This is a genomic window from Limibacter armeniacum, assembly GCF_036880985.1.
Taxonomy (GTDB): domain Bacteria; phylum Bacteroidota; class Bacteroidia; order Cytophagales; family Flammeovirgaceae; genus Limibacter; species Limibacter armeniacum.
On sequence record NZ_JBAJNO010000008.1, the window covers coordinates 1038084 to 1095754 of the forward strand.

A 57671-nucleotide genomic window follows, 5' to 3' on the forward strand; every position below is an offset into this window, starting at 1 on the left:
TTAAAAAAAACAGCTATGGACAATAAAAATAGAATTCCAACCTTAAATCCAGTTGTTTTTAGGGATAGTTACATAAGAAACAATTCTGACGAACTATTGAATAATGCTAATGTCAATCATTTTTTTATTCACTCTTTTAAAGACGATCCTGTTAAACTTAGCATACCACTTCCTCCTCATAAAAAAACAGTAAATGATTTTGTATTTGTTACCAATGGAAGTATGATCATGTCTATAGGAATAGAGTCTTTTCATTTAAAGAAAAATGATTTTTTGTTCACTCCTAAGAATAATATTAGTTCTACAGAATACATGTCACCTAATCTTGAGGGATACTATTGTCATTTTTCAGATGATTTTATTATGGCTAATCCATTTGTTAAAATGTGGCAGTCTAATGATTTTGATAATAATTTGATAGGTGTTTCTGATAATTTAAATATCATATTGTCTCTTTTGAGTCGAATTGTTGAGCTATATAAGAGTGATGATGAAAGCCCTAACAAAGAAAAAGTGATATCTTTTTATGTTTCCACGCTAATGGCAGAGATCTTCTTAATTTCTGAAAAAACAGCCATTAATGGTAAAAAAGGAAATAGTACCTATTTGTCATTTAAAAACTTAGTAAATAAGCACCTTAAGGAACGTTTGAGTATTAAAGATTATGCTTCGTTGCTTCATGTTTCTCCTAATCATTTGAATAAAAAAATTAAAAATGAAACAGGTAAAGCAGCTACTGAAATAATCAATGAACTAACTATACTAGAAGCAAAGGTGCTTTTGCTTCAATCAAAAAGAACCGTAAGTGAAATTAGTGTAGAGTTAGGTTTTAATGATGTTTCCTATTTTAGTAGGTTTTTTAAAAATAAGACTCAGTATTCACCTTTAGAGTATAGAAATATGATTGATATGTCCTAATAATGGCAGGATATATTCAAGCCCTGTTATTTCTTCGCCAATTATCTTTGCAGAGAAATAATTATTAATAAAAACAATCAGTATGAAAATCACTCTTATCACTTCAATACTTTGTGTTGGGGCTACTATTCTTGTCTCTTGTAATAATAAAGACAAGAAGCATGATGTAGGTGCAAAGGCCAATGTATCGACAACTGAAAAAAGAAAAAATGTGCTTGAAAATGATACTATAAGGGTTACTGTAAACTCTAATGATAAAATGCAGTTTGATAAATCCAAGATAGTAGTTGGTGAGTATAGTACGGTTGTATTAACACTCAATCATACAGGGAAAATGCCAGTAACAGCAATGGGACACAATTTTGTGCTATTGGGTAAGGGTACACAAATTTCAGACTTTGCAAGGGATGCAATTCAGGCAAAAGAAAGCCAATATATACCATCTAGTCAAAAAAAGAATATAATAGCCTATACAGATTTGATTGGAGGTGGTGAAACTTCTACTATAACTTTTAAGGCTCCAATAAAAGGGACTTATGACTTTATTTGTTCATTTCCGGGTCATTACTCAATAATGAAAGGTAAGTTTATTGTGGAATAATTAGAAGTTATGTATAACATATTAAAAGAGTCTCATAGTGGTATAGGAATGGTATTGCTATTCTTATTACTAACAGTAATTATATTTTTACTTGCAATGTTTCTGTTTAAGAAAACATGGAACAAGTCTGCAAAAATTGCGGCATTAGTCGGGTTGATTCTTGTTCACCTGCAATTGTTAGTAGGTCTTTTAATTTATTTTATGTCTCCTTTAGGGTGGGCGAATTTTTCGAGTGAATCAATGGGATATCCGATTTCTAGATTCTACATAGTAGAGCACCCATTCGGGATGTTGTTAGCAGCATTTTTGATAACAAAAGGGTATAAATTTTCTAAAAGTAATACGTTAAGTAGTAGGGGGAAATATAAAAGATTACTCGTTTTCTATAGCTTAGGGTTTGGGGTTATCACTTATCTAATACCTTGGTTTTTGTGGAGTTAAAAATGCGAGATGACATTACATAAACGTAATGTAAGCTAAAGTGCTTCTAACACCACACTATGTATATATTTTACCGTTAGAAGTAATTCGAAAAGTGGTAATTGGAGAATTGCAGCCATAAGACGATTATTTAAGGAAATAATTAGGTTAGATGAGCCAGACCTGTAATGGGTCTGGCCTTTTTTGTGGCTGACCGAAAATGACTGACCAATAATAGCTAGGCAACTCAGTCTAACCGACTCTGTCCGAACCTCGATCTTAAAGATGTAAAGGATTGGGAGGATGGGGGGAATATTGAGCAGAAGCAGGAAAGTACCATTTCGGAAGTTAGGGAACTGAAGGAGATGATAGAAAGGATGAGGAGGTAGTGGCTTTGGGGTGAGGGGGTACTTGTTAAAGTAGTAATGTAAAACGGCTTATAACAACCTATATCCGTTTATTATATCTTAGGCTAGTGCTATATTAAGAGGGGGGTAAGCTTGAATAAATGATAGCTTGGTATTGTGCAGCATACTGAGAAACTTAAAAAATAAGACAGATGAGAATTTTACTAATTTCAAAATTTATATTTACTTCATTCCTTTTGCTAGGATCTACATTTATTCAGGCACAAAATAAAAGACCTAATATTGTATTTATACTAGTCGATAATTTAGGCTATGGTGATTTAGGTGCCTACGGTGGAGGGGTTGTACGTGGAGCACCAACACCAAATATTGACAAGATCGCTAATGAAGGTATTAAACTCACTAATTTTAATGTTGAAGCCGAATGTACCCCCACACGTTCAGCGATAATGACTGGACGCTTACCAATCCGTAGCGGAACTTCCCGTGTGCCCTTGCCTGGTTTACCACAAGGTATTACCCCTTGGGAATATACTTTGGCTGAACTACTATCTGATGCAGGATACAATACAGCACACTATGGGAAATGGCACTTAGGAGATGTGGAAGGACGATATCCTACCGATCAGGGATTTGACGAATGGTTCGGAATTAGGCATAGTACAGCGGAATCTGCTTGGGATCGTGCTGCTGGTTTTCCAGGGACTGATGTAGTGAAAAATCAGGGAATTTGGGAAGGGAAAAAAGGAGAGAAATCGAAACGTATTCGAGATTATAATGTTGCTTACCGCCCATTAATGGATGAAGAAATTACCAAGCGGTCGGTAGGTTATATAAACAAACACGCAAAAGACCAAAATCCATTTTTCTTGTATGTACCTTTTACATTACCACACGGACCAATCATTCCCAATCCTAAATTAGTACACGAAGGTAAGTCTGATTACCAAAATGTGTTGATGGAAATAGACCACCATACCGGAGAGATTATGAAGGCCCTGGACGAAAATGGTTTAAAAGAAAATACCTTGGTGATATGGGCAAGTGACAATGGGCCTGAGACACTGCTAACTTCAGTAAGTAATTATACTTCACAATCTGATGCAGGTCCTTTTAGGGGGGAGTTCCCTTCTGGCTGGGAAGGTGCTATAAGAACGGCCTGTGTCATGCGATGGCCTGATAAAATTCCAGCAGGAAGCACAACTAACGAAATTTTTACAGCAACCGACTTTTATGCTACGCTAGCACATATAGTTGGGGCCGAAGCGAAAATACCTAAAGACCGACCTATGGATTCGTTTAATCAATTAGAACTGCTAACGGGTAAGTCTACAAAATCAATACGCGAAGAAGTAATGTATTTTTATGGAGAGCGTTTGTATGCTTTCAAGTATAAAAATTTTAAAGTACATCCTATTGTAGTACTACCTCCCAATGGCTTTGTCAATGCACCTGGGCAAATGTCCACTCACGCTGTTCCTGTAGAACTAGATTATCCGTGGATATTCGATATTGAAAACGATCCTAAAGAACTTTGGAATGTAAATGTAGCCAATGGTTGGCTTGGTGTTATATATGCTAAGTATATGATGGTTTATGAAAAATCATTGAAACAATACCCAAACATCAAACCAGGAGCAGATGGGCCTAAATACTAATTTCACATTACTCACAGTGTTTTGCGTTATTCTCATAGCATTTACTTTTCCAAATAATGGGTATTCTCAAGGAGATGGACCATTAACATATCCTCTAACTCCAGCAAACATTACAGTTATTAATCCTACCTATATTAACTTAACCAATAATCTTACACCGGGAAAGGACATTGTTTTAGCACAGGGTAAAATCGATATGGACGTTTTTGCATTACCAATATTTCACACGTTCAAATTGGGGGGCACCTATGCCCAAATTTTCCTTACACCTCAATATGGCCATATGACCGGAACAGTAAAAGTTGGAGGTAATTTTGGTTACGAAGGCATAAGCATTCCTGAAACGGAGATAGAATTGGTAGATAAAAGTGGTTGGCTCGATTCAGGTCTTCTGTTCAGGGTTGGGCTTTACAATACCCCTCCGTTGGATGTTATTGAATTTATGAAATGGAAGCCCAAATTTCAGCTGAGCGGTCTTTTGGGAATTACAGCTCCTATTGGTAAATATTCTGAGAGCAATAGAATTAACCTTGGATCAAACCGTTGGGTAATACGTCTTGGCGCTCCTATGGTAATTCCTTTAAACCTAAATAAAAAACGTCATGCACAGACTGAGTTTACACCTTCGGTACTTTTTTTTACAAACAATAACAAACCTTTTATAGGCGATACCAAAAGGCAAAAACCTTTACTCCTTTTAGAACAGCATACCACTAAGTATTTTACCGATAAACTTTGGTTAGGGATTGATGCTCGTTATCAATTAGGCGGTGTAACACAAATAGACGATTTACCAAAGGGAGAGCAAATAGACCAATTAAGTGCAGGTGTATCTGTAGGCTATGATTTTTTATCCATTTTATCAATACAGGCAAGTTATGGCCGTATTTGGTTTAATGGTGACAATGGAAATATGTTTAGGATAGTAGGGTCTTTAGTAATTCCCTCAAAAAAGGATATTAAAAAATTAAAAGAGCTTCAACAGAAACAACAAGCCAATCAATAAAACAAATTATGAAAAACTGTACAATACCAACCTTTTGAGGAAAAGATGGCTTTTGGAAAGTCGGATCAAAAAACTATCAACCCGAAGAGATTGGAACTTACAGAATGTTCTGTTTGAACTCCGAGGAAGTTTGGAAGTGGTTTTTATTTAGAAAAACTATTTGCAAGAACGCTCAACCTAATGAAGGACATTTGGCTCTAGTAGAAATCGAGGATTTATTGAATGATCAATTTGCTCTAATAACTCAGAATGTCGATGGATTACACAAGAAAGCTGGCAACTCTTTAGAAAGAACTTATTATGTACATGGTGATTTGGATTTTGTAAGATGTGGTGATGAGTGCACTTCAAATTTATACCCTTTTCCACAAGGTATTTCCGACAAGAAAAGAGGAGATCGAATAACAGAACAAGAACAGAAATTACTGAAATGTCCAAATTGTGGTGAAGACCTCAGACCACATGTGCTATGGTTTGATGAAACGTACAACGAAAAATATTATAAGTTTCAAACAGTACGTGACATAGCTGACAACACGGCATTACTATTCATTATTGGAACTTCCGGTGCAACTTATCTTCCAACTGAGTTTGTGGATAGGGTTAGTTTCTTCAACGGTGGAATAGTTGATATTAATCTTGACGACAACAACTTCACTGAGTTTATCAAATCCTACGATAAAGGATACTTAGTAAGGGACTCTAGCAGTCAAGTGTTACCGAAAATTGTGGAGCTGATGAAAAAGGTGATAACACCAGGTAAAAAGTAATAGCTGCGCAAAGCCTTGCGCGCAAAAGGCCAAGCTACTACTTATACCAATGTACGTTATAAGCCATTCGGAAAGTCCTGCGTTTTGGTGGAGAGGTGGCTAGCAAAGAGATAAGGAAGTTATTTAAAGTAAATTATAAAGCTTAGTTAAGCCAGATCCTGTTGGGTTTGGTTTTATTTGTAACCAATCGCGCCTACATGTCAGAACCTTGATCTTAAAGATTTAAAGGATTGGGAGGATGAGGGGGAGTGTTGAGCAGAAGTATAAAAGTGCGATTTCTGAGGTTAGGAAGTTGAAGGAGATGATAGAGTGGATGAGGAGGTAGTTAGTGAATGGGTTAGTTGCTGTTTTGGTACCTGTGTGTTTTCTCTTATGCCTTGTCAAATAAATGCAGTAAAACGGCTTATAATACCCGTTATTAGTTCATTAAATCTTGTATATAGGCTATATTGAAAAGAACCAAGCTTGAATAGATGATAGCTGAATGTTTGAAAATATTTAAAAAATCAAGGTATTCGAATCAATTTAGAAAGATAATCCCATTTTTGTACCATCGTAAACGAAATTGATTTGTCAAGTGGATGATAGAAATAAATCAACCCTGAAACAGAAACAAAATTCTTGTATGAATAACATATTACTAAAATTTAAGCGACCTCTACAATCTAAACAAAGCAAACACTTTTTGGCTGTCCTTTTTATCACCCTATTACCTTCAATTACCTTTGCACAGTTTCTAGAGGCAAAAGAAGAAGTTGTTGAATTTGGGAGATCGGCAAATGGTGGTGAATATGATTATCGTGCAACAGTAAAGGCACGAGCTAACAATCCAGGAAAAATGAGGTTAGGATACAAATTGCTATAGTTTCATTTGAGATATCGGAATTTGTTTTTAATGGAGAGCATTTTGAAGATTTATATCCAGATGAATTTCCTCTTCAAATTGAACGAATACGCAGTGACATAGACGTTTCATTTAAGTTTGTCAAAGCTGGTGACCTTAAACTTTTTACGAAAAGTATTCATGGTGTTGGAGCGGGAGAATTTGATCTTACACATTTAACAGGTGAGGAAATAGAAGAGTTGAAAGTGGGTTATTATGGCATAAAAACAAAAGAAGATTTTTATGGAGCATCATTTGGTATGTCTGATATATCATTGAACAATAGTTACTTTGATGAATTGGACAAATTAAAAACCAGAAGGAAAAATGAAGTGCTTCAAAAAGCGAGGGAACAAAAGATAGCAGAACAAAATGATTATCTAGCCGAACAAAAAAGGAAAGCCCAAGAAAAATTAAAAGAACTTGAAATTGAAGCTGAAAGAGAAAGAAAAGCTAAAGAACGAGAAGAACTTAATGCGAAAGTTGCTTCGGGGTATAAGGCAACAACTCAAGGCTATCAACAGTTTGGCTACCAAAATGCGCAACAATATATCAACCAGATGGAAGCCAATTATAATGCACTCCAAAAGTCCATAGACAATTCAATATCTACTTACTTTGAAAAGCATGTCAAACAAGAAAATAACGCATTCGAAAAGGTAGCAAAGGCTGAAGCAGGGTATGAGAAAGTCAATCGAGAGAGAAAAAGGAGAGGTCGGCAAGTTGGACCAATCAGGTCCTTACTATCTGTTTTAGAGGATTACAGTTTTAATTATTCAAATATCAAACATCTTGATTCAGGGAATATATATATACAATTAATTCACTTATCAACAAAGTCGGGATCAACTGTACATGATTACACTACTGCACCACAGAAATCATATATTCCTTCTGTTGATGATTTTATTACTGATGTATTACCAGTATACTATGTATATAGTTCAGATGTAATAACTGTCCCTATACATAACGTTAATGCCCACGAATTTTTGTTCAATAACTACATAGATGACATTTTAGACAAAAGTAGATATATGAAGAATGGGTATGGCGTTTTTACAAGAGTATTCTTCAGGGAAGATCATTTAAATAATTATATGAATACGCTGCACCGAAACTATCATCCAACCCCAGTTTTAGATTTTTTTCAAGACGATTCAAAATTCCAATATGCATCGTTTGATGATTATGTGAATGCAAACATTGAAAAAGAGAAAAAATGGAATTTGTACCTCGCACAAAAAGAGGCTGAAAAAAATGGTAATACCAAAAAAACTTATAAAAATGGAGATGTCTATGAAGGAGATTTCGTAAGTTCTGCTCGACATGGTTGGGGTAAAATGATTTACAAAAGTGGTCATGTATATGAAGGAAAATGGATAGACAATTTGGAAGGGGGCTATGGAAAAATGATTTACCCGAATGGTGCCATTTATGAAGGAGATTGGTTTGCGGGGTCAAGAAATGGTTTCGGGAAAACGACCTATACAAGTGGAGATATTTATGAAGGAGAATGGAAGAATGGTAAAAAAGAGGGTACCGGAAAGTATTTATGGGCAGAAGGGCATGTTTACATGGGTGATTGGAAAGATGATAAAAGAGAAGGCTTAGGTGAATTTATCAAGTCTAATGGATATACGTATTCTGGTGAATGGATGGATGGAGTTTATCATGGTAATGGAAAATTGAAATATCCTGATGGGGATACTTATGAGGGTGAATGGAAAAATGGTGAAAAAAACGGATTTGGAAAATCTAACTATTTCTTTAATAGCAATAAAGGTGTTTATGAGGGAGAGTATAAAGACGGTTTTCGTAATGGAACTGGAAAAAATATTTTACCAAATGGGGATGTTTATGAAGGAGAATATAAAGATGATAAGAGAGAAGGGCAAGGGAAATTTGTTATGTCAGACGGTCGTGTTTATGACGGTGTATGGGTAAAAGGTAAAAAAGTTGGAATTGGGACTTTTACCTGGCCTAATGGACAAGTTTATTCAGGTGAATTTAAAGAGGATCAAATTAACGGCCAAGGAACTTATTCGTGGCCTACTGGGCAGGTTTATTCAGGTGAATGGAGTGATGGGGAATATCATGGGAAAGGCAAATTAACAATGTCAGGTGGAGCTGTGTATGAAGGGGAATTTATTGAAGGTGATATTCATGGCCAAGGAACTCATTCATGGCCTAGTGGACATGTATATGTAGGTGAATTTATAGAAGGAAAAAGAAACGGTCAAGGAGAAATGTTTTATCCAGGTGGAGATACCTATATCGGTGAATGGAAAGATGATATTAAAGATGGGCAAGGTCAATTAAAGCACACTGATGGGAGCCAATATTCAGGAGGATGGAAGAATGATGAAAAGCATGGAAAAGGTTACGTTATTGAAAATAACGAAGCTGCAGAAGTAGAGTGGGAAAATGGTGAGTTAGTGTCAAGAAAGGTGATTTACATAAGTGCCAAATTTAATGGTGCACATGAGTTTTATATGTGGCTCATGATGAAGGCAAACGAAACTATACCCAAACCCTTTGAAGGCGAAGCAAGATTTGATTTATGGTTTACTGTCGATGAAAATGGAAAAGTAAAGGTGGATGATTATAAAGCAATATATATGAACTTTACTGAAGAGGAAATTAAATTTAATTATGAGAAGGAAATGAAAAAGATTGTGAAATCCTCTGGAGTGTGGATTCCCGCAACAATGCAAGGTGAGGCCATTGCTCAAAAACAGTTTTTAAGTATATCCATATTGCCTGCAGATATATTTATTAATTACCGACCCATTATAAATTAAGTATGAAAAAACTACTTCTCTTATTAATTGGGACCTTTTAAATCTTAACACAAAGGCTCAAATATATTATACTTGTTATAACCTTTCGTTTGCTTTAGAACATCCTAATTTGGTGTTTACATTGGATATCACATTTAGCACAGATTATACGGCAGAGCGACTCGAACAAATTGGTACATTGGACTCGCTTACATCCTTATCCATTTGTGACGGGAAACTTGCAAGCTTGAAAAAACTACCAGATAGTTTCTCCAATTTATAGCTCTTGAAAGAGCTTAAGATTATTGGAACTCCTGAACTGGATTGGGAGCATGTTTTTTGTACAACTTCAGCAATACAAAAATCTTGAAAAGCTTACCATAAACGGGAATAACTTTAAGGTTTTGCCAAATACATTCCCCACTGCTATTCTCTTAACCTATTTAGATGTTAGTCATAACGGTGTTGAGGCATTTCCATTGGCTATACTAGCGCTTAAACAGTTAGCGTATTTGAATATGGAAAACAATGGCTTGACGGCATTGCCCGAGAAAATCAATAGTCTTGAAAATTTAACGGTACTACAATTGGGAGGCTACCCAAAAGCCAACCGCCTTACTCAGTTACCAAAAACCTTAGGGCAGTTGCGACACCTGAAAAAACTGGATTTAAGAGAAAATCAGATAGAACAATTACCAACCAGCTTTACCAAACTAAATAATTTGGAGTTCCTATACCTGTCAGCAAACAGGCTTTCTGAGCTTCCAATAGGTTTTGGCAAGCTTAATAATCTTAAAGAGGTGTATTTGGGAGGTAATTCGTTTTCATATTTGACTAATGAAATTACGAATTTAGAACGACTTGAAATACTTTGGGTACCAGAAAACAGGCTAAAAGAACTCCTTGAAGCATTTGGGGATTTAACATCCAGTAATAATACAAAAAGTAAGTGCAGCATAGATTCCATATAAAAACTCAAAGGCAGCAAAGTCAAATTCAATTATTGATTGGGTTTGTAGCACTTTTAGTCACCTTGTTGTCTTTTTTGATATCCTGGGTTACAGGGGCTTACTTAATTGTGATTGTTTTGTTTTCAATAGTGTTATCCGTGATAGCTCCATTTTTTGATACACCCTCTTTAAAAAAAAGTGGTGAACTGATCTATCATTCTTTACTCTTTATCTCAGAAAAGCCTAAAAATGGGGTCATAAAAATACACGGTGGGACTTTGTTCGATTATGTTTTCGTAGTAGATCAAAAGATGAATGGAAAGCAAAAAACAAATTTTATTATTCAGCAATATCTACAAGGACTGTTAAGCTTAATTGAAAAAAGTGAAACTGAAGAGGCTGACAATGCAATAATTCGTGGTACAAGTTATATTATTAACGAAAGAACGGCTAAACGTATAGGGTTTAGGGTTGTTGATACGGATAGTATTCAAAAGTTGATTTTAATTTATAATTATTTCAATATCCTGATAACATATTCTATTGCAAAAGGTAAGCTATCACTCCCAAAGCTGAGTGATACAAAAACATTCGAAGCAAATATGAATGAGCTTATCAACCGAAAAGAATATATTCAAAGCTTGAATGAAAAATTAAAAAGTACTATTGCTAATAATGTATAAACCATGCATTCTGGTTGAGAAGAGTTAAGCATAGAGATAAGAAAGTACATCCAAGTTGGTTATTTAAAAGAGACAATAAAGCTTAGCTAAGCCAGACCCTGATGGATTTGGCTTTTTGTGTCTGCTTATAACCTTGAAAGGTTAATATTAACAGCAAAAAGAAAAGGCTCCCATAGGGAACCTTATCTTACCACATACTAACCATGTAAATATAAAATCATTGATATTCAGGTGTTTTAATGGGATTTTGTTCCCGTTTTGTTCCGTGTTTTTTGCTCAATATTTACACTGAAAAATAGTGGTGTATTGTAAGAAAGGAATGATGTAAGAGCCGAATATCTATACCTCATTCCTAAGTAGGTTAGTATATGGTATTTATAGTTGATTAGTATGAGGTAAAGGGTTGCACTATACTTAATAGACAGTACCTCCTTAAGAAGGTAGCGCCAAATGGGAGACAAATAGGAGAAAGATACCAGTTAACCTAGTTTGTGTAATGGGGTAGTGTGTTGGACAATTACAATGTTGGTCAGTGGAGGAGGGGAAGGACCTGCTGCTCCTTCAGGCCGGTGTACTGGCAGAACTCCGTAATGGTGACGAGTTGCTTTGGCTCCTTGCCGTACTCCTTTCGGATATCGGAGAGGATGCGGCGGGCGGTGCGTTCGCTTTTGCCGGTCAGGAGCTGGATGTCCTTGGGGTAGATGCAGATTCTTTTCATTCTTGAGGGTCAGGTTAACATTGATTACAAGATAAGGATCAGGGAGGTGAATCGGGAGGACAATGGCGGTAATTTCCTGCCATAATGGTCAGGGTGGTCGGTGGGGTTTGGAATTGTGGTGGCTGGTGGGGTATTATCGGGGAAAGGCTCCCAAAGGTGATGCCTTCGTTCAACCAGTGTTTAACCTAATTACGACAACAGCCTATGGCAACGGTACAGAACCCGATTATCGGCAGGGCAAGTGGCACAATGGCCAATGCGGTGTTTTCCACCTGGAAGGGCATCAATGTGCTCAAGTCCAAGCCGCTTTCCAACAACTCCAATACGGAGGCACAGCAGACGCAGAGAAGCCTTTTCAAGACGGTGGTCTCGATGCTGAAGTATTTTTCTCAGGCGGCAAGGGTTGGTTTTTATGAAAGGGCGCAGGGTACTTCCTACACACCTTGGAACCTGTTTGTGAAGAGCAATACGGCAGCTTTCACTTGGGATGAGGCCATCGGGACGGTGGTGCTTGATGCAACAAAGTTTACGGTAAGTGATCCGGCGGGTAATGTGCTGGACACGACAGGTGGAACAGCCACTGGTGACTATACCAACATTACGCTGAACTTCCCTGCCAATGCAAATGCCAACTACCATATCCTGATGCTGAACCAGAACAGCTACACGCCTGAGGGGGTTGTGGTGCACGAGGGGCAGTTGGATGCCACAGGGCAGGCGGTGATTCCGAGGAACTGGGATGATTCGGATGAGTATGATGTATTCTACTTTTTGGATGATGGGGTGAATGTGAGCCGCAGTGCGGGCTTCTTGATATCGTAACAGTTTTTTGCTTGCATGGACATATGAATTGGCAGGACCACAGGCTTCGGGAGGGGTTTGTGGTTTTTGTTTTTAAGTATTTTTCTAATAATGAGTCTTTGTTGTTTTTATTAAAAAATAAAATTAAGGTAGGCTCTAGGGAAGTGAATTTTTATATGTTAACATAACTGTAATGTAAGTGAGGTTAACTTCTGTACTTTTTTAATTTTAGGGTTGTGTTGTTAAGATTGATAGAATTTAATTAAACGATAAAGAAGTTGAATCGAAATATTTTTATCTTAAAAGAGTGTTGTTTTTAACTTTTACCTAATTAATAACCAATCTATTATCAAATGAATCCATCAAGCAGAACTGGAATGGGAGCAATACCCTTTAATGAAAATGGAAATTCAGGAGTTACCTTCAGGGTTTGGGCTCCTTTTGCTAGTAAAGTTGAAGTTGTAGGGACTTTTAACGGGTGGGGAGATAACCAGATACATGAATTAGTTTCAGAAGGTGGAGGTACCTGGTCTAGGGACATTATAGGTGTAATTGTTGGAGATCAATATAAATATAAAATTACTAACAAGCATAGTAATGAATTACTGTGGAAGACAGACCCTAGAGGTAAAAAGATACATGATAATGATAACTGGAATGCTGAAGTTGTAGATGATCAGTTTGATTGGGATGATATTAATTTCCGCTCACCGCCTTGGAATGAAATGGTAATATATGAATTGCATGTAGCTTCTTTTTTTAGGCAAGACAATCAAGTTGGAAGCTTTCAAACGCTAGTAGAGAAATTGGATTATATTAAAGATTTAGGGTTTAATGCTATTTTATTATTGCCTATTTACGGTTTTAAAGGTGTAAACTCTTGGGGGTATAATGCAGCTTTTCCCTTTGATATTGAAAGTGCATATGGAGGTCCAGCTTCATTTAAAAAGTTTATAAATGAAGCTCATAAAAGAGGAATTGCGATTATCCTTGATATAGTATTCAATCATTTTGGTCCAGAAGAACTTGATAAATGTCTTCAACATTTTGACGGATGGAAATTTCATGAAAAGCATGATGGTATCTATTTTTATCCTGATTGGAAAGGTCAAACTAATTTTGGACCAAGACCTGATTATGGAAGAGGAGAAGTTAGGTCTTACCTAAGAGATAATGCCATGATGTGGTTAAATGAATACAGGGTGGATGGCCTCCGGTTTGATTCTACAGTCAATATCAGGAATGCATATGGAACAGATACTAGTTATGGCAGTATTGGGGAAGGTTGGACATTGATGCAGTGGATCAATAATGAAATAAATAATAGTGCCCCATGGAAAATCAGTATCGCAGAAGACCTTCAGAATAATGAATGGATTACGAAAAAAACAGAAGAAGGAGGAGCCGGCTTTAATTCTCAATGGAGCAGTTACTTTTTCCATATGTTGGATCAAAACATTAGGGTACTTGATGATAGAATGAGGAATATGTTTGAAATAAAGAGTGCTTTAGAATATTTACATGGAGGAGACCTGTCTAGAAATATCATATATATCAATAACCACGATGAGTGTGGAGAGCTGAATAAAAAGCATAGGCTGAATGATCGAATATGGTTAGGAAATGCGAATTCTTGGGTAGCTAAGAAGAGATGTACATTGGCTGTAGGGATAGTATTTACGGCGCCAGGTATACCAATGATATTTCAAGGGGATGAGTTTTTTGAGTGGGGTACTTGGAATGATTCCAAGGAGATAGATTGGGGGAAACGGGAGACCTTTCAAGGAATTGTGAATTTGCACAAAGATCTTGTGTCGTTGAGGAGAAACTTAAAAGGTCTTACAAAAGGCCTTCAGGGGAATAATATCAACGTATTTCACACCAATCAAAATGAGAAGGTTATTGCATTTCATAGATGGTATAATGGTGGAATGGGTGATGATGTTGTGGTGGTTGCTAATTTTAGTCATAAAACCTTTAACAGATACCATATTGGTCTACCTAAAGAGGGAAAGTGGAAAGTGAGATTCAATAGTGATTGGAATGGCTACAGTGCTGATTTTGGGAATACATCAGCTGATGATATCGTCGCTTTAATTGATGGTTATGATGGAATGCCGTATTCAGGAAGTATAGGTCTTGGCCCCTATACAGTTTTAATTCTATCTCAGTAATGTATACAACTTAATCAAGGTGCTTATGGATATTCATAAAACAGAAGCATTCACCCTTTATTGAATATTCAGCTTGCAGATAAAATTCAATTAGTCTCTATAAGTAAATAACCAACTGTAATGAATCCAATTCCAACAATATTGACAGAAATGCCAAATGAAGTCAAGGATATTATCATCAAAGTTAGAGAGGCTTTGGAAAATGAATTTCCAGTAAGAGCAGTGGAAGGTAACCTTGTTATAGGTTCGTGGAATATCAGGGCATTGGGTAGCTTTACTGACAAGTGGGCGGCAGAAGAAGGCGACAGTCCGATACGCGATGTTACTTCTCTGGTGGTAATTGCTGAAATATTAAAACGCTATGATGTTGTAGCCATACAGGAGATTAAGGGAGACCTTAAGGCTTTCAGACATATCTTGAAGTACTTAGGTGATGACTGGATGTTTATTTTGACGGATACCACCTTAGGTGATGCAGGGAACGATGAGAGGCTTGGTTTCCTGTTTGATGCCCGTAAAATTCAGTTATCAGGTCTTGCAGGAGAGGTAGTGATACCTATTGGGGAAGGGTATGATGAAATGACCAAACAGTTTGCCCGTACGCCATATGCTGTAAGTTTCAAGTCTGGCAAGGCCACCTTTATATTACTGACCTTGCATGTAATTTATGGTGTTAACGCAAGTAATCGTTTACCGGAATTGAAGGCTATAGCCAAGTGGGTAAAGAACTGGAGTAGCAGAATATCAAATTGGGGACATCACCTGTTGGTGCTAGGAGACTTTAATATTGATAAGGTAGGTGACCCACTGTATGAGGCGTTTACAGGTGAAGGACTAACAGTCCCTGATGATTTGGCAATGATCGATGCAACCTTATTCAATAATGAAAAACATTATGATCAGATAGCATGGTATGAACAAGGTTGGGAAAATGCAGAACAACCACTTAAATATGTAAAGGGAGGGAAGTTCTTTTTTGATCATTATGTGTTTGAGGAACTGAACAAAACGAGGTTGTCATGGAAAATCTCAGACCACTATCCACTTTGGGTGGAACTTGAGGTCGTCTAAGAAGTCTGTTTAAGGGAGACTTACCATTTAAGTGTCTGTACTGGTTCAGTTTTAAATTAAGGAAGGTGTACTTTAGATGATAGTCAATTGGCTGAGTTGAATTGTTATTAGTTAGATACCAACTACTGTATATTCATAAGCTAGCTGACCAATGGAGTATTGAGGATGTGACTCCAAAGGTCAGGTATGAGGTGTGTTACCATTTGTGATTAACTTAGCCTTAATTTAGAGGTGAAGTCAGTCTAATTTTAAGGATACCATTTCAGAACAAATGCTTTAGCATTATCATAACATATTTTTTGAACTGCACTTTTTACGTCTTGAGTATTTGTCAGTCCAAATAGTTGATTATGCTGGGTTGATATCCGCTCCTTTTCAATTATTTCAATCAGATCCAGTTTCAAATCTTTATATTCTAATGCATCAGGATATGGGTTTACAGGGTCTATGTAGCCACCAAAATCGGATCCTAATGTAATGTGATCCCAAATCTTTGTTTTATCAAGCAGGTTGACCTGTGGGTTGCTTGAGGTATATATGGCTTTGACTGCTGCTCTAATTGTGCTCCAAATACAGTCGATTGTATTTTTTCCTCCTGCTGTTTTTTGCTTAGCAGGTACCCCCAAAATTCTTTGATCCAATGAAATACCCAACAAGCCTTCTGTCAGAAAGATCATTTCAATATCCTCGTTGCAGACATTGATATTCCAGGCATAGAATCCATTAGAGAAGTAATCATCACTCTCCTTGTCTGTATGGTCAATCAACTCATTCAGTGTTTTCCTGCCACTGTATCCGCAATGACTGGCAATTACAGGTATAATAGTGCCTTTCTCGAAGCAAGGCATGACAATATGTTTGTAATATTCGAGCCTACTATTGGCACTCATATGTTTTACATCGATCAGGATGCGGTACCCTTCACTAGGATCTGTATCATTATTTGTATCCAAAGCCAGTAGTTTACGGATGATTACCCATCCTGCTTTTGTGAATTTCCCATTAAACCCACTGCCTTTCTGATCAAGAATTTTCGTACTAATGTCTGGGAAACTATGCGCATGCCCACATAGTCCGTTGTTAAAGTGATGAGCAAATGTTATGAAGAATACAGGGTACTCCCATTTTTTGATTTCATCAACCCTTTTTTTCCAATCTGTTAGATTACCTGCATCAGTACCTAGTGCATGCATACCTTCTATTGTGAGTATCATTACGATTTTATCTTCCAATAGTAGTGCTTTAAGTTCAGTTCGATCGGAGGGTATCTGATATATTCCCTTAATATTTAGGAATTCTTCATTTTCTTGGATCACTTTTCTTTTTCCTTTGAATATTCTTCTGACCCCACCCGGAATATATATTTTACTTTGAGTTGAAATCCCATTTTTACTGATAGCAAATTGATATTCCTCGTTCAATATTTTCCAATAATCATATTGCCCAGATTGAATATAGTTTACCATTGGCAATGGAACTTGCATAAATAGACTTTGGAATATATCCCTTATAGGGAGTCCTTCATCAGTAATCAATGCAGATAACATTTTCAAAGGGTTTTGTTTCTTTATCACTTGAGACTTGAAGAAACCTTTTTCGATTGGGTATAATGAATTGAAGGTTAGTCGAACATTTCCGTTCCATAGTTTTACTAAGTCGCATTGGCCATAGGCAGAAGCCATTCTGGCACGGTCTCTTTTGTTTTTATTGTCAGCAAGAATTGTCCATGGGTGGTAAGTGCCTTGACGTAGATGTTTTTTTTTCTTTAGGTACATCCATAAAAAGGAGCGGGAATGATTATGGTTATGGAGATCAGCAAACATAGTATTTGATTAAAATGTGTCTGAGAAAACAGAAACCTTTCCATTGAGTACATCCCTGATATCATTTACAACCAGAGAGTTATTGATGTAGTACCAATGGTTGATGATTCTGTCTTCAAGGTCATCCAATATATTGTCTTCTGGGTCTGGGATGTCTGTGACATTACATTGATAGACATCATCAGGTATACTGAGTGTGTTTTTTGCTCCCCAGAGGCCAAGCCTGTTGAAGGCATTTTTAGTATTTTCGGAAACCATTAAAGCCTTGTCTCTCCTGTGATAATATACGTGAACCCTTGCGCATAAATCTATTATGTGGTTCATTGGTTTGGGAGGCTCCAAAGTGTCATAATCTACGTCAGCTCCGACAAGTATTCCCTCCTCAAACAGGTTTCTTATCGTCCAGCACTCAGCATTCAAATGTTCAAGCATAGATTCTATCACCCGATTACCCATAGAGTGACAAATCAGGTGTATTTTGGACATGCAAAAGTCCTTATTATTCTGTAGTAAAATCCTGAAGAAATCCCTGAGTTTCATGTAAGCTCTAGCCAATGCATACCCTGATAAGATGGCATCTCTTGCATCGTCTCTATATTGTAACAAGTTTTTTCTAGAAGGCCAAGCAAACAGAACAATATGCTTGATTGTACTATCCTTCGGCTTTACATATAAATTATGCAATTCAGAAAGTGTTTGAAGCGCTGTGACGAGGTCATTTTTGTAACCATGTACAAAAAACAAGATATCTTCTTTTTCTCCCCGTTTAGTTTTATGCTTTTTATAAAGTGTATTAAACATTTTATAGCTGGAAAGCTCTTCGGCTGCGCTAAGGTTTTGTTTTTCAGTATTGTTTCTTAAGGCTTCGTAGTCCAAGTCTGGGTACAAGCTGATTTCAAAGTCATTAATGTCTTTGTTATGATGCGTCTCTTCGAATGCAATCTCTCCAAAACGTAAATTGTCATGTGCAGACTCCCTTCCGTCTATCCTTAAAAACTCTTTTCCAACTTGGATATAGTTGTCTCTTCCTACGTCAGAAACTTCTCTGTTGGTAATCAGGTAATGGGTTACTTTAGCCATTTGAATAAATAGTAGTTAGGTAAGTAATATGAAACATCCCTTTTTATTGATTGAGATAATGAGCCACTGGTCAGGTTGCTTACTATGCGTTCAGTATTAGGATAAATAGTATTAATAGGTTCTTTTCATTTATGATTGGAAAGCGTGAAAATAATAAATGTAAAATTGGATAGATAAGCACTGTATCAGTAAAGTTTTAAGATAAAGAATGTTCTTATAAAAAAGGGGGGAGTCTTATATCTGATAAGATATATTTGTTTTTTTGGATATCAACAGATACAGTTAGTTTTATTCTGGTCGTAATCATTTTGAGGAGACTAAATGAAGTTTGCCTAGCGGTTTATTTAGTTCGCATATGGCAAGTATTATATTCAAAGATGAATCACGGTTGTTCACCTCCTTTCCTGAGCACCCAGTTACTGATATTAATGATAGTCGGGATGATGGTAGAGACAGCAGCAAAAATAGCGGTGATGCGTGCTGCGGTTTCCTGCTCAGTCCAGAGCAAGCCAAAGAGAAATGTACCTATCAAGATCAGAATGATAGGTTGGACTTTTGTCCAGCTTCCTTTTTTGCGCTTGATGGTCTTTAATTTGGTCTTATCTTCTTCTGACATTGCCTTTAGGATAAACAGGCGGAAGCTTTGGCTGGGGAGTTCGAGCTTTTCGTTAAAATCAAGACTTAAAAAACCTTTATTGATCAATTCCTTGATAACTTCTATGGCATTTATATTTACAATGCCATCTTCAGCAAAATCGTAGAGGATGTTTTTTTCTCTTAGTGAGAGTGTATTCCAGAGGTGTGAGAAAAAAAAGTAATTCTCTTCCATCTCATGGTGGATACGAGGATAGTCATCCTGATTGGCGTTCTGTACGTTTTTATTTTCGGCACTTGTGAATTTTTCTTTAGGTAGTTGTCTATAGCATTTCTTGTAGTCTTTAAGTATTGATATTAGTTCTGATAAAAATTCATTTGGGTAGCTGTCCTTGTTTTGTTTATTTTCATCCTTATCTTTTTTCTCTTTGTTGTTATTGTCAATGTGATGAAGGTTCTTTTCAAGAAACCGTAAGCTGAATGGGGAATGAATTTCATTAATGTTATTATTTCTTATGTTGTCAACAACTTCTTTAGAGATGTTTTTTGATGTGATCTTAATAACTGTACCATCTATTGGTTGACTTATTGATAAATAAGTGAGTTCAATTAATGGGTCAACGATTATTTTTTTGGTATAAGGTTGCTTTTGAGCGGTATTTATAGGTTTGTGAAGGAAATTTTTATGAGTAGGGGAGGGTAAAAAGAAAAGATGTGATATAATAAGGTTTGATAAACTGAATGAAATGAATAGTGAGGTTAAAAGGATGATGGTCAAAGATATGTAGAATTGCCACCCTAGCGTGTTTTTATCGAAGGTTATGGTTTTATCAAGGACTTGTTCTTTATTTTCAATACTAATTAATGCATTATTTGATGATATCTTGTATGTGTCTGATTCATTATTAATGTTAAAGCTATATAATGACGGCAAGATAGTACTTCTAATCCAGTCAATATGATGTCTCACAATATCAGGGTAAATATTGTTGATTTGTGGAATAGCATCATTATTCTTTTTAAGAGAATCAAAATGATATGTGTAGTTTACTATGTTATTTTTTAAGCCGTTTAATAGATTGGTTGAGTCATTATAGTTGAGAAGAATTGCTTCTTTTTCAATGTTATGGTGGTTGTGATTGATATCTTTTTGTAAAGTTAATAATTGATGTCTCATCCAAGCATCAACTTCATAATTGTAGGATGATTTATATATACAAAAAGAGGGGAGTATACTGACTGCAGTTAGCCAAAAAACTAATAATAAGGAAGTGTTAGCTCTCGATGTATTGTTATTGTAAAGATTTTTCCAAGGAGTCCTTTTATTAAAAGAAATTATGTAAACTATGATTGTGTATATGATAATATAAATAGTTTTAATTAAGTCACCTTTGTTATAAGATATGTGCTCTTCCCAAAATATTAAGTAGAAGATAGTTAAGATACTTATGGAGAATAAAGATAAATATAGTTGGATTCGGCTATTTTCTCTCTCTATTTTGTTATCAATTACTTTAATCAAACCTCTATATAAAATATTGATTGTAAGTATGGTGAAAACAGTATAAAAAATTAGAAAAATATGTGAGTTTATTACAATCAGTAAACACACTTCAAAAAATACTATGCCCACCATGAATGGAATAATTACGCCTAACTTATCATCATTTATTTTTATGCCACTAGGATGCAACCAGTCATAGGCAAATGACTGAAATGGATTGGGAAGACTTCTGTTTTTAAGAAAGTTGGCAACTCCCATTAATAAGAGTAATACTGAGATGCTGACAAAATTCAAAAGGAGCGTGAAGGTGGATGCCATAAAGCGGTTGACTTGATCAGCTACATTATCTTTTAGTGTGAGCAGGTACCAGTCAGTGTCATCAATATGTTGTAGATATGCTGTGTGACTTGTGTTTCTGTAGTTGAGATTAAGTGGGGTATTAGCTCCATTCTGAAGGGCTGATCGTAGAAATGGATCATTTCCTGTTTCTGCCAAGAAGTCTTCAGAGAGGTCGTTACGGTTATCTGAGTGAAATAAGGTTTTACCCTTTTTGTTTATTACTGCAAATTTATATCCATCCAACAAGATGGGGTGCTGAACTGATCGGAGTATGGATGATAGGGCAATTACTGTGGTTTTGTTTAAATTTATTTTATTGATGGTGATATCAGTTTTATTTAAATTAATATCATCTTTTTTAAAAGGCATTGAAGTAATTACTTCTTTTTTATTATTACCATAAGATTTTACATAATCTATGTAATAACTTGAATTAGGATCACTTTTTTTAGTCCAATGCTCACCATCTCTTATTTTTTTGAAGTAGTCTCTTTTTGAAAGGTCTGTTGTTTTATCAACAGCTACTTCTTTATTTATAAATATGTGTTCAGTCATACCCTGAGCATCTATTAGAATTAATTCTTGCGGATAGATCTCCTTTTCGATAAATGATGTATTACTCTTAGTTACATATCTACCACTTGCTTGTGGAAGACCTTTCTTCCATAAGTTCAGTGAAGTAATGAAAGATTCGTTTATCTCACTTTCTATACTTGTCTTGATTTCATTATTTAGCTTTTTCACTTCATCTTGTCCATTGTTCCACTCGTATATAATGGCGGAAAAATGGAGTAATAATGTAACTGAAAGGCTAGTAACTGCAGCCAATGAGAGTAGGGATAAGTAAGCGTCAGTAAGGGTTACTTTTTCGTATTCGTTAATTAGTATAAGCTTTAGGATGGGGAGAGAGAAAATCAATAGCAAGGAGAGTAGGATAATAACTAAGGCGGTATCCAAGGAACGCTTTCCTGCAGTCATTTTGAACTCATTGAGAGGGATGATTGCAGAAAGGTAATAGGTATTGTAGGCAAGATTGACAGGAACTGTGAGTATTTTTAAGTTATGATCGTTCTCGGAATAGTCAAGAATAGACATTCCTCCTTCTATCTTGAGTGCTGTAATTAGTGTGTCCAGTTTATTGGGCTGGAACTGGAGCTTATTGTTTTGCTGATAAAATAAAGTTGGAGGAATGCTTTTGCCTCTAGATTCTCCCAAGCAATTGCAGTTATTGATGGAGTCTAGCGTGTCAATACTGTATAGGAAAAGGTTACCGTGATTGAAGATATCGTTGATGGGTGGAGGAATAAAGTCTTTTAACTCAATATAGAATTTAGTGTCAGCTTTATTGCTTTCAATAGAGACTATAGCCTTGCCACTTTTGTTAATCCATAACCCTAAAGGACATTCTTTACCAGATATGTAAAACTGAACTGTAGGGTCATTATTTCCTTCTAGCGTAGCAATGTTTGATTTAAGTTCATTGAGTTTAGCTATGTAAAGAGCTTTATTGTCGTCTTTAAATTTTTCCAATAAAGAATCATCATTAACAATTTGTGTGTGTGTGTAGCCTTTTAATTTTTCTTTATTGTGCTCTTTTAAGCCATTTGCAAAGTCTTTTAATGTTGAAATTAAAATTTTAGCCTTATTATTTATAGTACATTTATCACATTTTTCTTTCTGTACAATTAAGGAATCTATTGCAGCTTTAGCTTCTTCAATTTCTTTACTTTTCTTGATTGAGTTAGCGGCATATGAATCCTGATAATACTGATGTTTTTCTTCGATGATACCTGCATAAGTATTTAGTACTCGAAGGCCTTCTTTTTCAAGGTCAGCTTCCCTTTCCTTTACATAGAAGAAATAGTAGAGTAGAGAAACTGTGATGATGGTTATAAGTAGGAGTAGGAAGGACGCTATTTTACCTGTGAACAGTTGTTTCATAGCATTAAATAGATAGTGAAAAAGTCTTACTGAAGTTTAAACAATATTGCTAAACAGATAATTCAAATTTCGTTTGTGTTAATATTGAGATTGAACTGTGATATTGTTTTTTAGTAATCTATCATACTGGTGGGAGAAATAGCCTTATACAGGCTACCTAGGATGGGGGTGTTACTGGAGTGTCGGCGTGGGAGCCGCTGGCAGTAGGCGAATGGGAGCGGCAGACCGAAAGAGCTTTTTGAGGGTAGATTGGCTGCCGAAACCCGCCGGATGACAGGGGCTGGAAGGGTTGGCAGTGGGGTGGGTTTCATATGCCATTGGTTCTCTTAAGTAGCGTCTTTTAGTTACTTCCAATTCCACAAGACTTTATGTTCCATCCAAGGGTATAAATAACTAGAGTTGATCAAGTATTGAAAACCTCCCATACATATATGATTGGGAGGTTTTCAAAACCATTCTAATATCAAGCAGTTAGTAATGTTTTTTTCTTCTTCTGTTTTGGTTGTTTAAGCAGCATCAACATGCCTAGCAGTGCTACCAGAAAGTTGCCCAATGCAAAAGTGACCATAATGCTATCACGGACTGCCTTGCCAGCAAAGTCAAGGAAATGGTACTTGTGGAAATAACCAAATATAAAACCTGACAGTGCTTCACTGTCCACAACTTTGGCGGCAAGCTTGCCTGTTGAGGACTCAATGTAGAGGCGTTCGTTTCCGTCAGTCTTATACTGGACTTTATAGACAGGCAGTCGCTTGTTGACAAATCCATATTCTCCACCAAACTTTGTAATCAGGGATGTCTCTACGACCTCATCTTGAGGATGTCCACTGTACAGGTTTGCCAAGTATATGGCATATTGCCTGTCGCCGTCAGCCAGCGTATCTCCTGTGGCAAGGTTTGTATAGGTAATGGATTTTCCATTCTTGCCAAGGTGGAACTGCTGTATATAAGGTTGTCCTCTAAAATCCGCTAATGACAGGTTTTCCAATGTATCTGTAGCTTTGTCAAGAGCTTCCAATACTGAAAATTGGAGGTTGTTTATTGGATAAACCTGCTCATTGTTGTAGCTGCTCCTATCGTCTGGTGTGTATTTGGGTAGCATATGCATGGAAGCACTGAAGGCAAATAACATCAGGGCAAATGACATGGCTATACCCAATCCTCGGTGAAGTCTTCGGGTGACAGGTACCCTTTTCGCCTTTTGTTTGTTACGGATCGATTGCCACATAATGGTATACACATATACCCCACTGGCTGCTGCTAAAAATGCTGAAAGGACAAAAAACAGCATGATGGTTATGCGGATGGCTGGGTGAATATCCAAGAAACTCCAGCTATGGGCATTGCGGAAGAAGGCTGACCAGCCAGCACTTGCGTTATTGACGCTGGTACCCAGTCTGTCTGATGAAGTATCTACATATAACCGCAATCCATCTGCCCGGTCAAAAGCTACCCTATAGGCGGGAAGCAGCCTGAAGATTTCCGCATATTCATTGTCATGGCTTACTACAGTTGTTACGGTTGTTATATTTCCGGCGTCCTTACCTGTAAACTGCCTAGCCAATTGTTTGGCATAGTGTACATCACCGTCTTTCAGTTCTGTACCATCAGAGGCATTGAAGTACATCAGGGGTGCAATTGCAGTTGTCTTTACTTGGTAATAGACTTCACTGTCAAGGGTCACAAACCTGAAGTTGATCAGTGTGGGAATTTGGTGCAATTGCAAAATACTATCCAGTTCCAGCTTTACCTTGGTCTTGTCCAGCGGCAGTGGCTTCAGGAATGAGCGCTCAATTTTCGGTTTGAAGTTGGACATCAAGGGGTGCATGACCCCGCTAATGGTCCAGAAAAGCACAGGCACCAAGGCGATAATACTGAGCTTGCGGTGCCATTGGTATATTTTATTTTTCATGGTTTTGTATCTGAATGCTGAAAGATTAAAAGCAGCCAAGACATGGAGCCTTGGCTACCTGTTAGCTAGAACTGGTATCCTATACCAAGCTGGAAAGTACGTGGCGCACCCACTGTGTAGGTTTGGCCCCATGCGCTTTTACTTGCTTTGGTCGAGTACATTTCATCCGTTAGGTTTATGGTATTGATCCATGTGTCAAACCTTTTGTAGGTGTATCCCAACCTCAGGTTGAAAACATCAAAACCATTATACATTTCAGTATTGGCCGCGTCCATATAATAGGCACCTACATGTTGCCATTCCAGTGAGGTTCGGAACCCTTTGAGGAAAACAGGCTTGTAACCCAGTTCCATGTTGGCGATAAATGAAGGGGCAGCATCCATCCTGTTGCCTGCAAAGTCCGTTTTTCCATCATTCATTTCCATAAACTTGTGAATGGCGTTGGTGCCACTTACCCTTAAGGATACCCCTTTGACAGGGTACATTCTCAATGTGTATTCAATTCCCCTGTGGAGGGTTTTTCCCGCATTTTGGTTAATGGAAGAACCATCTTCCTGTGAGACTGAGATAATCTCATCTGTACCGTCCATCTGATAGACACTCACTTCCAGATAGCCAAGATTGGCAGGCAATGAAGTCCAGCCGCCTGCCTCATAGTTGAAATAAACTGATGGGGCAAGTGATGGTACTTTTACACCTCTGTACAGTTCGGATACTTGTGGTGGCACAAATCCGATGCTGTAGTTGGCGTAGGCACCGAAGCCATTTCCGAAGTCATATGTCAAACCCAGCTTAGGCGTAAATGCCTGAAAACTGTTGACTGCATCCGGAGCACCAGAGAAGGCAGTGGCATCAAGCTGGTTGTTGTAATCATAGCGAAAGCTGTCATAACGCATGGCTGCCACTACCTGTAACCTTTCAGTCGGTTTTAGCTCCAGTTGGGCATAGATGGCAGCATTCAGCAGGTCTGTGTTATAACGGGTCAGCAGGGAATCCGAAGTGGCGTAGTTGATATAACGCCCTTGCTCATCACGGTCAATGGCAATGAACTCTGCCCAATTGCTGGAAGGGCTGTAATCGAGGCTAACTCCTGTACGGAGCGTCATGTTCATGGGTGCGAAAGACTGGTTATGCTGTACCAAAGCACCATAGCTTTGGAAGCTGCTTTCGTTGATTTCGCCAGTCGCGACAGCAGGATTGGTCCAGTTGTTTTTGACATAGTAACTCGGAATCTGTCCCATGGTGTTGTTACGGTAGAAAACCCGCCCAACCGTATGGCTTTTCTTATTCCAGTGGTGTGTCAGTTTCAGTTGCGTACGGAAAAGCTGAAGCTCACGCTGCGTGAAGGTGTGGAGGCTTTCAAACTTCTGTTCGAAAAAAGAGGCACTGTCTACGGAGCTACCCATATCGGAACGGTAATCCATCAGGGAAGTGGTAGACTCCAACTTGGTGTTTTCGTTGAACCTGTAATCCAGATTGACGGTGAAGGCTGCCTTGTGGAAGTCACTGTAATCCAGATAACCGTTTTTGCGCTGAGCATAATAGCCACCAATATTGACACCGAGCTTCTCAGTAATAGGAGTTCCAAAGCGGAAATCTGTACGGCGATAACCATAGTTGTCTCCTTGCAGACTGATTTTTCCACTGGTTTTGGCTGGCGTACGATAGGTGATAAAGTTGATTGCTCCACCTACTGCCTCACTTCCGTAAAGGGAAGATGCCGGACCCCGGATGATCTCAATATTTTGCACCATAGCCATGTTCATTTCCATCAGGGCATTGTGGTTGAAGATACCTGTAGGGCGTACCGGCAGTCCGTCTTCCAGATACAGGAATAGGCTTTTGTAGGAAATCGGTTGGCGAATACTCATGGTATGCTGTTCGTTCCCAAGGTCAACCATCAGTACCCCTGTAGCCTTGTTAAGCACCTGATCAAGTGAGGTGGCTTTTGTCTCTTCCAACAGTTTGGTAGAGAGCGTGGAGATGGCAATTGGGGTATCGGTTCGCAACTGCGCATCACGGCTGGCTGATACCACCACCTGATTTAGGATGGTATTGGTCGCGGTAAGGGTAATCAACATTGCCTCGGCAGCTGAAACGACTTTGGTTTGGTAACCGACAAATGATACTGACAGCAACTCAGAAGGGGATGCCGTAATGCTGAAATTCCCTTTTAGGTCTGTTACGGTACCCCTATTGGTATTGGAAACCCTCAAGGTTACGCCTGTAAGTGGTTCCTGTGTGTCGGCATCTGTCACTGTGCCACTGATGACTTGCTGTGCAGCAATCGGCTGAATGAATAGTGTATAAAAGAGTATTGCTATTAAAAATTGAATATGTTTCATTTTCCTGAATGAATTGAGACTAGGACATACCTTTTCCATTTGGACATAGGATATCCATGGCTGCTTTTGGAAGCAGGTCTCACTTGTGATAAAAACTTTTGGATGGATGTGCTACTGAATTATACAGCAGCGACGCAGACTGACAAAGCGTCAATACACAGAGACGTGCCTTATTGAGAATAAGGCATAAGGAGTTTGGGTACATGGGGTAAACCCCTGTACAAATCTGTCAGTTGCGAAAAGGTAATTCAGGAAAGTATTCGAGGAGGTTGCAGGATATCTGCAAAATAGCTGGAGCGGATTACTTCATCATAGGTGAAGTAGTCAGGCTTGGAGTAGGATGCAAAGGTGTCCGTGAAAGGCTCGTCCGTTAGCTGATAGTCAGGAAAGGCAAGGAAAACCACCATGGTGGATGTCTCCTGTTTCTTTTGCTGCTCTTCAGCTTGTTTTGCCTTATTCAACTGCTTTTTGAGGTAACACTTACCTGCGCAGGCTAGCTCTACTCTGTTGCGGTTGACACAAAGTACCTCTGCGATGTACTCCTTCCTGAGTTCATAATCCGCAAAAATGAGTGACATGGCAAAGGCATTCACCAGCATCAGCAGTGAAAGCAAGCCTATGGCAGCTCTTCTTACATGGATTTTCACGTCTTTCATTGAAGAAGGAGTTTGACAATAATTAAAAACGGGGCGAAGATAAGGGATTAGGTCTACAAGTCAAGCGGCAGTATCAGGAATTGTTTGGGACTTAATGGAGGTACTGAAGCAAGAACTTCAACTATCACTGAAGCTATAGCGTTGAAATTGGAGCTGCTGGCAGTAGGCGAATGGGGGCAGCAGCCCTGGTCGGTCACACCTGGTCGGTCACACCTGGTCGGTCACACCTGGTCGGTCACACCTGGTCGGTCACACCTGGTCGGTCACACCAAAGTGGATTTTGTGGGTAAGGTGGCTGCCGAAACCCGCCGGATGACAGCGGCTGGAAGGGTTGGCAGTGGGGGCATGTAAGGTTGGGAATGATATTCTACCGCTGGTGTAAGGTATGTCTTTATAACAGGCAATGGATTTGTGTATCTTTTGTATGGCGCTTAGCTGTAAGAGGCTAATGCCGTTAACCTAATTTTGATGCTTGGGATACATGCGTGGTATCTCAATATTAACAACGTACAGCCATGTCAGTTAACTTACAGAAAATCGATTTGCAGAATGTGATTACCACCTTGGGGATTATGTCTTTTTTGGTGACAATACAGGTACAGGTTTCTTCCAACCAGGCTACCAGTGCAACGCAGCAGGCGACGCTTTCGGAGGTGACGGAGAAGGTGAGTGTGCTGAAGGCGGAGATGGTGTCTCGGGAGGTGGTGGACTTGAAGCTTCAGAATATTGAGCAGAAGCAGGAAAGTACCATTTCGGAGATTAGGGAGCTGAAGGAGATGATAGAAAGGATGAGGAGGTAGCTAGTATATGGATTAGTTACTGCTTTAATGTCTGTGGGGGGCTTATGCCTTGTCAAATAAATACAGTAAAATGATTTATAACACTTAGTATCTGTTTACTCAATCTTGGGATAGTACTATCTTATGAGGGGTTGAGCTTGAACAAACGATAGCTGGGTTATTGTGTAAAATGTAGATAAGATACTTAAGTGATGGAATGTAAAATATGTAAAGAAGAAATTAAGCAAGGAGCAAAAAAATGTAATCATTGTGACTCATTTCAGGATTACAGAAGGTATGTAAATACTAGTACAACCTTTCTTTCCTTAATGGTAGCACTTGTAACTATTTTGTCATTTGGTATTCCGTATGTATTAAAAACATTAGAGAATCCAGATTCAGATATAAAAATGCATTTAATTGGTCATAATCCTCTAACTAATGAGATTGATATTTATTGTGTAAATGAAGGGGATCGCCCTGGTCTTGTACACGGAGCTAACTTTGAGTTTGATTGCGATGATAAAACTTACTTTATAACATTAAGAAGGGAGTTTGCCAAAGTTGATAACAAGGATATTGCAAAAAAAGAAAAGGAAAAAGAGCGAGACTTATATGAGCTTTATCCTTTTAAGACGGTGCTAATTAGATACCAACCATCAATACATACACCGCCATTAAACAAAAATAATTTAAAAGAGAAGTTCACCTATGAAGATCATAAAAAAAATAAGATAAAGAATATTTCATTGAATGTAATTACTACGAGTTTTAAAGGGGAAAGATTAAGTAAGGAAGTGATTAATGATTCTCAAAATATAGATTCTCTGTTATTTAGCGTATTAAAAGAATTACCAAAGCTTATTACAAAAAAGTGAAATGTTTAAATATACTTCTTGTGTTAACCGTAGAAGCTATGCAGAAAACCTTACGTTTGGTGAGGAAGTGGCAAATAATGAGAAAGAATTGTAACTGAAAGGGGATTATTTAGAGGAAACAATAGTGATATACCACTGAGCCAGACCTAATAGGTTTGGCTTTTTTTGTGACCAATTGTGCCTAAATGTCTGAACCTTGATCTTAAAGATCTAAAGGATTTGGAGGATGAGGGTGTGTATTGAGCAGAAGCAGGAAAGTACCATTTCTGAGATTAGGGAGCTGAAGGAGATGATAGAAAGGATGAGGAGGTAGTGGTTTTGGGTTGGAATATGGTTATTGAACACTAAGGGGGTAGTTATATTCTAATATTGTCTGTGAGCGTGTTAGATTCACCCCACCCTTCTATTATAAAATGACAGAAATTAACCGAACTTAGTGAGTAAAACAAAAATAAAAGAAGTTTCTACACGCCTCAACCGAGTTACTTGAAACGGAAACATAAAACCGATACTTTAGTAGATATTTAAAAGGCTAGAGGCATATGCCATATTTGGTCGTTACATAACATAATAAACAAACACACATCACAATTAATGAAAAAACGAATTTCACTATTATTATTTCTTGTAGGTTTAGTTCAATTATCAAGCGCCCAACAAACGAACAAATCGATTTTTGATAAGACAGATGCCTACATAGAAGAGACGATTGACAGCTTGCAAATCGTTGGTCTGAACTACGCAATCCTTATCAACAATGAAATTGTTCACACGAAATCCTTCGGTTTGGCAAACGCTCAGCTGAAAGTTCCAATGACAATTGACAATTCTTTTCCAGTTGCCTCAATTTCTAAATTATTTAGTTCAATTGCACTTCACAAATTATTGAGTGCAAACAATAGGGATGTTAATGAAACAGTAGCTGATTTTCTGCCTGATAGAAAAGACTTGCCAGAATCCTGGCGAAAAGCTACCCTTAAACAATTATTGTCACATACTTCAGGCATTCCAGACCAAATTGATTACCAAATTTTTTTAGCACCAGAAAGTGAAAAAGCTGTTATAGATGCTTTAAAGGACAAACCATTTAGTTCTGAACCAGGAACTGAATCGAAATACAATGCCACAGGATTTTTAATAGTTCGCGCGATCATAGAAAAGTTAGCCAACCAAGACTTTGTATCACTGATGCAAGAAGAATATTTTGACAAATATGAGTTAGGTTCGGCTAAATACGGTGGATTTAAAAAAGTCATTCCCAATAGGGTTACCTGCTACCAAAATATCAATGACAATTTAGAAATGTTCCCTTTAAACTATTCACCTCCTATGTTTGCAGGTGCAGGCTTGAATATCTCTATAATCGATTTAGCAAAATGGTTTCAGGTACTTCAAGATGAACAAATATTAAAAAAAGAACAGCTCGAAAAAATTTGGACACCAATCAAACTAAACGATGAAAGGGATGGAAGTTTTGGGTTAGGCTGGGAGTCATATATCCTTCAAGGTGGATATAGAATGGTTGGTCATGGCGGTGCAGGAATTTCATCCTTTAGGCATTATTGGAATCAACAAAATAATCAAAATATTACAGTGGTTTTATTGACTAATGGAGCCTATGACTGGAAGATAAGACCTAATCAAATAAACTCAGCAATTGTAAGCTTAATACTTGAAAATCAATAAACTATAGATTTAAATCATTCGGGAATCCCTGCGTTTTGGTGTAGAGGAGGTAAGGCATTACAGCCACAAGGAAGTTATAAAGCTTTGATAAGCCAGACCCTGATGGGTTTGGCTTTTTTTGTGACCAATTGTGCCTAAATGTCTGAACCTTGATCTTAAAGATTTAAAGGATTGGGAGGATGAGGGAGAGTGTTGAGCAAAAGCAGGAAAGTACCATTTCGGAAATTAGGGAGCTGAAGGAGATGATAGAAAGGATGAGGAGGTAGTGTATAGGCTAATGCCTTCTTTAAGGCATATAGGTAGGTTTCTCTTTTTTAGCTGTTACCGGCTTTCATATACGCTTGCCACTGTACCAGTACGTATTTATTTCGGTCATGTTCGGTGATTTTCAGAAAGCCATACTCAAAAACAAAGAGGTACACCTCCCCTTTTGCATTTTTCCAGTAATGGGTAAAGAAATTAGGGTCAAACCCTTTAGCCAATAGCGCCTCACAACGTACTGTTGCCTTTCCTGCCTTGTTGTATTCTTTCAGGATCCTTCGGTTCTGTCTTAACTGCTGACTTACCTGATGGTAGAAATCGGGGGCATCTTCCTTTGTTTTCTGATAGTGATAGACACTTTTGCAGTAATTGTCGCAGAATTTCTTGCCAGCTCTGCCTGTAAGCGATTTACCACAGGATAGGCAATGTTTTTCGATGTGATCCATAAATGGTTTTAGAATGCTAACCGTTGATTATACGTATATTAAACGTTTAATCAACGGTTAGCCTATTATGGTTTTGTATCTTATCAGGTATGAAAACACGCCAAATTACGCTCAAGCATCTGCTGATAGCGGGCAGAAAGTATATCGGGTTGCAGTTCTACCCGGACAAGGTGGTACAGGCACTTGTCAAGGAGCTGCCCAGTCCGAGGTGGAGCGAGCAGTACCGGATGGTATTTATTCCCAACACCAAGGAAAATGTGCAACTGATATTTCGGAGGTTTAAGGGAGTGGCTTGGGTGAATGGGCAGTATTTTTTCCGTACAGGAGGAGCCAAAAAGGGAAATCCGTTTCCTGATATGGAGGCATACCGGCATCGCAAGCTCAGCGAAGGATACCGTCCATGTCCTGAATCCTATCTGGAAAAACTTGAGTTGAAGCGGTATGCCATGAACACGGTCAGGACCTATGTAGGCTGTTTTGAGGCATTTATCAACCATTTTAAGGACAGGGAACTGCTAGAGATCAATGAACTGGAAATCAGGACTTATCTCCAGCAGCTGATTCGTGAAGGGAAATCCGACTCAACTGTCAATCAGGCACTCAATAGCATTAAGTTCTACTATGAAGTTGTGGAGGGTATGCCCAACCGATTTTACGAAATCGAACGGCCACACAAGAAAGAGCGACTGCCGGAGGTATTAAGCCAAGAGCAGGTACTGTCCATGATCAGGAAAACAAGGAACCTGAAGCACCGCTACATCATTAGCCTGCTTTACTCGGCAGGATTAAGAAGGGGGAGCTGCTGAACCTTGAACCACGTGATATAGAAAGTGATCGGATGCTGATCAGGGTAAGGGAAGGCAAGGGAGGAAAAGACCGTTACACCATTCTTTCGGAAAAGCTATTATTGGAACTGAGAGCCTATTATAAAGAACACAGACCCAAAAAGTACTTGTTTGAGGGTGAGCAGGGAGGACAGTACAGTACCACAAGTGTCGCCAGGATTGTCAGCCGAGCTGCCAAGTGGGCAGGAATCCAAAAAAGAGTGACGCCCCATATGCTTCGCCACTCATTTGCCACACATCTATTGGAAAATGGGACAGACCTACGATACATTCAGGCGCTGCTGGGACATAACTCAAGCCAAACAACAGAAATTTATACGCATGTGGCAACAAAAAATTTGAACAAAATCAAGAATCCGCTAGATTAAAGGAGTTTTTGACACAGTGCGTATATCAACCATGGTGCTTTTACCCCCTGATTTTACGGAATATATACCACTGTGCACTATATACAATTGTTATGGCCAATGAAAAACAAACCGTACAGCTTAGATCAAGGAATTCTAATTGAAAATAAAGGGGTGATTATTCCTTGGCAAACAAGGTTTAAAAAAATTGACAATTTTGGACAACCAGATATAATTAATTCAGAACAACGATCTGACGCAGTATGGAAGGAAGTTCAAATTTTTAATGGCATTTCAGTAGACTTAGTAGCAATTTTTTGGCACTCGATTTTTGGACGAAATAAGTTAAACAGCGTGCATGCCTATTTTGATGAATGCACCTTCGAAACGTTTAAAGATCACTTTGCCAAAAAATATAACCAAGAAGGAAAATTGAGGAATAAGAATAGACTAGAATATTATTATTTCTGGAAAAGAGATCAGTGCAAAATTGTTCTAGGTAAAGGAGATCGGTTTGGTACATATTACTATCTGAGAATTAAGAAATGTAAGTGGCCATAACAACACCTACACCCCATCCGGCAACTACGCATCAAAAAACGAAACTTGTTTTAAGAACTAAACCTTAACTTCGAAAAATAGACACAGGTAAAACGCCGCACGGTGTGTAGCCTGAACCGTTAGCACCAATTAAAAAATGACAGACAAGAGAAAATTAGACGAGGGACAAATTTGGACTATGGTTATGACAGTCTTACCTGTTGTAATGTTGATGAATGCAGGAAATGAACTGACAGATGATAGTGGAATACGAGTATTATATGCGGGAGTTTTTGGTGGTATCGGTGGATTAATTGGATTTACAATAAACTACTTGACAAAAGATAAAAGCAGACTCATTAAAATCTTAGCATCTCTATCAATTTTAATAATCTGCGGATTGACAATATACATTCTATCATCTAAACCGACTGACAAAGAGATTTTAAATCAAGAATGGGAAACGCAAAAAATTGGAAAAATAGAATTCGATTACCCTACCAAATTAAAATTACAATCAAGCGAAATTCCTGAATCTGTAAATTGGTTTTACAGTGAATTGAAACTATACTCTGATGGAGGAAATGATAGAGTAGCTTCGTTTTTAAAGACAAAAATCTTAGTTGACACTCTATCAATTGAAAATGCTTATTCATACCAATTGGAAGGAATGCTGAAAAAAATGCAAGTAGACATTGAAAATGTGGAGTTGGAAGTATTTTTAGCTGATGAAGAAGAAATATCTTCTATGTTCTCGTATGACCTCAATGGAAAACAAGTGAATGGATACGGTTTCATGTACATGTATGAAAACTCCTTAGAGTCGATTTGGCTAATGCCTATTATTCAAGGTTTTTCAAAAGACTTTATCGAAGAATTTGAAGCTGGGATAATATCAGAATATGAATAAAAAAACTGGTGCTAACAAAAACTATAAGCAAGCGGGGCGACAGAGAAAAATGAAACATTAAAGCTATTAACTAACTTTAGGCTCGGCCGACAGGAAAGTGCTTCTAAAGCCTACCTGCTTATAGTAAAACCGTTGGCGGTAATACGCTGGGACAAATGGAGCGAAAGATATGAGAATCATTTTATTCTATTTAGGTCAAGCATTGTTGGGACTTGCGTTCTATGAGTTGGCGTACATGGCAACTTTGAGGTTAGACTTTTTTGAATGGGGAAACTCACAGAATGATGGACTTTATCTCCTGTTCGTTCCAATGGTTCTATTGCCGATTATTTTGGTCGCGTCAATTGTAAAGTACTTCGTGACTAAAAAAATGAATGTGGAAAACATTTATAAATGGAGCTTTCTTGTCACAATTGGTTCGATAGTAATCTCCACGTTTCTGGCGGTGATTGACGCACTTTGGCTGACACTGGTAATCTCACTTCTGACGATATTAACTATTATCATTGAAACAATTATCCTCTCTCGACAACTCTTGACAAAAGGACTTAAGGTTAAGACTTAATGGACGTGTACTACCGCCAACAAAATGTATAATCCATGGCGCTGATAAAGAGGACATTTTTTTATTTTTGCTCAACGCTACGGATTATACATAAACGTTAGCGATAATAATATGAAATTTGAATTTAACGGTGAATGGAACTTTTCCATTGAACTCCCACTCCTTGGTCAGACATTAACTTTTGAAAAAAGAACGGTTTCAAATGACATTCCTGTTACAATAAATGATTCTCATGATTTAGAGCCAGACCCTGAACAAGAGAAAATAAATGCCATTGAATTCATCATTGAAAACGAAGTACAGCTCTTGGAGGAGTTTCATAATCAAATTAAAGATGAAATTTTCCCTCTTCATAAAACTTATATTGACGACGAAGAGATTTTTTTTCCAAAATTCAACTCTGCAAACGAATTAGGTAAAGTTTTAGGTTTAAATCAGATTACAATACTAGGCTTTGAAAAAGATAACTATGCCTATACTCAATTCGACTTCAACTTTAGTGCTGATCCAGAACATGGAATTTCTTTCATTCTTCACAAAAACCGTTTAGTTGAGCATGAAGAGATTGGTTCAGTTGGATACGATAATGTCTATAAAGAACTAGGGATTAATCCCAATGAACATCACGAAGGGTGGCATCAACAATACCTAAACCGTGAAATAAAACTTCATGAACCTTTAGCGAAATATGGAAAACTTAAACCTTGGCAAGCTGAAATCAATTCGGAATTTATTAGTTCACTAATAAAGGATAAAAATAATGAACGTTTTATTGAGCTGATTGAATCAAATAAAATTGACTTAAGCCTGATTCAGTATGACAAGAACCTATTAGAAATAGCAGTTGTTTATAAAAACCTTCCGATAGTCAAATACTTGGTTGAACACAATCTGCCGTTTAGAAATTCGATCTCTTATTGTCGATCAAATGACATACAATTCTTAAAACAACTTGTAGATCTTGGTTTAGACATTAATCAACCTGCTATCTACGATCGATCTCTTGCAATGCATGAGATTTATGAAATTATGCAAGGACATTTTCATAAGCGTGAAAACATTGACGAAATAATAGAACAAAGAGTTTCTACTTTAAAGGAGTTACTTCAACTAGGAGCTTCTTTGGACAATTGTGATTCAGATAAATCAAATTACATTGAGTGTCTTGAAAAACAATATGCTAAACACTTCATCGAGAAAACTGGTATTATTGAACTTATAGAAGCTATTTAAAACATCGCTAACAAGGGCTATGACACCATGTCGTGTCAGTGGGTCACGATAGGTTTGTGGTCACTTACTTAGTCCGCGAATTCTTCGAATTCGCCTAGTGTAAAAAAAGAAAATACTATGCGAATTAAAAGAATTCGCTACTTAGATAAACGAAACGAAATACGAACTGAAACACGCCACGGTGCATAGCCATAGCGTTGTATGCCATGCTGAAAAAAGGCCAACCGCACAAATAGCACATTTGGTTTTTGCCGACACACAAGCAAACGCTGAAAACCAAAAGAGCTATTTCTTGCCGGCACTAATCATATATTGTAATGACCGAAAGACAAATAGAAATACACAAAGGGCTAAAAGCTATTGGACCTGAGATAGCACAATTTTACTTAGACGGAATACAATTAATTGACTCTAGTTTAGGAACTAAATCTAATCTATTAGCTCATATTCTCAGAGAGATTGATGGTGGTTTACGAGATGTATTTGAGCAAAAACATTTAAAGAAAGAGTTTCAGAAAAAATTAAAAAATGAAGACCTTGTAAAGGTATTTGACCAATTTAAGGAAGACTACAAGAATTTTGATTACTTAGGTGACATCACTTTCGAAGACTTTAAAGAAGCTAAAGGACACATTTCTTCAATTCTGGTATCCTTTGGTTTCAGTTTTGACCACCCTCTATCAGCTCAATATATTAAAGTTGTGCGATGGCTAGCGAAATACGCGCATAGGAGTGGTTCTTATAACGAGCCTAGAAATCCTAAAGATATTATTAATCTATGGTATGAATTTGAGGATGTTTTATCAAAATTGATCGGAAACTACTATGCACTAGCTGATAGAATAGACTCAATTTTATCACTTGAAGAGCCAACATCAGAAGTACTCAAGACGTTACCAAATCTGTTAAATACAGAATCTAGATTCATCTATTTTTTCAATGGCCTTAAATCACCTAAGTGGCTAATCCCTTTAGAAAATGAAAAATATTTTGATGGCTCAAAAAATCCTGAGCCTGTCGAATCCGAAGATAATCCTGGCTTCTATTCAATGCCCTATTGGGGTGTGCTAACTTACCTTGAGGAGATTGCAAATCAAAATTTAAATACTCCCGAAAAAGAAACTACAGAATCCCTTATTAGAATAATTGATAGCATTTGCCTTTACAGAAACTCAGAAGATCAAAGAATAGAAAACTACCGAACAGACTATACGGTACTAAAGCTTATTTGTACGCTCCCAAAAGAATATATTGATGATAGGCACTTTGAGTTTATCAAAGTTGGTTTATTAAGTAAATGGGATGGGTTAATAGGCCATAGTTACAATGAGTTTCTGGAGAGACTGATTTCTATAGGTAGAAATGACTTGTTGTTAAAGGGGGTAGAATTACTGTTAACCCATAAAATTGTCGAAGGAACTTTTGAAAAAGTTCATTCAATATTCAGAAGTTATGAACTTCAAAGGATTCTATCTGATTTCAAAGAAAGATTAATTTCCATACTCGGGTTTGATTTATTAGACCTAGGCCTACAAAAAATAATTGAAGTCATTGAGCTTGACAAAACTGCCTTTAATAACATTTCTATTCCCGCAATTGAGAACCACGAACAAACATCATTTCCTGATAAGTACGATTGTCAATTAGTCTACCTTGTTCGAGATACACTTGAGAAACTAGATTCAAAAGATCTAATTGAAACTTTAAAGGAATTTCTTGCCAAAGAACACCCAGTCTTTAAAAGGATCGCAATTCATACAATTCGTGTTAGATATTCCGAGTTTAAAGTTCTTTTCTGGGATTTAAAAGAAAACCCCTTAAGCTTACCACTCACCAAACATGAGGTTTATGAATTACTCAAGGAGCATTCAACAGAATTCACTGCTGATGAAATTACTCAAATAATCGATTGGATTAATTCTAAAGAATATTATATCCCTGAAGAGTTTGAAGATGATAAAGACAAGGTTGAAAGGTCCATTGCTTATCGAAAAAAGGAATGGCTGACTTCACTTATGCCAAGTGAATCAGAAATTGTGTCTGAAATGATAAAAGAGTTAGACAAAATAAATGATGCGGATGTTGACCATCCAGGATTTGATTCTTGGCACTCTAGCCTTTCTGGATCTGTTTCCCCACTAACAATGGAAGATATACTGAAACAGAGCATAGAGGATACAGTCACATTTTATCATGAATTTAATAAACAAGATCATGATTTCATGGGTCCATCAGTAGATGGATTAATTGACATGCTGACACTGACAGTCCGCAAAAATCCTAGAAAGTATATTGTGGATTGCAAACCACTTATTGAAGCTCCCTCGCAGATAATTTACGCATGGATAAGAGGATTGGGAGAAAGCTGGAGAGATGAAAAGGAGAAATTTGACAGTACAGAAGCATTTGAGACCATACTCCATATTATCCAAAAGAAAGAGTTTTGGGAATCACATAATTCTGATGATAATTATAGTCGTTGGTTTATTTCAAGCTTACTTAGCTTTATTGAGGATGGTTTAAGAGATGACAATCATGCTTTTGATGCAGACCTGCTTCCAATAATAAAAGAAATTCTATTCACAATTCTTGAAAATGATGCCCACCCAGTTTTTGACTACTCAGATTTGTCCATGACAGTACTGAATAATTCAAAGGGAAAAATCTACATGACCCTTTTTCAGTATTCTCTAAGATTGGCTCGCTTGGAAGCAAAAGACAATGACCGTTGGGAAAGTGACATCAAAAAGTTAATTACTCAAAAAATAGAATTGAATGACGAGGATCCTTTACTTTTTTATGTGATCGGGCAGTTTTTACCAAATATCCACTTCCTTGACGAAAATTGGATGTTTGAAAATTTCCATAAGCTCTTCCCAATCGAGAACGAAACCAATTGGTCATCAGCTATGAGTGGTTATTTTTTCCATCATAGACGGCCAAATAGAGTTTACTTTAGATTTTTTCTAGAAGGCTCACATCTTTTAAAAGCCATATCAAATGACATTGTAAAAGGTGAATCAAAAAACAGCTTGATTCAACAAATTTGTACAGCTTACTTATATGACTTTGAATCAATTGATATTGATAAAGAAGTGATTCAAGCATTGATTAATTCTAAAAATGAAAGTGTTCTATCAAGTTTAATATTCTTCTTTTGGAGTCCTAGATTCCCATTTGAGAAAAAGGTCATTCACAAAATCAAACCATTTTGGGTTGAGCTTTTTAACAATGCGATTAAAATGGAGGATGAAAAAGTAGATTCTTATATACTCTCCGGTTGTTGCAAATGGCTATATAGTGTCGAACAAATAGATGAGGAAGTATTTGAAATTTTGTCTAAATCTGTTGCTTATCTAAATCAACGTGATCGATATTCAGTTATAGAATCTCTATCAAAGCATATTAACAATTACCCCGAAAAAGTTGGGTTAATTTTAATCGAGTTATTCAAGAAAGAGGTGAGTTATGATATTTCAAGAGGAAAGCTTCATGAAATGGTAGAGAATCTTTATGATAAAGGGCATAAAGAAATTGGTGATAAAATTTGTCTTCTACATGGTGAAAATGGCTTTCACTTTTTAAGAAGTTTATACATTAAATACAATACATGATTACTGAAATAGCAGTCATACACCTTGGCAAGTCGCTTAAAGCAGCCGCGCCAGCCAAAACTTGCCAAAGAGTATATCTGCCCCAACGTTGACAGAAAAGAAAATGAAAAAGCACGGGCATACAACATTGGCTATACGTAATGCGGGCGAAAGTGCTGATATGAAATTAATTATATTAAACAAACTTTACGACAAACGGACAGTGAAGTGCCTCGAAATCCCGCACTACGCATAGCCGAGACCGTTATGGGCAAACCAAAGACAACAAAGAATGACAGAAGAAAGTAAATTATTAGAGGAGGCACAAAAGCATTATCATAGAGAAAATGGACAACATGAAGCAATTCGCCTTTATAAAATACTTTTGGAAAAATATCCCAACAACATTACAGGATGGAGTGATTTGGCTTCAATGCAATACGATATCTTAGATTTTGATAATGCAATAAGGTCTTCTCATAAAATGCTTTCTCTAGACCCAGAAAATGCATGGAATACAGAGATGTTTTTAACTAAACTAAAGTTGTTGAGGAAATTTAAATTTGCCGCTCCCAATCTTTACTTGGACGAAGAAACAAGAGAAGCACATGAAATTAAAGAGCTAGAAGGAGAATTTAGCTTATTCGAACAGATTGAAAAATATTCCATCAAACTACTTGATTTATACAAGGACAATTTAAAAAAGGTTTATGAGCTAAATTTAACATTCTCCTTTACCCTAATTGAATATGGCAAATATCAAGAAGGATTATCATGTTTAAACAAAGCTTTGGAATTAAAAGATTATCGCGTTTTAAAGAGAAGAAACCCATTACCTAATATTTATAATTGGATGTCTACCGCATACTTAGGTCTAAAGGATTATAAGAATGCATTGAAGCATCTTGACATGGCTTTCGAAAATGGACTAGATGAATATGTTTATTTGAAAAAGGCTGAAATTTATAAAGAGATGGGAGATTTGGAAATGCATAACCAAGTAATTGAAGACTTCATTAAAATCGTTGATGACAAAATAAGAACTAAACCTGAAACGGCATATATATCGCAAAAAATAAATGCAATTTTAAAATTAGGAAATATTTTACGAGCAGAAGAAGCACTTAATGACTTTGAGGTTTTAAAGCCGTTTGATGAACGAACTCTAAAAATAATTGCAGAGAAAAAAGCTTTGATTAATAATAAAAAAGCTCATAACAATGTATAAAAATATTAGCCGGGACAGTAGGTTTATCAAGGGTTTAGCCCGCTTTAATTTTCTTGTAATTTGACAGGAAAGTGCCACGAAGTTGGCTACTATTCTTATACTCACCGTTGGCGGTCATTACAAAATGAGAAATAACTTAATTATATTATTAATCGGACTATTATTCTTTCAATGCCAAGAAGTTAAGAAGGGAGAAGTAGAAGATGCTGGCGTAATCGAAGAGTCAATTGATTTTGACACAACTAATATTGTTGAATCAAATACAAATCTGCCTACCCCAGAAGTTCTAATTGATAGTTTGAAAATTGCTAAAAGTGGTGAGTATAAAATAATTCTTAAACAGATTCGAACACCTGACAGTGTTTATGTTGAATTTGAATTATATAAAAAGGAGAATTTAGGATGGAAGCACCTTCAATATTTCAGTATTGAAAAAGACGGAATTACAAGTCTTGATGCTGAATTTATAGACTTTAACAACGACAATTATAATGATTTGACCTTTAAAAGAGGTGTCGCAGCAAGGGGTGCAAATGAATTAAGAAGTCTCTTCGTCTTCGATAAGGAAAAGGAAAAATTAATCCACATTACGAATTCCAATAATTATCCGAACCTCAGATACAATGCAGAACTTGACTGCATAGATGCTTGGTTAATATATGGTGGAAGCTCTACAGTATTTTTAAAACTAGAAGCAGACACATTGAGAGAATTTGCAGGTGTCAGTTTGCTGGACACAAGAGATGTTTACACCCTTGACAGAAATGGCAACAAGAAGATGCTGAGTCAAGATGTAATAAAAGATTCTGTTGTTTACAGAAGGTATTCAAACTATAATCCCTTGAAAGTAAACGAAGAGTATGAATAAAAACGAATCGCCAACAAGGTGTATAGTGCATCCCCTTCGGAATACGCACCATACACAAACCGTTGTACTGCATATGGGAGTAAAACGTAGATAAAGAAATCCAAGTCAAATCTAACCAAACAATGAATTCAAATTAAAAATCACGAACAATCAATGAAGTGGGAATTATCAAGAATTTACTATGCATTCGAGAAGCTCAGTAACTTAAATTGGGATACAAGCAACGATTTGAAGTGGGGTTTTACTTTTTTTGCTAAAAGCAAAACAACTTTGAATAAAATATTTGATGAATTGGTCGACTACAACTACCACATAGACAAATTTGAAAAAAGAGAAGATTTAGATTTATGGATGTTGCACGTAACTAAAATCGAAACACTACTGCCTGACAAACTTCACCGTCGAAACTTAGCATTCGAACAATTGGCCAATTCATTCGACGAATCGGATTACGATGGGTGGAGTGTTGAAAAAACTGAGAACTAACAATTATTAGAATACTGAAAAAATACGCAGCACAACAATGGCTAGCAGCAATAGTCGCTTAGGCCTACACACAAACCAAAACTACAGCTGCTAGCCTCGCCGTTAGTGGCAATTATGGAAATGAGTAAATTCAGAATATTATATAAAGCTATAATTGTGATTTTAGCTTTAAATCAATCTTGCATAACACCTAGCACTGATGAAATTCAAAAAATTGATAAGCCAGACTATTTAAAAATTAAGAGTTTTGGAATAGGTGAAACAGGACAAATTATTTATCAGTTCTATCAGAAATATGGTTTTACAGATTTAGAGGAACAACTTATTTTAATTACTAAACCTGAAAAGATTGATTTTTTGACTTCTGATTTACCTTTAAATTTGACGGATTTACAAAATCTTGAAAAGATAGATGTACGTAAATTTAAACGAGATACATCAATCATTTATGAAGTCGAAAAATATATACATTCTGATATGAGGCTTGAATCCGAAGAGTTTGATTCATCTAAAAATAAATCAGTTTTCCATGTAAAAGGAAAATATAAGTTTGTTCAAACTGATTCTGTTGAAACTCTTTGGTTGTTTGATAAACAAACAGGACTGATGTATATTGAATCGAAGAAATGAAAATGCCACTAACAAAGGCTAAAAAAGCATAGCGTTATTAGTAAAATTGGTAGGTTATTGCGTGTAAGCATACCCGCTACAAATTAAATGAATTTCAAAGGCGTGGCTATTTAGCAGACGGAAAGGTAATTTCTTCGAAATGCTTTTTAGTCGAGCCGTTGTGGTTTAGTAAAGTATTCATGATAAAGTTAAAGCTCTTCATATTTGTATGTATAATCTTTCAATCCATTACAGTTTTAGGACAAGGGAATGAAAAAATCAATCAAGATGTATGCGAACCTCATTTAGATACTCTAACAAATATGAATGTTTACTTTGTTGTGGAAAATCCACCAGTACCAAATGGAGGAATGGTAAGCCTACACTCTACGGTACAGTTTTAATAACAAAGTGAGTTAAGGGTGTAATGCTGGATTACAGGATATTTGCAGGTTATTTAAGGGCTGATTGGGGCAAGAAAAAGCAAAGGTCTAACTTTGCCGTTCGCCAAAACCACAAGCCAGACCTTTACCTTTATGTTGACTGCAAATATACTTGAAATCCTCTGCGGTTTCCAAATCGTCAAAGGCAAACCAAGCAAACAGGTACTAGCCAAGCTAATTACGGCCTTGGTGGAAGATGAAAATGTGCAATTTCATCAGATAGCCAAAAACTTGCCATCCAAGGCGCAAAAAGCTTCTCGGACCAAGCAAGTCAAACGCTTTATGTCAGGAGCTGTGTTCAATTATCAGGCCCTGATGGCATGGTTGTTTTCCTGCCTGCCATCCGGAAAGATCACCCTCTGCATTGACCGAACCAACTGGCAGTCCAGAAAGCAGGCAGTGAATATTCTGGCCGTGACAGCCTACAGTCATGGCGTGGGTTTCCCACTGGCTTTTCGGCTACTGGACAAAAAAGGAAACAGCCACCAGCAGGAGCGTATTGATTTGCTGAAGGAAGTGCTTCAGATTGTACCTCCCGAGCGGATCGGGAAAGTGATTGCAGACCGGGAGTTTATCGGCAAAAAGTGGCTTCGGTTTATGACCATGCAAGGGATTGTCTTCTGCGTTCGGATTCCATCACACCACAAAATCAGCATCGATGGTGTGGAGAAAACAGGAGAGGTATGGAGCAAAGAAGGCTTTCGCTGTACTGACCGAAGAGCGACGATCTATGGAATGGACCTGACTCTTTCCATGCAGATGACCAAGGATAAAAACGGGCGAAAGGACTACCTGATCGTAGTCTCAAACCTGATGAAAAGAGGCTTGCTGTCAAGCTATAGAAAACGGTGGAGCATCGAGGTGTTCTTCCAGTCGCTCAAAGGGCGGGGATTCAACCTGGAAGCCACTCACCTGACCAAATTGGATCGGCTTGAAAGACTTTTTGCTGTGGTGTGTATGGCCTTTGCTGTTTGTCACTTATTTGGCGTGGCTTTCCATGAAAAAGTACAAAACATAAAAGTAAAGAACCACGGTTACAGGGAGAACAGCTATTTCAGAAAGGGAAAAGATCTGTTGCAGGAACATTTCTGTACGAGATCCCGCCAAGTAGGTAATGAGATCAAAGGACTTTGGAAGAAGTTTTGGAGGGGAATTAGTCCCAAAACACCATCTGAAAAACTGGTTTTTAGTTGGTTATAAAAAAGTGTACCGTAGAGTGGCACTCAATAACCTGAATTCTTTTTTGTCGGGTTATAAATTTGAACATAAAAACTCCATTGATACAATTGAAGTAATTAAAACGGTAAGAAATGGAGAGGCAGTCGTTCAACATGTTATTTCAATGGGAACTGATGGGATAACTATAAAAGGAAATTTGGAAAATGAGGGAAACAATAAAACCTTTGAATTTTGATCACCTGATAGAGGAAGTGAAAATCACAATCTGATTGAGTTACTTTTTCATTTAATGTTTGCCTATGTTTCTGAGCCTAAAACTGAAAATTATTTGGAACAACTTGAGCAGTATTTTGATTTTCGATTAGGCTTAAAAAAACTGAGTAATGATCCATTGACTTATAAATTGTACGGATCAATTTCAGTAGACGAAGCAGATGAATTATATGATTTTTTTGATTCTCTCCCTATTGATAAGGTCGTTCTGATTGATATGTCAAACTTTAATGGAATGGGGACAATGTTTGATGAAGATTTTCTTGAATTATCTGAATCTCATAAAAAAGTCACTTGGATTAATTGTTCTAAGGGAGCTAAAGATACTCTTGAGCGCTCAGGTATAAAAAGTAAAAGAATTAAATAAATATTCATATAATTGCACATCATATAAAAGTACAATTTCTTTATTTACTTGGGGTATGTTCAGCAGGGAAGAGTAAGGGCTCAAATACTAAGTATACATTTTGTAATACAGTGCGCAAGGGACTCCCTTCCCTGTATATTCTTTCAGAACCTGAACAGTACCTAAGGACACAGGCTTATACCTGTGATCCAGCATCAAAAATGAGTAAAGGTGAGCAAAGAATAGGAACATTTCAGATGTATAATACCAAACTCTCTCTACTATGGCGGTTAAGTATTCCCTCGGTATCGACATGTCCAAACAAAACTTCAAGGTATGTTTCCTATCCAAGTATCTTGATGGACATTGCAAGGTGAAAGGCAGCAAAGGATTTGAAAACTCTTTGGCAGGCTTTACCAGATTCAAGGAGTGGTATGAGCAGCGGCAAAGGGAAAAGTTACCTTGCAGTTTTGTACTGGAGGCAACCGGCAACTACCATGAGCAGCTGGCTTGGTTTCTTTTTAGAGAAGGGCAGACTGTTCATGTAGTATTGGCCAACCGGGCGAAAAACTACCTGAAGAGTTTGGGGTTGAAGAGTAAAAATGATCACATCGATGCAAAGGGATTAGCCCAAATGGGGGCAGATCAGCAACTATCGGTTTGGCAGCCATTGTCTGAAAACCTGTATGTGCTTCGAAGCATGACCCGTTACCATGAGGACCTGTGCAAAGTACTGGTACAATTCAAGAACCAGTCCAAGCAACTGACATACAGCATGTACCCACTCCGAGAAGTTGCTGAGGGGCTTCAAGTTGCATTGGAGGCAATAGAAAAACAGCTTCAGGAAATAGAGCAACAGATCGGGTTATTGATTGAAAAAGATGAGGCTTTGCGTAAAAAAGTAGCATACATGACTTCAGTCAAGGGAGTCGGTCTGATGACAGCTGCTGTAGTAGTGGCTGAGACCAATGGGTTTTCACTGGTTCATAACGGAAAGCAACTCACTAGTTATGCCGGCTATGATGTGCGGGAAAACCAGTCAGGTCAGCGGCGGGGTACTACTAGTATCTCCAAGAAAGGGAACAGTCATATACGCCGGATCATGCACATGGCCGCTTTGAATGTAGTGCGCTATAAAGTGGGAAATTTCAGCAACCTTCAGCAACGGGTCTATGAGCGCTCGGGCTATAAAATGAAAGGCTATGTGGCTGTACAGTCCAAGCTTTTGAGATTACTCTATACTTTATGGAAAACAGAGCAATGTTTTGAACCTAGGTGGTCAGAAAAGAATACAAAAGGTCTAATCAATGAAACTAAAAGTCAGGAAAGAGATATGAATCGCTCTTAAGGGCGGGAAATGACAGCGTGTGAGTGAAACGAGCTAAGCGAAAATTTCCGCCTGAAAAGGCGATACTAGTCTGCTTTTGCCAAATAAAAAGTAGCCACACGATGGTGGCTACACGGGGTAGATACAGAAAATGTTTTTCTATGATCTCCTCTCAAAGAGCAATCTACAAAAAATACAAAAATTTTTCTTGCATTTAATCACAGTACCTTGTGCTAACATTATATATGAATTCATAATCGCGCAAACTAAAAACTCAGTATGAAGCTAGGATTCATACACTTAGCATTGGTAGTGATTTGCCTTCGGAGAAAATTATGAGGAAAATAGGATTAATCTTTACTATAGTTATCTCAATTTTAGTTTTGAGAATTAATTTTAAGCTTCACTCGGAGAATCATTCATTGAGTGAGACAAAGAAGGATATATTATTACAATTGGATTTTCTTGAGACAGAATTGAAAGAGAAGAATCTTGGCGTTAGAATGCAAAGGATTTTTCCAGAAGGTTTCGTTTTCGTAAATGCATTATATGGATTGGCATGGTGTGAATTAGCAATAGCAGATTCAGAAGATAAGGTGTTGAAGCAAAAGGCAATAAGTGAGGCTATTTATGCCTTTGATAATATTGATTCTGATCAGGCAAAGTGGACTTTCCCAAATCATTTACCATTAGAATATGGAGTCTTTTATAACGGTTGGAGAAACTATCTACTTTCTAAGATTTTTTGTGTAGACAAAGAATTTGAAAACCATAAATACTATTTAAAAAAATTCCTACAACAAAGTGACTTAATAGAGAATGCCATTAGCTCTTCTCAAACACCATATTTAGAGTCATATAGAGGTCAATCTTGGCCTGCTGATTCTTATGTTGCAATGGCTTCATTAGCAAATTATTCGAGGACTTTTGGAACTCGTTATGATAAAATGATTAGCCTGTGGTTAGAAAATGTAACTGAAAGGTTAGACGCTAAAACAGGCATGATTCCGCATAAAACGAACTCTAAGACAGGGATATCTACTCAAGGAGCTCGTGGATGTTCAATGATCTTAATGCTTAGAATGCTTGGTGAAATTGATACTAAAATTGCAAGAGAACAATATGGGTTGTTTTCTAATAATTTTATAACTGAGATACTTGGACTACCTGTAATTAGAGAATACCCGAAAGGGCAAACCGGTTTTGGAGATATCGATTCAGGACCTGTGATTTTTGGAGTAGGTTTTTCTGCTACTATAGTTGGGATAGGAACTTTCGCAATGTTTGATCAATATGACCTATCACAGCGACAATATAAGACCGTACACTCCTTTGGACTTGACAGGAAAACAAAGAAAAATAAGAAATATTTATTGGGAACATTACCTATGGCAGACGCATTTATAGCTTGGGGCAGAGCTACAGAGTTAAACTTTAGACCTGACTCGAATAAATCCAATAGAAAATTATGGCGATTTAAATTTCATGCTATTTCAGGACTGATTGTAATAGTGTTATGGACTATTTACTATAGGAGATGGATTTGGAGACATATAAAAACTACCATCAACACACGGTCATAAAACATTGCGCGGGAAGAGGTATATTTGAGCAACATAACAATTAATCAGCGTTCTTGCACGGGGATAGCACAGAGGCATGGAATTGCGCAACGATTTTATACCGTGGGAACGTAGGTAATTAAAAACAAATACAAAATGAACTCTGATTTCGTTTGGATATTCAACAACTCGATGGACTCAATATCTGGAGGTGTGTTCAGGTCTAAAGATATAGCTGAAAAGTGGATTAAGGAGAACTCATTAAATGGAATTTTGACAAAATATCCATTGGATCAAGGTGTTCTTGATTGGGCGATAGAAAATGACCTTGTTGGAATGAGACCTGAAACTCTGGAAAATGTTAAAAATAATCCTAAAAGAGTTGGAGAATTTACTTCCGCTTCTATGGAACACTTTCATTATGAAGGCGGAGAAATAATAAAATAAAAACGAACTACAACAATGGCTAAAATGCATGCCCAACCAACCTAACCGTTGCACGACATCTTAGCCGGAACGTTATGGGCAATTAGAATAAATGGACGCAGCAGAATTTAAAAAATTAGTAGCAAAACACTTTTCACCAAGGATAAGAGAACATGGCTGGAAAGGCTCAGGATTTCACTTTCGGAAAAATCAAGACAACCATGTAGTTGAAATCTTTGGCCTACAAGGAAGTTGGTTTGGTGGCTCAGTATGTTGCGAAACAGCAATTCATTTTGACTTTATTCCAGATTTAGCAGGTAAATCATTTAATAAAGCGACATACGCAAGTTGTATTATCAGAGAACGACTATCGCCAAAAGGTGAAGGTGACCATCATTGGACATTCAGAGATAATGAAGAAGATAATGTAAATTCAATAAATCAAATCTGGGATGCATTTGAGATATATGGTCAAAGATTTTATAAGGACTTCAACAACTTTCCAGAGCCTTTTTTATCAATCGCACCAGAAGATTTCGATCAAACTAGCTTCTTAGAATTTGGCAAGAAAAAAAGAGTCAAAATCTTGGATAAGTATTACGTCCATAATGAAATCCACCTGACTTGGTTACTTAAGGAGATAAATAGCTTTATTGGTAAAAGTGACTTGGCTATTAAGTTTGGAGAGCTTGGAATGAAAATGACATACGACCATGCAAATGAAATGGCAAAATCTACTAAGGGAAAAGTGGACCAAGCTTACGTTGACAAGAATAAGGAATTATTTAAGATGAAGTGAAAAATCAATAACAAGGTGTATAGTGCATGCCTTTCGGGGTTACGCCATACACAAGACCGTTATAAGCCAATTGGAAAGTCCTGCGTTTTGGTGGAGAGGTGGCAAGCAAGGAGATAAGGAAGTTATTTAAAGGAAACAATAAAGATTAGCCAGACCCTGATGGATTTGGCTTTTTGTGTCTGCTCTATAACCTTGAAAGGTTAATATTAACAGCAAAAAGAAAAGGCTCCCATAGGGAACCTTATCTTACCACATACTAACCATATATAAACACATATAACATAAACTGCAATTTTAAACTGTCGCCTCTTCCGTTCTGCACTAATCAGTTTCTCACTTAGGCAACTTTCAGTTTCTTCATCAGTTCGTGTAGGTTGTCGTCTTCAACAACTGAAACAACATCCGCTACTTTAAGGAATTCTTCATAAGCAACGTTCAAAGTTTCAGTTTGAAGCTCAAAGCCTAGGGCTTTCAGCTTATGGTGAAGCGCAGCTCTACCACTTCTGGCAGTCAGGACAATCGAAGATGCATTGACTCCTACTTCTGCTGGATCAATGATTTCATAGTTGTCCCTGTTTTTGATAAAGCCATCCTGATGGATGCCTGATGAGTGGGCAAATGCATTGCTACCCACAATGGCTTTGTTTGGCTGTACCGGCATATGCATCGTCTGTGATACAAGCTGGCTGATTCCAAACAAATGCTGAGACTTGATATCTGTATAATAGTCAAGCCATTTATGCTTGCGCAGTGCCATTACTACTTCTTCCAATGAAGTGTTACCGGCACGTTCTCCGATACCGTTGATGGTACACTCAATCTGTCTTGCACCGTTTTGTACACCTGTGATGGAGTTGGCTGTAGCCATACCCAAGTCGTTATGACAGTGAGTGGAAATAATGGCTTTATCAATACCTTTTACATTCTCCTTCAGGTATTTGATCTTTTGGCCATATTCCTCTGGAATACAATAGCCTGTAGTGTCTGGAATGTTAACTACAGTAGCACCAGCCGCAATTACGGCTTCAATTACTTGCGCAAGGTATTCGTTGTCAGTTCTGCCTGCATCTTCTGCATAGAACTCAACATCTTCTACATATTTCTTTGCGAGTTTCACTGCCCAAACGCCTCTTTCGATTACCTGCTCGCGAGTCAGGTGCAATTTTGTGAAAACATGCTGGTCTGAAGTACCAAGTCCGGTATGGATTCTTGGCCTTTTTGCTTTCTTGAGTGCCTCTGCAGCACAAATGATATCTTTTTCAACCGCACGGCTTAGTCCACATACGGTTACGTCTTTTACAGTTTCGGCTATTCTGCTGACGGACTCAAAATCACCAGGGCTAGAAATAGGGAAGCCCGCTTCAATGATGTCCACACCGAGCTCTTCAAGTGACTTTGCGATGATCAGTTTTTCTTCAGTATTCAGTCTGCATCCAGGGACTTGTTCTCCATCCCTAAGGGTCGTATCGAAAATGAAAACTTTGTTATCGCTCATAGTGATCAAAGGTTCTTTAGTTTCTTTTAAAAAGTTTTATAAAAAGCTCGAATGGTTGTCGTTTAATTTTTTTTAAAGAAATAAGTCAGAAAATTATTTTGAAAATCAAAAAAATGGCTTTTTACGGTTTCTAATGTTTTGGTTTGATTGACTTATGCTTAATTTTAGGGTATTGAGTGATGTTTGACTGATTTATTAATACGATGTCTAAGGAGAAATCAGAGAGTCTGTTTTTATTAATTAAAAGCTTGTCTAAGTCGGAAAAGCGGTATTTCAAGCTTTTTGTGTCGCAGCAGGACAGCAAGGCTACGGACAAAAAATTTGTGCGATTATTTGATGTAATTGACGGTATGGAGGTGTATGATGAAACGAGAATTTCAGTACATGCACCTGAGCTGAAGGCTTCGCAGTTGCCTAATCAGAAAGCCCATCTTTACAAGCGTATTCTTCAGGCTCTCCGTCAATATGAGCGTGGTAAGCTGACCGATATTGACATCCGTGAAATGATAGACTATGCCGAGCTGCTTTTTAACAGAAGCTTGTATGACCAGTGTGTGGAGGTATTGAAAAAGGCCCGTAGAAAAGCAGAACAACATGATAACCTTGAACTGTTACTTGAAATCTATAAATGGGAGAAGATTGTGCTCTCCATGACCCTGAGTAAGAATAATGAGGACAGGGTGAACAAGATTGTAAAAGGGGTTGAAACAACGAACAACCGGATCAATAACATCAACAGGTTTACGAACCTTACAGTAAAATTGAATTCACTGTACCTGAAGATGGGATATGTAAAAAACCGGAAAGACCATGAGGCTGTTAGCAAGTTGTTTCACGATGAGATGGTACCTTATGACGAACGCAGACTTTCATTTACAGAAAAACTCAACCTGTATGTCCTGTATGTCGGGTATTATTTCTTTATACAGGATGTGGACAAGGCTTATATGTACGCATATAAGCTGGTGAATATGTTTGATGAAAAAGACCTGCTGATGTTGCCAAGGTTGGATATGTACATTCGTGGCTTGAACTCACTGATGATCGCTCAGTACAAGCTGAATAAGTACCGTGAGTTTGTAGAGACTCGAAACAAACTTAAACGACTGAATAAGCTGCCATCCTCTTTGCTCAATGACAATATCAGGATCAAACTGTTCAAGTATTCCTATGTACATGAGTTTAACAGGCTGTTTATGCTGGGCAACTTTAAAGAAGGGGTGGAGCGTTTTGAACGGATCGAGCCACATATTGACTTCTTTGTTGAAAAGCTGGATAAGCACTCAAGAATGATCCTCTTTTATAAGATTGCATGTCTTTATGTGGGTGACAGTAATTACAGGGGGGCTGTATATTGGCTAAACCGTATTATCAATACGGAGTATGTGGAGAATGATATGAGAGAGGATATCCACAGCTTTGCCCGTATCCTGAGTTTGATATGTCATTATGAGCTGGAGAATATTGATGTAATGGAATATTTGGTACGTTCTACATACCGATTCCTTTACAAGAAAGGCAACCTGTATTTGGTTCACTTGTACATTCTTCACTTTCTGAAGAAACTGAACAAGGAGATGACTCCTAAAGAACTGATGCATGAGTTTGTCAAGCTTCGGGAACAACTGTTGCCCTTGGAAGATGACCCTTATGAAAGAAGGCCTTTTATCTATTTTGATATTATCTCATGGTTGCAAAGCAAGATATCAGGGCAACCTGTAGAAGAAATTATTCAGGCAAAAGCAAAGAAAAGGATAGGAAAGGATTATCCTGTTTTAAGGCAAGGGTGAAAATAAAAAGCCACTTCATTGATTTGAAGTGGCTTTTCATTTTTATAAAGGCATGATAAATCAGTCATTTCTTTTTCTCCATCTACCGATTTCAATCTCAGTAGTTGTGCTGTTGTCGCCAGTTTCTACAGTTAATGTAGCTACCTTGTCACATTCACCTGTACCGAAATCCAAGGTGATGCTTCTATCACCTGCCTGAATGTGTTTTGAACCACTTACAGGAATCCATAATAGTTTGCTTGCAATGTCACAAGAAAGAGTGGTAACAACTGGAGCATCTTCCGAAATGGTAGTAGTGTAAGCCGTTCCATTTCTGTTTGTGCCAGTAGCACTACCAGTAAGTGTTCTTTCTCCTCCAAGCGAGTGTGTCATGCTCCACTCTGCTTCTCTGGTAACTTCAGTGCCATCTTCAAAAGTAATTTTTCCGCCTGTCAATACAGCCGTGTGGACAAATTGACCTTCAGCTACCTTTTCAGATGTTCTGGTACGGGTACCTTCAATTTTGGTTCCGTTTACCTCATAACCATCAAGTGAAATAGTGTACTGGCCAGCAAAAGCATTGTCCTCTCCACCTAATGTGAATGTGTGCGTCAAGGTTACAATGCCTTTTCTTACCCTGTCTCCACTTTCATTGGAGCATCCTTCAGTACCGAAATCAAGTGTAACCGTTTTGGTATAAACCAGTTGGTTGTCTTTGAACTCTGAGTCTTCAGAAGCCGTGATACTGACACAGGCATCGATGCCTTCTACAGTAGCAACCCTTCCGTTGCTGTTTGCAGAAGCCTCATAGACCTGAATGGCTTCTTCTTCAGCAAGGTCAAATTCCATATCTGCATTGGCGTCGTCATTTGCAAGGTTCTTGTCTTCAGCTGTGATTTCAGGTTGTGCACCATTTTCTTCACTATTGTCACAAGCAGTAAAAAGGGTTATTGCAACAGCAACTGAAAGTACTTTTAATAGTGTCTTTTTCATGTGATGAAAAAAGTTTAATTAATATTATTGAATAAGTTGAACTAATTAAACTAATACAATTACTGTACTAGTTTTGAAGCTATTTGCCACTTAGACTGTTATTGGTTGGGAAGGTTTAAATTGGTATGAAAAAAAATGATTTGCCTTTTTGCAAGTAGTAATGAAACATTTTCAATACAGTTGGGGTAAAATTAAGAACCGGTATATATACAGTAGACGACCTGTGTATTTGCCTTACTTACATTAAATAGTGATATTAATATCTTTACAGTGTCAAATTAACTAACGAAATAATTTTATGATACAAGATTCATACTTGCCATCGAGCTTGACAGACTACCTGCCATTTGATGTCGCTTCAAAGCTCTCGGAACTGCCGGAAGAAGCACAGATGGAGTTTACTTATGAGATGAGTAGGCAGGAAAAAAACTTACCTTTGGCCTACTTCCTTCATTTTATGATAATGGGTTCTTACGGGTACCAAAATAAGTGGCTACTTCAGCTGTTATTCTGGGTGACCTTTGGTGGGTTAGGTGTTTGGTGGCTAGCGTTATGGTTTCTGATTCCTGGGCAGATCAGGAGAACCAATCGGAAAAATGCCTATAAGGTAATCAGGAGGTTGATGTTGAAGTATAATCCGAAGAGAAGGTTTAGCGGACATAAAGAACCAAAGGTGGATACAAGGCAACTTGTCAAGCCAAGACCTCTTAATATAGATGTAAACCCTGCTGACCTTACGATTAATAACCTGAAAAAGGGTTATATGGTAGACCACCGTATGAGAACATGGAAAGTTGTGGATGAACATCAGCTAGACTGGCATAATGGTGTGACAGACCGTGAGTTCCATTTGGTAAGTGATACGGATTCTCTCTATATCTATTTGCTTAATGATAAAGCGCATCAGACAGTGCTGACCATGACTAAGGTGAATATTTTCCAGTTGGATGAAAACCTTGAAAGACAATTGGCAACGCTTAACAGGCCTTCCAATGTATTGTCATTTAACGGGGAGCAGTACTTTAGGGAGTCTGAGCTGAAAGGTTACCTGTTTGAAGGTTTTGATGGGGATCAAGTAAGGCAGTGGTTCTATTACAGTGCTGACCGCAAGAAAGTAATCAAGATACTTCATGTTGGAAGAGGAGGTTCGTTGGTAGCTACAGTAGGACAGGTAGTAGGAGAGGAGGAGTTTATCGATATTTTGCCAAACAGCTAATTATCGTTGATAAAAAAGGAAAGGAAACCGCATGCAGTGGTTTCCTTTTTTTATGCTTTTCAAAGCGTAGCTAATTTAGAGTTGAGTTCTTCAATAAGCTGTGCACAGAGTATTTCTAACTCTATAAAGTTGTTTGGTATTGATTCGACGTTTTCAAGGTGTTTGGTATTTTGCTCTATGGCTAACACCTTACTTCGAATTTGCTCACATGCCACAAAGTTGATGGATGACTTGAGGCTGTGTAAGTGATGATGTGCATTTTGCCAGTCTTTAGCTTCGATGTATTTTTTAGCTAATGAAAGGTCTTCAGGGGCTTTTTCGATAAAAAGCTCAATCATTTCCTTCAGTAGCGTATAGTTGTTGTTTCCAAACTTGAGTATATATGAAAAATCAGATAGTTGTTGCATGTAGAAAAAGTAAAGTTCTGGATTGAAGAATTATGTTTTAATCATTGGGTATAGATTCCATTTCTTTTAAATAACGGTAAATAGTAGACTTTCCAACCTGAAGAATGTCAGCTACCTGAATGACATTGTTGTTGTATTTGTCCATTAGCATTTTGACAATGGCGAAGGTATACTCCCTCATGGTCATTTCTTTTTGAAGTAGCTGGTCATCTTGGTTGATGCTGTTAAACTGTATGTCTTCTGCTGTGATCTCACCACCACCACTCATAACTGCTGCCAATTCAATAACTGCTTTTAGCTCCCTGATGTTGCCCGGGAAGTGATAATGCATCAGTTTGGTTTGGGCATCTTTGGAGAGCGTAAGGTTTTCCATACGGTTTTCTTCAGCAAACTGCTTGATCAGGTGTTGGCTGATGAGTAATATATCGCTGCCACGCTCACGAAGAGGCGGAAGGTAAATCGGTAAACCTAACAGGCGGTAGTAAAGGTCTTCTCTGAAGTTGCCATTTTTCACTTCCTGTACCAAGTCACGGTGTGTAGCAGTAATGATCCTTACATCCAACTTGATAGGTGCATTGCTACCAATTCGAGATACTTCTCTTTCCTGAATGACCCTAAGCAGTTTTGCTTGGAGATTGATATCCATTTCTCCAATTTCATCCAAGAAAATAGTGCCTTTGTTGGCTTCTTCGAACTTACCGATTCGTCTTGACATGGCGCCGGTAAAGGCACCTTTCTCATGACCGAAAAGTTCACTTTCGAGAAGAGGTTCAGGAATGGCTGCAATATTGACAGCGATAAAAGGACCATTTTTTCTGGACGAGTTAAAGTGGATAGCTTTTGCTACAACCTCTTTACCGGTACCAGTTTCTCCGGTGATCGAAACAGTAATGTTGTTGTTGACAGTCTTTTGCAGCATGCTGAAGATTTTTTGCATAGGCTGGCTGATACCAATAATGGTTTTGCTGAACTCGTACTTGTCCTGAAGTTTTTCTCTTAGTGTCTCTACCTCTTGAGCAAGTTCAATATTCTGTTTCGCATTATTGATGCTATTCAGTAACCTTTCACGAAGATCTTCATCATCTTTGGATATATAGTCAAATACCCCAATCTTAAAAAGGTCAACAGCAGCTTTCACATCACTCTGTCCTGAGATAATAATTACAGGCATCCTTGGATGCATCTGTTTGATGCGCTTCAATACCAATTCTCCTGTTACATCAGGCAGGGTATAGTCCAGTGTAATAATGGAGGGTTTCTCATCCAATGCATCAATCAGCTCCCGACCTGTAGAAAAAAGGCGGACATCATGAGTAGGGTCCAAAGTAAGCAGGTATTCCAACATTTTTGAAAATACCGGATTATCTTCAGCCGCAAATATTTTGACAGAGCTATGATTGGATAATGAACTATTATTGGACTTCATGTGGTTGTGTAAATCCTGTTGATGATCGTATCACTTTATATAAAAGTGGAAATAATTTTGAATTCTGTCAATCAAAACCTTTAATCAGGCAATAAAGTGTCTCTTTAGAATAAAGGTTTTGACTGTACAGTTCTCAGAAGCTCGGTTTTATTGACAGTATTTTGCCAGTGCATCGGCAGCTTCATTTACACCAAGGTTATTGGCTTTTCTAAGCAGTGAACAGATTTCTTCATCCGGATCACCCTTCAGTCCTGATTTGGACAGGGCTAAGTAGTAGTAAGCCTCACCATATTCTTTGTCTAAGGCAATGGCTTTTTCGAGGTCAGCTACAGCGTTGTTGAAATCCAGCTTAACCATTTTAAGTCTTGCTCTATGCAGGAATACCAGTTTGTCTTTCCCATTTGACAGTTCTTCCGCTTTGTTGAAGTCTTCCATAGCTTCGTTTGCATCACCATCTGCTACTTCTGCTAAAGCTTTATTTAGGAATGCCTCATATTGGGAGTTGTCAATCGTAATGGCACTGCGGTAATCTTCAATGGCAGCCTTATGGTTACTTAGTTTGCGCTGTACGTTTCCTCTGTTGTAGTAGTATTTGTACTGAGTGGAATCTAAGTCGATAGCCTCCGTGAAAGTATTTAGCGCTTTGCTGTTTTCATCTAACAGGAAATAAGCCACGCCTTTTACATTCATAGCATCGTGATTGTTCGCATCAATCTTCAGAGCTTCGTCAGTCAGTGA

General features: G+C 37.7%; 48 protein-coding genes and 1 pseudogene (1 of these 49 only partly in view). 36 read left to right on the forward strand and 13 right to left on the reverse strand.

Translation table 11 applies throughout. The features are described 5' to 3' along the window. The first annotated feature begins 15 nt into the window (after positions 1-15). The 10 genes and pseudogenes from V6R21_RS10090 (at position 16) to V6R21_RS10135 (ending at position 11040) form a co-directional block, all read left to right on the forward strand. Positions 16-918, forward strand: coding sequence for a helix-turn-helix domain-containing protein (locus tag V6R21_RS10090; RefSeq protein WP_334243319.1), 903 nt, complete (start codon positions 16-18; stop codon positions 916-918). A gap of 82 nt (positions 919-1000) precedes the next feature. Further along, the gene (gene azu, locus V6R21_RS10095; protein ID WP_334243321.1) at positions 1001-1519 is read left to right on the forward strand and encodes an azurin; all 519 of its coding nucleotides are present in this window, start codon (positions 1001-1003) and stop codon (positions 1517-1519) included. Positions 1520-1528: 9 nt separating this feature from the next. Continuing rightward, positions 1529-1960, forward strand: a complete 432-nt coding sequence (locus V6R21_RS10100) for a hypothetical protein (RefSeq protein ID WP_334243323.1) — start codon at positions 1529-1531, stop codon at positions 1958-1960. 538 nt (positions 1961-2498) lie between these two features. Next, positions 2499-3965, forward strand: coding sequence for an arylsulfatase (locus V6R21_RS10105; RefSeq protein WP_334243325.1), 1467 nt, complete (start codon positions 2499-2501; stop codon positions 3963-3965). Continuing rightward, on the forward strand, positions 3949-4971 hold the full coding sequence (locus V6R21_RS10110; protein WP_334243327.1) for a transporter: 1023 nt from the start codon (positions 3949-3951) through the stop codon (positions 4969-4971). Before V6R21_RS10105 ends, V6R21_RS10110 begins: the two co-directional genes overlap by 17 nt. Before the next feature lie 53 nt (positions 4972-5024). Then, a pseudogene (locus tag V6R21_RS10115) lies at positions 5025-5741 on the forward strand (SIR2 family NAD-dependent protein deacylase); the annotation flags it as partial. Positions 5742-6366: 625 nt separating this feature from the next. After that, positions 6367-6606 carry a hypothetical protein gene (locus tag V6R21_RS10120; RefSeq protein ID WP_334243329.1) on the forward strand — a complete coding sequence of 80 codons (240 nt, stop codon included), beginning with the start codon at positions 6367-6369 and terminating at the stop codon, positions 6604-6606. 224 nt (positions 6607-6830) lie between these two features. Beyond that, the gene (locus V6R21_RS10125; RefSeq protein ID WP_334243331.1) at positions 6831-9428 is read left to right on the forward strand and encodes a hypothetical protein; all 2598 of its coding nucleotides are present in this window, start codon (positions 6831-6833) and stop codon (positions 9426-9428) included. Between the two features lie 311 nt (positions 9429-9739). After that, positions 9740-10378 carry a leucine-rich repeat domain-containing protein gene (locus V6R21_RS10130; protein ID WP_334243332.1) on the forward strand — a complete coding sequence of 213 codons (639 nt, stop codon included), beginning with the start codon at positions 9740-9742 and terminating at the stop codon, positions 10376-10378. Continuing rightward, positions 10357-11040, forward strand: coding sequence for a hypothetical protein (locus V6R21_RS10135; RefSeq protein ID WP_334243334.1), 684 nt, complete (start codon positions 10357-10359; stop codon positions 11038-11040). Before V6R21_RS10130 ends, V6R21_RS10135 begins: the two co-directional genes overlap by 22 nt. A 529-nt stretch (positions 11041-11569) precedes the next feature. Here V6R21_RS10135 and V6R21_RS10140 read toward each other — a convergent pair. After that, entirely contained in the window at positions 11570-11758 is a 189-nt protein-coding gene (locus V6R21_RS10140; RefSeq protein WP_334243336.1) for a hypothetical protein, read from the reverse strand. Positions 11759-11962: 204 nt separating this feature from the next. Here V6R21_RS10140 and V6R21_RS10145 point away from each other — a divergent pair, with 204 nt between their 5' ends. From V6R21_RS10145 to V6R21_RS10155, 3 genes are all read left to right on the forward strand, one after another. Next, on the forward strand, positions 11963-12580 hold the full coding sequence (locus tag V6R21_RS10145; RefSeq protein ID WP_334243338.1) for a DUF6266 family protein: 618 nt from the start codon (positions 11963-11965) through the stop codon (positions 12578-12580). Between the two features lie 332 nt (positions 12581-12912). Next, complete coding sequence (locus V6R21_RS10150; RefSeq protein ID WP_334243340.1) at positions 12913-14733, forward strand: alpha-amylase family glycosyl hydrolase; 1821 nt, start codon at positions 12913-12915, stop codon at positions 14731-14733. Positions 14734-14853: 120 nt separating this feature from the next. Next, on the forward strand, positions 14854-15804 hold the full coding sequence (locus tag V6R21_RS10155; protein ID WP_334243342.1) for an endonuclease/exonuclease/phosphatase family protein: 951 nt from the start codon (positions 14854-14856) through the stop codon (positions 15802-15804). Positions 15805-16052: 248 nt separating this feature from the next. On the opposite strand, the gene V6R21_RS10160 is transcribed toward V6R21_RS10155, so the two are convergent. The 6 genes from V6R21_RS10160 to V6R21_RS10185 all read right to left on the reverse strand — a co-directional run bounded on the left by V6R21_RS10160 (position 16053) and on the right by V6R21_RS10185 (position 27998). Beyond that, positions 16053-17579 carry an amidohydrolase family protein gene (locus V6R21_RS10160; RefSeq protein ID WP_334243344.1) on the reverse strand — a complete coding sequence of 509 codons (1527 nt, stop codon included), beginning with the start codon at positions 17577-17579 and terminating at the stop codon, positions 16053-16055. A 57-nt stretch (positions 17580-17636) separates the two neighbouring features. Beyond that, a complete protein-coding gene (locus V6R21_RS10165) occupies positions 17637-18707 on the reverse strand; it encodes an alpha/beta hydrolase (RefSeq protein WP_334243346.1) in 1071 nt (356 codons plus the stop codon). Between the two features lie 382 nt (positions 18708-19089). Beyond that, entirely contained in the window at positions 19090-23085 is a 3996-nt protein-coding gene (locus tag V6R21_RS10170; RefSeq protein WP_334243348.1) for a cache domain-containing protein, read from the reverse strand. Between the two features lie 463 nt (positions 23086-23548). After that, positions 23549-24997: a PepSY domain-containing protein gene (locus V6R21_RS10175; protein WP_334243350.1), complete on the reverse strand. Its 1449-nt coding sequence runs from the start codon at positions 24995-24997 to the stop codon at positions 23549-23551. Between the two features lie 65 nt (positions 24998-25062). Next, positions 25063-27342, reverse strand: a complete 2280-nt coding sequence (locus tag V6R21_RS10180) for a TonB-dependent receptor (protein ID WP_334243353.1) — start codon at positions 27340-27342, stop codon at positions 25063-25065. Positions 27343-27590: 248 nt separating this feature from the next. Beyond that, the gene (locus V6R21_RS10185) at positions 27591-27998 is read right to left on the reverse strand and encodes a hypothetical protein (protein WP_334243356.1); all 408 of its coding nucleotides are present in this window, start codon (positions 27996-27998) and stop codon (positions 27591-27593) included. A gap of 515 nt (positions 27999-28513) precedes the next feature. On the opposite strand from V6R21_RS10185, the gene V6R21_RS10190 reads away from it, so the two are divergent. The 3 genes from V6R21_RS10190 to V6R21_RS10200 all read left to right on the forward strand — a co-directional run bounded on the left by V6R21_RS10190 (position 28514) and on the right by V6R21_RS10200 (position 31341). Beyond that, entirely contained in the window at positions 28514-28798 is a 285-nt protein-coding gene (locus tag V6R21_RS10190; RefSeq protein WP_334243358.1) for a hypothetical protein, read from the forward strand. A 191-nt stretch (positions 28799-28989) separates the two neighbouring features. Further along, positions 28990-29655: a hypothetical protein gene (locus tag V6R21_RS10195; protein ID WP_334243360.1), complete on the forward strand. Its 666-nt coding sequence runs from the start codon at positions 28990-28992 to the stop codon at positions 29653-29655. Positions 29656-30249: 594 nt separating this feature from the next. Next, on the forward strand, positions 30250-31341 hold the full coding sequence (locus V6R21_RS10200) for a serine hydrolase domain-containing protein (RefSeq protein ID WP_334243362.1): 1092 nt from the start codon (positions 30250-30252) through the stop codon (positions 31339-31341). 314 nt (positions 31342-31655) lie between these two features. Here V6R21_RS10200 and V6R21_RS10205 read toward each other — a convergent pair whose 3' ends face one another. Beyond that, positions 31656-32048 (reverse strand): hypothetical protein, encoded by a 393-nt coding sequence (locus V6R21_RS10205; RefSeq protein WP_334243364.1) that lies wholly within the window; start codon positions 32046-32048, stop codon positions 31656-31658. An 89-nt stretch (positions 32049-32137) separates the two neighbouring features. Between V6R21_RS10205 and V6R21_RS10210 the strand changes: the two genes are divergently transcribed. From V6R21_RS10210 to V6R21_RS10295, 18 genes are all read left to right on the forward strand, one after another. After that, positions 32138-32854, forward strand: coding sequence for a tyrosine-type recombinase/integrase (locus tag V6R21_RS10210; protein WP_334243366.1), 717 nt, complete (start codon positions 32138-32140; stop codon positions 32852-32854). Between the two features lie 32 nt (positions 32855-32886). Beyond that, positions 32887-33261: a tyrosine-type recombinase/integrase gene (locus V6R21_RS10215; RefSeq protein ID WP_334243369.1), complete on the forward strand. Its 375-nt coding sequence runs from the start codon at positions 32887-32889 to the stop codon at positions 33259-33261. A gap of 99 nt (positions 33262-33360) precedes the next feature. Then, a complete protein-coding gene (locus tag V6R21_RS10220) occupies positions 33361-33801 on the forward strand; it encodes a hypothetical protein (RefSeq protein ID WP_334243370.1) in 441 nt (146 codons plus the stop codon). 136 nt (positions 33802-33937) lie between these two features. After that, positions 33938-34690 carry a hypothetical protein gene (locus V6R21_RS10225; RefSeq protein WP_334243371.1) on the forward strand — a complete coding sequence of 251 codons (753 nt, stop codon included), beginning with the start codon at positions 33938-33940 and terminating at the stop codon, positions 34688-34690. A gap of 169 nt (positions 34691-34859) precedes the next feature. Beyond that, positions 34860-35255 carry a hypothetical protein gene (locus tag V6R21_RS10230; RefSeq protein ID WP_334243373.1) on the forward strand — a complete coding sequence of 132 codons (396 nt, stop codon included), beginning with the start codon at positions 34860-34862 and terminating at the stop codon, positions 35253-35255. A gap of 111 nt (positions 35256-35366) precedes the next feature. After that, positions 35367-36488, forward strand: a complete 1122-nt coding sequence (locus tag V6R21_RS10235) for a DUF6985 domain-containing protein (RefSeq protein WP_334243375.1) — start codon at positions 35367-35369, stop codon at positions 36486-36488. A gap of 317 nt (positions 36489-36805) precedes the next feature. Next, on the forward strand, positions 36806-40102 hold the full coding sequence (locus tag V6R21_RS10240; RefSeq protein WP_334243377.1) for a hypothetical protein: 3297 nt from the start codon (positions 36806-36808) through the stop codon (positions 40100-40102). Positions 40103-40373: 271 nt separating this feature from the next. Further along, positions 40374-41309, forward strand: a complete 936-nt coding sequence (locus tag V6R21_RS10245) for a hypothetical protein (RefSeq protein ID WP_334243379.1) — start codon at positions 40374-40376, stop codon at positions 41307-41309. Positions 41310-41433: 124 nt separating this feature from the next. Next, positions 41434-42177, forward strand: a complete 744-nt coding sequence (locus tag V6R21_RS10250; RefSeq protein WP_334243381.1) for a hypothetical protein — start codon at positions 41434-41436, stop codon at positions 42175-42177. A 153-nt stretch (positions 42178-42330) separates the two neighbouring features. Continuing rightward, positions 42331-42663, forward strand: a complete 333-nt coding sequence (locus tag V6R21_RS10255; protein ID WP_334243382.1) for a ribonuclease E inhibitor RraB — start codon at positions 42331-42333, stop codon at positions 42661-42663. Positions 42664-42768: 105 nt separating this feature from the next. Then, positions 42769-43293 carry a hypothetical protein gene (locus tag V6R21_RS10260; RefSeq protein ID WP_334243385.1) on the forward strand — a complete coding sequence of 175 codons (525 nt, stop codon included), beginning with the start codon at positions 42769-42771 and terminating at the stop codon, positions 43291-43293. A gap of 515 nt (positions 43294-43808) precedes the next feature. After that, positions 43809-44915: an IS4 family transposase gene (locus tag V6R21_RS10265; RefSeq protein WP_334240753.1), complete on the forward strand. Its 1107-nt coding sequence runs from the start codon at positions 43809-43811 to the stop codon at positions 44913-44915. Between the two features lie 16 nt (positions 44916-44931). Beyond that, entirely contained in the window at positions 44932-45129 is a 198-nt protein-coding gene (locus tag V6R21_RS10270) for a hypothetical protein (protein ID WP_334243387.1), read from the forward strand. 93 nt (positions 45130-45222) lie between these two features. Beyond that, complete coding sequence (locus tag V6R21_RS10275; protein WP_334243388.1) at positions 45223-45534, forward strand: PI-PLC domain-containing protein; 312 nt, start codon at positions 45223-45225, stop codon at positions 45532-45534. A 262-nt stretch (positions 45535-45796) separates the two neighbouring features. Further along, a complete protein-coding gene (locus V6R21_RS10280; RefSeq protein WP_334243391.1) occupies positions 45797-46861 on the forward strand; it encodes an IS110 family RNA-guided transposase in 1065 nt (354 codons plus the stop codon). A gap of 314 nt (positions 46862-47175) precedes the next feature. Next, positions 47176-48423 carry a hypothetical protein gene (locus V6R21_RS10285; RefSeq protein WP_334243392.1) on the forward strand — a complete coding sequence of 416 codons (1248 nt, stop codon included), beginning with the start codon at positions 47176-47178 and terminating at the stop codon, positions 48421-48423. A gap of 135 nt (positions 48424-48558) precedes the next feature. Beyond that, positions 48559-48849: a DUF7710 domain-containing protein gene (locus V6R21_RS10290; RefSeq protein WP_334243394.1), complete on the forward strand. Its 291-nt coding sequence runs from the start codon at positions 48559-48561 to the stop codon at positions 48847-48849. Between the two features lie 91 nt (positions 48850-48940). Then, complete coding sequence (locus V6R21_RS10295) at positions 48941-49627, forward strand: DUF4304 domain-containing protein (RefSeq protein WP_334243397.1); 687 nt, start codon at positions 48941-48943, stop codon at positions 49625-49627. A gap of 337 nt (positions 49628-49964) precedes the next feature. Here the strand turns inward: V6R21_RS10295 and V6R21_RS10300 are convergent, their stop codons facing one another. Beyond that, on the reverse strand, positions 49965-51122 hold the full coding sequence (locus tag V6R21_RS10300; protein WP_334243399.1) for a 2-isopropylmalate synthase: 1158 nt from the start codon (positions 51120-51122) through the stop codon (positions 49965-49967). Between the two features lie 203 nt (positions 51123-51325). On the opposite strand from V6R21_RS10300, the gene V6R21_RS10305 reads away from it, so the two are divergent. After that, positions 51326-52912: a hypothetical protein gene (locus V6R21_RS10305; RefSeq protein WP_334243401.1), complete on the forward strand. Its 1587-nt coding sequence runs from the start codon at positions 51326-51328 to the stop codon at positions 52910-52912. A 60-nt stretch (positions 52913-52972) separates the two neighbouring features. Here the strand turns inward: V6R21_RS10305 and V6R21_RS10310 are convergent, their stop codons facing one another. Further along, complete coding sequence (locus tag V6R21_RS10310; protein ID WP_334243404.1) at positions 52973-53884, reverse strand: hypothetical protein; 912 nt, start codon at positions 53882-53884, stop codon at positions 52973-52975. Positions 53885-54182: 298 nt separating this feature from the next. On the opposite strand from V6R21_RS10310, the gene V6R21_RS10315 reads away from it, so the two are divergent. Next, positions 54183-55100: a DUF4178 domain-containing protein gene (locus V6R21_RS10315; RefSeq protein ID WP_334243406.1), complete on the forward strand. Its 918-nt coding sequence runs from the start codon at positions 54183-54185 to the stop codon at positions 55098-55100. Between the two features lie 59 nt (positions 55101-55159). On the opposite strand, the gene V6R21_RS10320 is transcribed toward V6R21_RS10315, so the two are convergent. From V6R21_RS10320 to V6R21_RS10330, 3 genes are all read right to left on the reverse strand, one after another. Continuing rightward, entirely contained in the window at positions 55160-55507 is a 348-nt protein-coding gene (locus V6R21_RS10320) for an Hpt domain-containing protein (protein ID WP_334243408.1), read from the reverse strand. A 37-nt stretch (positions 55508-55544) separates the two neighbouring features. Further along, complete coding sequence (locus tag V6R21_RS10325; RefSeq protein ID WP_334243411.1) at positions 55545-56933, reverse strand: sigma-54-dependent transcriptional regulator; 1389 nt, start codon at positions 56931-56933, stop codon at positions 55545-55547. Between the two features lie 147 nt (positions 56934-57080). Further along, positions 57081-57671 carry the 3' portion of a tetratricopeptide repeat protein gene (locus V6R21_RS10330; protein WP_334243413.1) on the reverse strand. It continues 141 nt past the right edge of the window, so 591 of the gene's 732 nt are visible here — the last part of the coding sequence; its start codon lies off the right edge, out of view; the stop codon is at positions 57081-57083.

Coding starts and splice junctions, on each gene's coding strand:
- V6R21_RS10195 (WP_334243360.1), top strand. CDS start 28,990: ATGGAATGTAAAATATGTAAAGAAGAAATTAAGCAAGGAGCAAAAAAA.
- V6R21_RS10190 (WP_334243358.1), top strand. CDS start 28,514: ATGTCAGTTAACTTACAGAAAATCGATTTGCAGAATGTGATTACCACC.
- V6R21_RS10165 (WP_334243346.1), bottom strand. CDS start 18,707: ATGGCTAAAGTAACCCATTACCTGATTACCAACAGAGAAGTTTCTGAC.
- V6R21_RS10185 (WP_334243356.1), bottom strand. CDS start 27,998: ATGAAAGACGTGAAAATCCATGTAAGAAGAGCTGCCATAGGCTTGCTT.
- V6R21_RS10215 (WP_334243369.1), top strand. CDS start 32,887: ATGCTGATCAGGGTAAGGGAAGGCAAGGGAGGAAAAGACCGTTACACC.
- V6R21_RS10205 (WP_334243364.1), bottom strand. CDS start 32,048: ATGGATCACATCGAAAAACATTGCCTATCCTGTGGTAAATCGCTTACA.
- V6R21_RS10140 (WP_334243336.1), bottom strand. CDS start 11,758: ATGAAAAGAATCTGCATCTACCCCAAGGACATCCAGCTCCTGACCGGC.
- V6R21_RS10315 (WP_334243406.1), top strand. CDS start 54,183: ATGATACAAGATTCATACTTGCCATCGAGCTTGACAGACTACCTGCCA.
- V6R21_RS10265 (WP_334240753.1), top strand. CDS start 43,809: ATGTTGACTGCAAATATACTTGAAATCCTCTGCGGTTTCCAAATCGTC.
- azu (WP_334243321.1), top strand. CDS start 1,001: ATGAAAATCACTCTTATCACTTCAATACTTTGTGTTGGGGCTACTATT.
- V6R21_RS10235 (WP_334243375.1), top strand. CDS start 35,367: ATGAAATTTGAATTTAACGGTGAATGGAACTTTTCCATTGAACTCCCA.
- V6R21_RS10245 (WP_334243379.1), top strand. CDS start 40,374: ATGACAGAAGAAAGTAAATTATTAGAGGAGGCACAAAAGCATTATCAT.
- V6R21_RS10105 (WP_334243325.1), top strand. CDS start 2,499: ATGAGAATTTTACTAATTTCAAAATTTATATTTACTTCATTCCTTTTG.
- V6R21_RS10230 (WP_334243373.1), top strand. CDS start 34,860: ATGAGAATCATTTTATTCTATTTAGGTCAAGCATTGTTGGGACTTGCG.
- V6R21_RS10150 (WP_334243340.1), top strand. CDS start 12,913: ATGAATCCATCAAGCAGAACTGGAATGGGAGCAATACCCTTTAATGAA.
- V6R21_RS10255 (WP_334243382.1), top strand. CDS start 42,331: ATGAAGTGGGAATTATCAAGAATTTACTATGCATTCGAGAAGCTCAGT.
- V6R21_RS10220 (WP_334243370.1), top strand. CDS start 33,361: ATGAAAAACAAACCGTACAGCTTAGATCAAGGAATTCTAATTGAAAAT.
- V6R21_RS10240 (WP_334243377.1), top strand. CDS start 36,806: ATGACCGAAAGACAAATAGAAATACACAAAGGGCTAAAAGCTATTGGA.
- V6R21_RS10285 (WP_334243392.1), top strand. CDS start 47,176: ATGAGGAAAATAGGATTAATCTTTACTATAGTTATCTCAATTTTAGTT.
- V6R21_RS10280 (WP_334243391.1), top strand. CDS start 45,797: ATGGCGGTTAAGTATTCCCTCGGTATCGACATGTCCAAACAAAACTTC.
- V6R21_RS10155 (WP_334243342.1), top strand. CDS start 14,854: ATGAATCCAATTCCAACAATATTGACAGAAATGCCAAATGAAGTCAAG.
- V6R21_RS10180 (WP_334243353.1), bottom strand. CDS start 27,342: ATGAAACATATTCAATTTTTAATAGCAATACTCTTTTATACACTATTC.
- V6R21_RS10175 (WP_334243350.1), bottom strand. CDS start 24,997: ATGAAAAATAAAATATACCAATGGCACCGCAAGCTCAGTATTATCGCC.
- V6R21_RS10130 (WP_334243332.1), top strand. CDS start 9,740: ATGTTTTTTGTACAACTTCAGCAATACAAAAATCTTGAAAAGCTTACC.
- V6R21_RS10100 (WP_334243323.1), top strand. CDS start 1,529: ATGTATAACATATTAAAAGAGTCTCATAGTGGTATAGGAATGGTATTG.
- V6R21_RS10320 (WP_334243408.1), bottom strand. CDS start 55,507: ATGCAACAACTATCTGATTTTTCATATATACTCAAGTTTGGAAACAAC.
- V6R21_RS10290 (WP_334243394.1), top strand. CDS start 48,559: ATGAACTCTGATTTCGTTTGGATATTCAACAACTCGATGGACTCAATA.
- V6R21_RS10250 (WP_334243381.1), top strand. CDS start 41,434: ATGAGAAATAACTTAATTATATTATTAATCGGACTATTATTCTTTCAA.
- V6R21_RS10120 (WP_334243329.1), top strand. CDS start 6,367: ATGAATAACATATTACTAAAATTTAAGCGACCTCTACAATCTAAACAA.
- V6R21_RS10300 (WP_334243399.1), bottom strand. CDS start 51,122: ATGAGCGATAACAAAGTTTTCATTTTCGATACGACCCTTAGGGATGGA.
- V6R21_RS10160 (WP_334243344.1), bottom strand. CDS start 17,579: ATGTACCTAAAGAAAAAAAAACATCTACGTCAAGGCACTTACCACCCA.
- V6R21_RS10200 (WP_334243362.1), top strand. CDS start 30,250: ATGAAAAAACGAATTTCACTATTATTATTTCTTGTAGGTTTAGTTCAA.
- V6R21_RS10295 (WP_334243397.1), top strand. CDS start 48,941: ATGGACGCAGCAGAATTTAAAAAATTAGTAGCAAAACACTTTTCACCA.
- V6R21_RS10305 (WP_334243401.1), top strand. CDS start 51,326: ATGTCTAAGGAGAAATCAGAGAGTCTGTTTTTATTAATTAAAAGCTTG.
- V6R21_RS10210 (WP_334243366.1), top strand. CDS start 32,138: ATGAAAACACGCCAAATTACGCTCAAGCATCTGCTGATAGCGGGCAGA.
- V6R21_RS10110 (WP_334243327.1), top strand. CDS start 3,949: ATGGGCCTAAATACTAATTTCACATTACTCACAGTGTTTTGCGTTATT.
- V6R21_RS10090 (WP_334243319.1), top strand. CDS start 16: ATGGACAATAAAAATAGAATTCCAACCTTAAATCCAGTTGTTTTTAGG.
- V6R21_RS10145 (WP_334243338.1), top strand. CDS start 11,963: ATGGCAACGGTACAGAACCCGATTATCGGCAGGGCAAGTGGCACAATG.
- V6R21_RS10310 (WP_334243404.1), bottom strand. CDS start 53,884: ATGAAAAAGACACTATTAAAAGTACTTTCAGTTGCTGTTGCAATAACC.
- V6R21_RS10225 (WP_334243371.1), top strand. CDS start 33,938: ATGACAGACAAGAGAAAATTAGACGAGGGACAAATTTGGACTATGGTT.
- V6R21_RS10325 (WP_334243411.1), bottom strand. CDS start 56,933: ATGAAGTCCAATAATAGTTCATTATCCAATCATAGCTCTGTCAAAATA.
- V6R21_RS10170 (WP_334243348.1), bottom strand. CDS start 23,085: ATGAAACAACTGTTCACAGGTAAAATAGCGTCCTTCCTACTCCTACTT.